General features: G+C 71.2%; 40 protein-coding genes and 1 pseudogene. 17 read left to right on the plus strand and 24 right to left on the minus strand.

Annotation, left to right across the window (positions count from 1 at the left end; all coding sequences use genetic code 11):
- Nucleotides 1-523: 523 nt before the first annotated feature.
- Nucleotides 524-1,165: an SCO3374 family protein gene (locus ADK57_RS41630; protein WP_053754947.1), complete on the plus strand. Its 642-nt coding sequence runs from the start codon at nucleotides 524-526 to the stop codon at nucleotides 1,163-1,165.
- Between the two features lie 22 nt (nucleotides 1,166-1,187).
- Here the strand turns inward: ADK57_RS41630 and ADK57_RS41635 are convergent, their stop codons facing one another.
- The 10 genes from ADK57_RS41635 to ADK57_RS41680 all read right to left on the minus strand — a co-directional run bounded on the left by ADK57_RS41635 (nucleotide 1,188) and on the right by ADK57_RS41680 (nucleotide 10,122).
- The gene (locus ADK57_RS41635; RefSeq protein ID WP_053754948.1) at nucleotides 1,188-1,523 is read right to left on the minus strand and encodes a histone-like nucleoid-structuring protein Lsr2; all 336 of its coding nucleotides are present in this window, start codon (nucleotides 1,521-1,523) and stop codon (nucleotides 1,188-1,190) included.
- 268 nt (nucleotides 1,524-1,791) lie between these two features.
- The gene (locus tag ADK57_RS41640) at nucleotides 1,792-2,352 is read right to left on the minus strand and encodes an amino-acid N-acetyltransferase (RefSeq protein WP_053754949.1); all 561 of its coding nucleotides are present in this window, start codon (nucleotides 2,350-2,352) and stop codon (nucleotides 1,792-1,794) included.
- 9 nt (nucleotides 2,353-2,361) lie between these two features.
- Entirely contained in the window at nucleotides 2,362-2,781 is a 420-nt protein-coding gene (locus ADK57_RS41645) for a BlaI/MecI/CopY family transcriptional regulator (protein WP_053754984.1), read from the minus strand.
- A gap of 187 nt (nucleotides 2,782-2,968) precedes the next feature.
- Nucleotides 2,969-3,154 (minus strand): hypothetical protein, encoded by a 186-nt coding sequence (locus ADK57_RS41650; RefSeq protein ID WP_053754950.1) that lies wholly within the window; start codon nucleotides 3,152-3,154, stop codon nucleotides 2,969-2,971.
- A 66-nt stretch (nucleotides 3,155-3,220) separates the two neighbouring features.
- Entirely contained in the window at nucleotides 3,221-3,988 is a 768-nt protein-coding gene (locus ADK57_RS41655; protein ID WP_053754951.1) for a hypothetical protein, read from the minus strand.
- Between the two features lie 636 nt (nucleotides 3,989-4,624).
- A complete protein-coding gene (locus ADK57_RS41660) occupies nucleotides 4,625-5,422 on the minus strand; it encodes a type III pantothenate kinase (RefSeq protein ID WP_053754952.1) in 798 nt (265 codons plus the stop codon).
- Between the two features lie 5 nt (nucleotides 5,423-5,427).
- Nucleotides 5,428-6,405, minus strand: coding sequence for a carboxylating nicotinate-nucleotide diphosphorylase (gene nadC / locus ADK57_RS41665; protein ID WP_053754953.1), 978 nt, complete (start codon nucleotides 6,403-6,405; stop codon nucleotides 5,428-5,430).
- 5 nt (nucleotides 6,406-6,410) lie between these two features.
- The gene (locus ADK57_RS41670) at nucleotides 6,411-8,138 is read right to left on the minus strand and encodes an L-aspartate oxidase (RefSeq protein WP_053754954.1); all 1,728 of its coding nucleotides are present in this window, start codon (nucleotides 8,136-8,138) and stop codon (nucleotides 6,411-6,413) included.
- Entirely contained in the window at nucleotides 8,135-9,178 is a 1,044-nt protein-coding gene (gene panC, locus ADK57_RS41675) for a pantoate--beta-alanine ligase (protein ID WP_053754955.1), read from the minus strand. The genes ADK57_RS41670 and panC overlap by 4 nt, the downstream gene beginning before the upstream one ends.
- Nucleotides 9,175-10,122 carry a Rossmann-like and DUF2520 domain-containing protein gene (locus tag ADK57_RS41680; RefSeq protein WP_053754956.1) on the minus strand — a complete coding sequence of 316 codons (948 nt, stop codon included), beginning with the start codon at nucleotides 10,120-10,122 and terminating at the stop codon, nucleotides 9,175-9,177. The genes panC and ADK57_RS41680 overlap by 4 nt, the downstream gene beginning before the upstream one ends.
- A 186-nt stretch (nucleotides 10,123-10,308) precedes the next feature.
- Here ADK57_RS41680 and ADK57_RS41685 point away from each other — a divergent pair, with 186 nt between their 5' ends.
- A complete protein-coding gene (locus tag ADK57_RS41685) occupies nucleotides 10,309-11,508 on the plus strand; it encodes a threonine aldolase family protein (protein WP_078973635.1) in 1,200 nt (399 codons plus the stop codon).
- On the opposite strand, the gene ADK57_RS49570 is transcribed toward ADK57_RS41685, so the two are convergent.
- Entirely contained in the window at nucleotides 11,498-11,713 is a 216-nt protein-coding gene (locus tag ADK57_RS49570) for a hypothetical protein (protein WP_053754958.1), read from the minus strand. The two genes, ADK57_RS41685 and ADK57_RS49570, sit on opposite strands and share 11 nt — an antisense overlap.
- Nucleotides 11,714-11,874: 161 nt before the next feature.
- Between ADK57_RS49570 and ADK57_RS41695 the strand changes: the two genes are divergently transcribed.
- A complete protein-coding gene (locus tag ADK57_RS41695; protein ID WP_053754959.1) occupies nucleotides 11,875-12,981 on the plus strand; it encodes a DUF5937 family protein in 1,107 nt (368 codons plus the stop codon).
- 28 nt (nucleotides 12,982-13,009) lie between these two features.
- Here ADK57_RS41695 and ADK57_RS41700 read toward each other — a convergent pair whose 3' ends face one another.
- Nucleotides 13,010-13,681, minus strand: coding sequence for a response regulator (locus ADK57_RS41700; protein WP_053754960.1), 672 nt, complete (start codon nucleotides 13,679-13,681; stop codon nucleotides 13,010-13,012).
- A gap of 57 nt (nucleotides 13,682-13,738) precedes the next feature.
- Complete coding sequence (locus tag ADK57_RS41705) at nucleotides 13,739-14,941, minus strand: sensor histidine kinase (RefSeq protein ID WP_053754961.1); 1,203 nt, start codon at nucleotides 14,939-14,941, stop codon at nucleotides 13,739-13,741.
- A 118-nt stretch (nucleotides 14,942-15,059) separates the two neighbouring features.
- On the opposite strand from ADK57_RS41705, the gene ADK57_RS41710 reads away from it, so the two are divergent.
- Nucleotides 15,060-16,088: an SAM-dependent methyltransferase gene (locus ADK57_RS41710; protein ID WP_053754962.1), complete on the plus strand. Its 1,029-nt coding sequence runs from the start codon at nucleotides 15,060-15,062 to the stop codon at nucleotides 16,086-16,088.
- Here ADK57_RS41710 and ADK57_RS41715 read toward each other — a convergent pair.
- The gene (locus tag ADK57_RS41715; protein ID WP_053754963.1) at nucleotides 16,053-17,204 is read right to left on the minus strand and encodes an NADH-quinone oxidoreductase subunit D; all 1,152 of its coding nucleotides are present in this window, start codon (nucleotides 17,202-17,204) and stop codon (nucleotides 16,053-16,055) included. The two genes, ADK57_RS41710 and ADK57_RS41715, sit on opposite strands and share 36 nt — an antisense overlap.
- A gap of 31 nt (nucleotides 17,205-17,235) precedes the next feature.
- On the opposite strand from ADK57_RS41715, the gene ADK57_RS41720 reads away from it, so the two are divergent.
- Together ADK57_RS41720 and ADK57_RS41725 are read left to right on the plus strand one after the other, a co-directional pair.
- Nucleotides 17,236-17,739 (plus strand): PH domain-containing protein, encoded by a 504-nt coding sequence (locus tag ADK57_RS41720; RefSeq protein ID WP_053754964.1) that lies wholly within the window; start codon nucleotides 17,236-17,238, stop codon nucleotides 17,737-17,739.
- A complete protein-coding gene (locus tag ADK57_RS41725; RefSeq protein WP_053754965.1) occupies nucleotides 17,736-19,073 on the plus strand; it encodes a PH domain-containing protein in 1,338 nt (445 codons plus the stop codon). Before ADK57_RS41720 ends, ADK57_RS41725 begins: the two co-directional genes overlap by 4 nt.
- A 103-nt stretch (nucleotides 19,074-19,176) precedes the next feature.
- Here ADK57_RS41725 and ADK57_RS41730 read toward each other — a convergent pair whose 3' ends face one another.
- Nucleotides 19,177-20,439, minus strand: a complete 1,263-nt coding sequence (locus ADK57_RS41730) for a hypothetical protein (RefSeq protein ID WP_078973633.1) — start codon at nucleotides 20,437-20,439, stop codon at nucleotides 19,177-19,179.
- A 227-nt stretch (nucleotides 20,440-20,666) separates the two neighbouring features.
- On the minus strand, nucleotides 20,667-21,794 hold the full coding sequence (locus ADK57_RS41735; RefSeq protein WP_053754967.1) for an alpha/beta hydrolase: 1,128 nt from the start codon (nucleotides 21,792-21,794) through the stop codon (nucleotides 20,667-20,669).
- 267 nt (nucleotides 21,795-22,061) lie between these two features.
- Here ADK57_RS41735 and ADK57_RS41740 point away from each other — a divergent pair, with 267 nt between their 5' ends.
- The 6 genes from ADK57_RS41740 (at nucleotide 22,062) to ADK57_RS41765 (ending at nucleotide 27,341) form a co-directional block, all read left to right on the plus strand.
- On the plus strand, nucleotides 22,062-23,873 hold the full coding sequence (locus tag ADK57_RS41740) for a phosphatidylglycerol lysyltransferase domain-containing protein (RefSeq protein ID WP_053754968.1): 1,812 nt from the start codon (nucleotides 22,062-22,064) through the stop codon (nucleotides 23,871-23,873).
- A gap of 196 nt (nucleotides 23,874-24,069) precedes the next feature.
- Nucleotides 24,070-24,978 (plus strand): dihydropteroate synthase, encoded by a 909-nt coding sequence (folP, locus tag ADK57_RS41745; protein WP_078973634.1) that lies wholly within the window; start codon nucleotides 24,070-24,072, stop codon nucleotides 24,976-24,978.
- A complete protein-coding gene (locus tag ADK57_RS41750; RefSeq protein WP_053754970.1) occupies nucleotides 24,975-25,478 on the plus strand; it encodes a nuclear transport factor 2 family protein in 504 nt (167 codons plus the stop codon). Before folP ends, ADK57_RS41750 begins: the two co-directional genes overlap by 4 nt.
- Before the next feature lie 305 nt (nucleotides 25,479-25,783).
- The gene (folB, locus tag ADK57_RS41755) at nucleotides 25,784-26,143 is read left to right on the plus strand and encodes a dihydroneopterin aldolase (protein ID WP_053754971.1); all 360 of its coding nucleotides are present in this window, start codon (nucleotides 25,784-25,786) and stop codon (nucleotides 26,141-26,143) included.
- The gene (gene folK / locus ADK57_RS41760) at nucleotides 26,140-26,751 is read left to right on the plus strand and encodes a 2-amino-4-hydroxy-6-hydroxymethyldihydropteridine diphosphokinase (protein ID WP_053754972.1); all 612 of its coding nucleotides are present in this window, start codon (nucleotides 26,140-26,142) and stop codon (nucleotides 26,749-26,751) included. Before folB ends, folK begins: the two co-directional genes overlap by 4 nt.
- Before the next feature lie 104 nt (nucleotides 26,752-26,855).
- A complete protein-coding gene (locus ADK57_RS41765; protein WP_053754973.1) occupies nucleotides 26,856-27,341 on the plus strand; it encodes a DUF3180 domain-containing protein in 486 nt (161 codons plus the stop codon).
- Nucleotides 27,342-27,365: 24 nt separating this feature from the next.
- Here the strand turns inward: ADK57_RS41765 and folE are convergent, their stop codons facing one another.
- The 6 genes from folE to dacB form a co-directional block, all read right to left on the minus strand.
- Complete coding sequence (gene folE / locus ADK57_RS41770; RefSeq protein ID WP_053754974.1) at nucleotides 27,366-27,971, minus strand: GTP cyclohydrolase I FolE; 606 nt, start codon at nucleotides 27,969-27,971, stop codon at nucleotides 27,366-27,368.
- 150 nt (nucleotides 27,972-28,121) lie between these two features.
- On the minus strand, nucleotides 28,122-30,161 hold the full coding sequence (ftsH, locus tag ADK57_RS41775; RefSeq protein WP_053754975.1) for an ATP-dependent zinc metalloprotease FtsH: 2,040 nt from the start codon (nucleotides 30,159-30,161) through the stop codon (nucleotides 28,122-28,124).
- Nucleotides 30,162-30,345: 184 nt separating this feature from the next.
- Nucleotides 30,346-30,906, minus strand: a complete 561-nt coding sequence (gene hpt / locus ADK57_RS41780) for a hypoxanthine phosphoribosyltransferase (protein ID WP_053754976.1) — start codon at nucleotides 30,904-30,906, stop codon at nucleotides 30,346-30,348.
- A 72-nt stretch (nucleotides 30,907-30,978) separates the two neighbouring features.
- Nucleotides 30,979-32,046 carry a tRNA lysidine(34) synthetase TilS gene (gene tilS / locus ADK57_RS41785; protein ID WP_053754977.1) on the minus strand — a complete coding sequence of 356 codons (1,068 nt, stop codon included), beginning with the start codon at nucleotides 32,044-32,046 and terminating at the stop codon, nucleotides 30,979-30,981.
- Nucleotides 32,047-32,238: 192 nt separating this feature from the next.
- On the minus strand, nucleotides 32,239-33,378 hold the full coding sequence (locus tag ADK57_RS41790; RefSeq protein ID WP_053754978.1) for a zinc-dependent metalloprotease: 1,140 nt from the start codon (nucleotides 33,376-33,378) through the stop codon (nucleotides 32,239-32,241).
- Between the two features lie 76 nt (nucleotides 33,379-33,454).
- On the minus strand, nucleotides 33,455-35,029 hold the full coding sequence (gene dacB, locus ADK57_RS41795; protein ID WP_234390575.1) for a D-alanyl-D-alanine carboxypeptidase/D-alanyl-D-alanine-endopeptidase: 1,575 nt from the start codon (nucleotides 35,027-35,029) through the stop codon (nucleotides 33,455-33,457).
- Between the two features lie 124 nt (nucleotides 35,030-35,153).
- On the opposite strand from dacB, the gene ADK57_RS41800 reads away from it, so the two are divergent.
- Entirely contained in the window at nucleotides 35,154-35,645 is a 492-nt protein-coding gene (locus ADK57_RS41800; RefSeq protein ID WP_030599677.1) for an inorganic diphosphatase, read from the plus strand.
- Nucleotides 35,646-35,748: 103 nt separating this feature from the next.
- Nucleotides 35,749-37,455, plus strand: coding sequence for a threonine/serine ThrE exporter family protein (locus tag ADK57_RS41805; protein ID WP_053754980.1), 1,707 nt, complete (start codon nucleotides 35,749-35,751; stop codon nucleotides 37,453-37,455).
- Nucleotides 37,456-37,600: 145 nt separating this feature from the next.
- Here the strand turns inward: ADK57_RS41805 and ADK57_RS41810 are convergent, their stop codons facing one another.
- Entirely contained in the window at nucleotides 37,601-38,536 is a 936-nt protein-coding gene (locus ADK57_RS41810) for a DedA family protein (RefSeq protein ID WP_053754981.1), read from the minus strand.
- A gap of 133 nt (nucleotides 38,537-38,669) precedes the next feature.
- On the opposite strand from ADK57_RS41810, the gene ADK57_RS41815 reads away from it, so the two are divergent.
- Nucleotides 38,670-39,035 (plus strand): YbjQ family protein, encoded by a 366-nt coding sequence (locus ADK57_RS41815; RefSeq protein ID WP_053754982.1) that lies wholly within the window; start codon nucleotides 38,670-38,672, stop codon nucleotides 39,033-39,035.
- 21 nt (nucleotides 39,036-39,056) lie between these two features.
- On the opposite strand, the gene ADK57_RS41820 is transcribed toward ADK57_RS41815, so the two are convergent.
- Complete coding sequence (locus tag ADK57_RS41820; RefSeq protein ID WP_053754985.1) at nucleotides 39,057-39,818, minus strand: MerR family transcriptional regulator; 762 nt, start codon at nucleotides 39,816-39,818, stop codon at nucleotides 39,057-39,059.
- A gap of 149 nt (nucleotides 39,819-39,967) precedes the next feature.
- On the opposite strand from ADK57_RS41820, the pseudogene ADK57_RS41825 reads away from it, so the two are divergent.
- Both ADK57_RS41825 and ADK57_RS41830 read left to right on the plus strand, forming a co-directional pair.
- A pseudogene (locus ADK57_RS41825) lies at nucleotides 39,968-40,982 on the plus strand (ion channel protein).
- 41 nt (nucleotides 40,983-41,023) lie between these two features.
- Nucleotides 41,024-42,436: a glutamate decarboxylase gene (locus tag ADK57_RS41830; protein WP_053754983.1), complete on the plus strand. Its 1,413-nt coding sequence runs from the start codon at nucleotides 41,024-41,026 to the stop codon at nucleotides 42,434-42,436.
- Nucleotides 42,437-42,608 lie beyond the last annotated feature (172 nt).

A 42,608-nucleotide genomic window follows, 5' to 3' on the forward strand; every position in this document is an offset into this window, starting at 1 on the left:
ATGTAGTTGTGGTTGAGCATCCGGGCTTCTTCCTGAGCCAGGACGACAACCCGCCGCGCGCGGTCGGTGAACCTCTCGAACATCGTTAATCGCTCCTCAGAGCGGTCAGGCAGTGGGGGGAACTTCCCCTCCCTGTCCTTCCGCAGCTTAGTCCCGCAAGCGGGGACCGCTCATTCCAACTGCCGACACCGTCGATGGCCTCCTGACCCCGAACGCCGACATCTACTCCAACCTGATGGTGCGAGACGATGTTCCCGCAGGCCAGGCAGATACCCCTACCGCCAGTACGCCGATGGCGAACGTGAGACGGCCTGTCCTGCGTGTCGCCCCCTCCCACTAGGGATGTCTTACCCGCTGGGACTGACACTCCATGCCGCTCGCCCCGGTTCCCTCCGCTATGGGCGAACAACCTCGTGCCTCCCCCACCCCCGCACGCGCCTCTTTCGACATTCTTTTCGACACTCTGCGCATTCAAAAGCGCACCCAGCGTAACTTGCAGGCTCTTCCGACGGTTGCACTTGGCATGTTTGGCTCCCTCCCCCCGGTCACCACCGAACTCACCACGGTCCCCCGCCCCCGGCGGCCTCTCGATCCGAGAAATCAGGTCCGCCGGTGGTACGAGAACGAACTGGGCTGGCCGACGGTGCCCGCGAGCGCGAATGACCCCGAATCTCCGGTACGGCTCCGCGTGGGCCCGCGCTTCGACGTCCTGGACGTGCCGGCAGAGGCGGGCCGGCCGGCACTGAGGCACCTCGCGCCTGGCTCTCCGGTGGCCCTGCGGGGTGACCGGATGCGGCTGCTGGTGGCGGCGGGCGGCGCGGAGGAGGTGCCCGGGGTCCTGGACTGGCTGGAGTGGGGAGCGCTGGCGCTCGACCTCACGGCGATCGGCGAGGGCGGCGCCATGGACGCGCCATTGCCCCCGGAGCCGGGCCGGGCGGGGGTGCCCCCGCTGCCGCCGGGCCTGGGCTACTCAGGAGCCGAGCAGGGGGCCGCCGTATGGCTGCGGCCCCCCGTGCCCGGGTGCGAGGTCGAGGCCTCGCTGCCGACCTTGCCGGCCGTGGGGGGCGGTGGGGGCGCCCCCGATCTCGTGCGAGTTGTGGCCACGGTGGCGACGCACTGCCACCGTATGCGGCTACGACGCGCGTGCGCGCAGCAGCTCACCTGACCGTAAGTACCGTGAGCCGTGATCAGCCGTTGGCCTTCTCGTATGCCTCACGAATGGTCGCGGGAACACGGCCGCGGTCATTGACCTCGTAACCGTTCTCCTTGGCCCATGCGCGGATCTGCGCGGTGTCCTGGCTGCCGCCGGAAGCGGCCCGCGCCTTTCCGCGTCCACCCGAAGTACGACCTCCGGTACGACGACCACCCTTCACGTAAGGCTCGAGAAGGCCGCGCAGCTTGTCCGCATTGGCGGTCGTGAGATCGATCTCGTACGTCTTGCCGTCCAACGCGAACGTGACGGTCTCGTCCGCCTCGCCGCCGTCGAGGTCATCGACAAGAAGGACCTGAACCTTCTGTGCCACCGGATTTCCTTTCATCCAATACTTGAGGGCCGGGGGCCTGCGGCGTCCGCCGTTTCGCCGTCCCCTGTTATATGCAGTACTGCAGTACGTCGGAAAGCAAACCGCTTTTGCCTGGAAAACACAAACCCCCGGCAGAGACTGCCGGTCCTGCTCCAGTCCGGAAACATGCGCGTTTCGGACATAGGGAACCTGGGCAGGGCGAGCTCCGCCGGAATAGGTCTCGCTTGCGGCCCTTGTCATGCCTTCGCGCCTTGTCAGCGCCGGACGATCACAGATGCAGAAGCATCCGGCTGTTGCCCAAGGTGTTCGGTTTCACTCGTTCGAGACCGAGGAACTCCGCCACGCCTTCGTCATAGGAACGCAGTAGCTCCGCGTAGACATCGGTGTCCACGGGTGTCTCACCGATCTCGACGAAGCCGTGCTTGCCGAAGAAGTCGACTTCGAAGGTCAGACAGAAAACGCGACGAACACCGAGCCAGCGCGCGGTGTGCAGCAACTTCTCCAGCAACTGATGGCCGACGCCGGCGCCCTTCAGGCCGGGCTTCACGGCGAGAGTGCGGACTTCCGCGAGGTCTTCCCACATCACGTGCAGGGCACCACAGCCGACGACCTCGGCGTTGTCGTCGCGTTCGGCGACCCAGAACTCCTGGATGTCCTCGTAAAGAGTCACCGTCGCTTTGTCGAGCAGGATGCCGCCGCGGACGTACGCGTCAAGGAGTCGTCGTACGGCCGGGACATCGCCCGTGCGGGCCCGCCGGACGGTGATGGCTTTTGCGGTGACTTCGGGACTCTCCGCGGAGGCACTCTCCGCTGAGCTCTCTGCTGACATGTGCGGACGCTATCGCCCGCCGCCCTCCGCTGCCGAGCCGGGGTTCTCCTCGGCGTTCTCCTCGACGGTATGGGCGGCGGTCGACGGAGCGGCTTCGGGCGTTTCCGGACCCTGCACCATCCGGACGGCGTCCGTCAGGGCGTGACGCTGTTCCTCGCTCATCATCCCGAAGAAGGCGACGAGTGCGGCTGCGGGGTTGTCGCTCTGGGACCAGGCGTCGTTCATCAGAGCGGCGGCGTAGGCGGCCCTGGTGGAGACCGCCTCATATCGATAGGCCCGGCCTTCCGCCTCACGACGCACCCAGCCCTTCTGATGGAGATTGTCCAAAACGGTCATCACCGTGGTGTAGGCGATGGACCGTTCCTGCTGAAGGTCTTCCAGGACTTCTCGAACGGTCACCGGGCGGTTCCACTTCCACACCCGCGTCATGACCGCGTCTTCGAGTTCTCCCAATGGGCGAGGCACAGCTCAGCACAATAGTGGGAGTTCCCGGCATTCGCGTGGCGGACGTGCGCTTTCATCGACAAACGGCACAAAAAGGGCGTACGACTCGAAAAATCTGCGAGCCGTACGCCGACGAGACCGGGCCCTTCGGGCCCCGGTCACAGGCCTTGTCTCAGGCCTCGGTCCTGCTGGAGGCGGAGGCCTGACGAGCCCCCTCCGCGCGCGCGAGGGCGGCATCCACGGCCGCGTCCTCCTTGGCCTTGTTGGCCCCGCCCTGGGTCTTCACGATCACCCGGATCACACCGATGAAGAACACGGCCATGACGACCGGGGGCACGAGCGCGGAGACGTAGTCCATGCGTCCAGAGTAGCCACGCGCAGGACGACGAACGGGCCGGGGTGGGGCGAAACGGGCCGGACGCCGTCAGCCGGCGGCGAGCTGCTGCCGAGAGTCGGCAGGCGGCGGGGCGGGTTTGCGGCGGGGAAAGACCTCGCCCGGGGTGGGAATGGGCCGCGACGGCTTGGGAGCGTCCGGCACCGCGGGCTTGGGAGCGGGCCGCTCGGGCCGCTCGGCTGGCTTCTGCGCGGGCTTCTTGACGGGGCCGGGGGCGGGATCCTTGGCGAGCGCGCCGACGAGACTCCCGGCGAGCTCCTGAGCGCCACCCCCCTCGACGGCTCGCCCGACGCGTCCCTCCGCACCACTCTCGACCAGCCGCTCGGAGAGGTCCTCGGGTGCCTCGGAGAGCCCCCCTGGCAGCGCCAGAAGGCGCGTACGAGAGGCCGGCACCGTCGGGGTGGGCCGTGCCGTCGCGCGAGCCCCACGACGCGCCAGGCGGGCGCGTACGTCCTGTTCGGCAAGGACCTGGCAGCGGTGCAGGAGAGCGGCCGCGACGGGGTTGCCGCGCAGGGCGCGAAGCGCGGCCAGATCGTCGGGGTCCGGGCGATACCCGGCGCTCAGGGCCTCCTCGAGGAGCGTGAGGTAACCGGCGGCGGTGCCGGGCAGGGCGGCGCGGTACCGGGCGAGGTCGGCCACCAGGAAGGCACGCAGCCGGGCGCCCTCACGCATCGCCTCGTCGAGGGACTCGGAGAGATGGAGACAGTCCTGGACGTCCTCGGCCGAGGCGGGCGTGGGGTGCAGGGCGAGGGCGAGAGCGCGGCGGAGCACACGCAGCTCCTCCACACCGAACGCCATGCCGCCGCGGGATCCGTATGGCGTGGGCATGCGGCGACGATACGCGCTAATCAGACAAACTCGACATAGGTCAGCCGGGTGTGGCGCACCGAGCCACCCAGCCGGCCGCCCCCACAGACATCCGGAGTCCGGCCCGCCCGACATTTAGGACGAGGCGCTTCGGGTCGAAAGGGGGCTGGGATGCAGCCCAGGGGGCGAAGCCACAGAGGGGCCGGGGCCAGGGGTGAAACCACAGAGGGCCCAGGGGCCAGGGGCCAGGGGCGAGGGGCGAGGGGCGAGGGGCGAGGGGCGAGGGGCCACGGGCCACGGGCCACGGGCCCAGGGGCAAAGCCACAGAGGACCTAGGGGGCCAGGGGCCAGCAACCCCAGGGGTTCAGGGGCTCGACCTCGGGGGCCAGGGGCCAGCAACCCCAGGGGTTCAGGGGCTCGACCTCGGGGGCAAGGGCCCACAGCCCCAGGGGCCCGGGGCCGCAGCCCCAGAGGGGCCCGGGGCGCAGCCCCAGAGGGTCAAAGGGGCGCAGCCCCTGGAGGGCCCGGGGCCGCAGCCCCAGGGGGTCGAAGGGGCGCAGCCCCTGGGGATGGGACGGGTAGGGGCGGCGGGGGCGAGAAACATCCCGCGGGTACCCCCACCCCGCCTCACATCCGCGACACGTTCCGCTCGTACACCAACCGCAACCCGATCAACGTCAGCCACGGCTCGTGCTCATCGATCACGGACGACTCGCCCAGCACCATCGGCGCCAGTCCCCCCGTGGCGATCACCGTCACATCCTCCGGATCCTCCGCCAGCTCCCGGGCCATCCGGTTCACCACCCCGTCGACCTGGCCCGCGAACCCGTAGATGATCCCCGACTGCATCGCCTCGACCGTGTTCTTCCCGATCACACTCCGCGGCCGGGCCACCTCGATCTTCCGAAGCTGCGCACCCTTGACGCCCAGCGCCTCCACGGAGATCTCGATACCGGGCGCGATGACGCCACCGATGTACTCCCCGCGCGCGGACACCGCGTCGAACGTCGTGGCCGTACCGAAGTCCACGACGATCGCGGGCCCCCCGTACAGCTCGACCGCCGCCACCGCGTTGATGATCCGGTCCGCGCCGACCTCCTTGGGGTTGTCGGTCAGGATCGGCACCCCGGTCTTGACGCCCGGCTCGACGAGCACGGCCGGCACGTCGCCGTAGTACCGCCGCGTCACCTCACGCAGCTCGTGCAGCACGGACGGAACCGTCGCGCAGATCGCGATGCCGTCGATGCCGTCGCCCAGTTCGTCCCCGAGGAGCGGGTGCATGCCCATCAGGCCTTGGAGGAGGACCGCCAGCTCGTCCGCCGTCCGGCGCGCGTCCGTCGAGATCCGCCAGTGTTCGACGATGTCCTCGCCGTCGAACAGGCCCAGAACCGTGTGCGTGTTGCCTACGTCGATCGTGAGGAGCATCGCGACTACTCCGCCTCGCGCAGGTCCAGGCCGATGTCCAGGATCGGCGAGGAGTGGGTCAGGGCCCCCACGGCGAGGTAGTCGACGCCGGTGTCCGCGTACGCCTTGGCGTTGTCGAGGGTGAGCCGCCCCGACGCCTCCAGCGCGGCGCGCCCGTGGACGACGGCGACCGCCTCCTCGCACTCCCCCGGCGTGAAGTTGTCCAGCAGGATCAGATCCGCACCGGCGTCCACGACCTCCCGCAGCTGGTGCAGGGTGTCGACCTCGACCTCGATCGGTACGTCCGGGAAGGCCTCCCGTACGGCCTTGAAGGCCTGTGCGACGCCGCCCGCGGCGACCACGTGGTTGTCCTTGACCAGGGCCGCGTCGGACAGCGACATGCGGTGGTTGACGCCGCCGCCGCAGCGCACCGCGTACTTCTCCAACGACCTGAGCCCCGGCGTCGTCTTGCGGGTGTCCCGCACGCGCGCCTTGGTGCCGTCCAGGAGGTCCGCCCACGCGCGCGTGGCGGTCGCGATGCCCGACAGCCGGCACAGGAGGTTGAGCGCGCTGCGTTCGGCGGTGAGCAGGTCACGCGTGCGCGTGGTGACCGACAGGAGCTTCTGCCCGGCCTCCACGCGGTCGCCGTCCTCCACGTGCCGCTCGACCTCGAACTCGTCCGTGCAGACGACCGAGACGACCGCTTCGGCGACCCTCAGGCCCGCCACGACGCCCGCCTCGCGCGCGGTGAAGTCGGCGGTGGCGACGGCGTCCTCGGGGATGGTCGCGACCGTCGTCACGTCCACTCCGTGGTCGAGGTCCTCCTGGATGGCGACATTGGCGATGTCCTCGACCTCCACGGGGTCGAGTCCCGCGTCGGCCAGGAGCTGCGCGAGCGCGGGGTCGAGCCCGCACTCCAGGTACTCCGCTTCGGCGTCCGCGCCGCAGGCACAGCCGTCGCCGCAGCCGCCGCTCTGGGCGAGGGGAAGGTCGGGGGTGCTCACTTCTGTCACTGCTCCTGGGGACGGTGGGGCTGCTGCTGCCGGGTCGGGGGGAAGTCTGGAGTGTCCGTGGTGTGTACGGCCAGCGTCCGGTCGGGATTCAGCCGTACGACGATGTGGCGGCGCCAGGTCGTGTCGTCGCGCTCGGCGTGGTCCTCGCGCCAGTGACAGCCGCGGGTCTCCTCGCGCAGGAGCGCGGCGGCGACCAGGACGCGGGCGACGCACAGGAGGTTGGTGGCCTCCCAGGTGTCGACGCCGGGCTCGGCGGTCTTGCCGTTCTCGTCGAGCGCGTCACGGGCCTCGCTGTGCAGCCGCTGGAGGGTGTCCGCGGCCGTCGCGAGGGACTCGGCGGAGCGCAGGACGCCCGCGCCCTGCGTCATGGTCCGCTGGATCGCGAACCGGGCCTCGGGCGCGAGCAGAGGGTGCGCGGGCTTCTCGGGGTGCTCGACGGGCACGGGCACGCGCGCGTGGAGGCCGTTCTCCGCCCGGCGGGCCACGATGTCGGCGGCGATGCGCTCGGCGTAGACGAGGCCCTCCAGGAGGGAGTTCGACGCGAGCCGGTTCGCGCCGTGCACACCGGTGCAGGCGACCTCGCCGCACGCGTACAGGCCGGGGACGGTCGTACGGCCCTGGGAGTCGGTGCGGACGCCACCGGAGGCGTAGTGGGCGGCCGGGGCGACCGGGATGGGCTCGTGGACAGGGTCGATGCCGTGGGCGCGGCAGGCGGCGAGGATCGTCGGGAAGCGGTGCTCCCACATGTCGGCGCCGAAGTGCCGGGCGTCGAGGAACATCTGCTCGGCGTCCCGCTCCTGCATGCGGCGCATGATGCCCTTGGCGACGATGTCCCGGGGCGCGAGTTCGGCGAGTTCGTGCTGGCCGACCATGAAGCGCACGCCGTCGGCGTCCACCAGGTGGGCGCCTTCACCGCGTACCGCCTCGGAGACCAGCGGCTGCTGGCCCTCCGCGTCCGCGCCCAGGAAGAGCACGGTCGGGTGGAACTGCACGAACTCGAGGTCCGAGACCTGCGCGCCGGCGCGCAGGGCGAGCGCCACGCCGTCGCCGGTCGACACGGACGGGTTGGTGGTCGCCGAGAAGACCTGGCCCATGCCGCCGGTCGCGAGGACGACCGCGGGGGCGTGCACGGCGCCCACGCCGTCGTGCTGGCCCTCGCCCATGACGTGCAGGGTCACGCCCGCGGTACGGCCGTCGGCGTCCGTGAGGAGGTCCAGGACGAGCGCGTTCTCGACCGTGCGCAGGCCACGCGCGCGTACGGCCTCGACCAGTGCCCGGGAGATCTCGGCGCCGGTCGCGTCGCCGCCCGCGTGGGCGATGCGGCGGCGGTGGTGGCCGCCCTCGCGGGTCAGTTCCAGTCGGCCCTCTTCGGACTCGTCGAAGTGGGCGCCGGTCTCGATGAGCCGGCGTACGGCGTCGGGGCCCTCGGTGACGAGGATCCGGACGGCTTCCTCGTCGCACAGGCCCGCGCCCGCCACCAGGGTGTCGTCCAGGTGCTGTTCGGGGGTGTCGCCGTCGCCGAGGGCCGCGGCGATGCCGCCCTGCGCCCAGCGGGTGGAGCCGTCGTCGAGGCGGGCCTTGGTGACGACGACCGTCCTGAGGCCCTCGGCCTCGCAGCGCAGAGCGGCGGTGAGACCGGCGACTCCGGAGCCGACGACGACCACGTCCGCGTCGATGGACCAACCGGGTGCGGGCGCGTGCAGTCGTATGCCTGTGCTGGTCACGAGGCGGCTCCGAAGGTGAGGGGGATGTTGTCGATCAACCGGGTCGTCCCGACCCGGGCGGCGACGGCGAGGACGGCCTCGCCGGTGAAGCCGTCCTCGATCTCGGCGAAGTCGGACGGGTCGACGAGGGCCAGGTAGTCCAGGGCCAGCGGCGGATTGAGACGGGCGGCCTCGTCCAGGACCAGGCGGGCGGCTGCGCGAACGGCCGCGGGACCGCCCGCATGGGCGGAGCGATGCGAAGCGTCTCCGCCAGGGGCGGTGGCGGGCGACGGGCGGGACTTGGCGACGGCGTGGGTGTCGGCCGCCGCGCGGGACTCCCCTATGGCGCTCAGCGCCTCGGCACGCGCGTGCGTGGCGGGCACCTCGCGTGCCCGCGCGCTCAGCGCCTCCTGCGCCGCATGGCGGTCGCGGCCCGCGAACAGCGCCCGGGACAGCGCGAGTGCCGTGCGCCGCTCCTCGGGCTTGAGGTAGCGGTTGCGGCTGGACAGCGCGAGGCCGTCCTCCTCGCGCACGGTCGGTACGCCGACGATCTCGACGCCGAAGTTCAGGTCCCGCGCCATGCGGCGGATCAGGGCGAGCTGCTGGGCGTCCTTCTGGCCGTACAGGGCGACGTCGGGGCGGGTGAGGTGCAGCAGCTTGGCGACGACGGTGAGCATGCCGTCGAAGTGGCCGGGGCGCGAGGCGCCCTCCAGGCGCTCCCCCATGGGGCCGGCGCTGATGCGGACCTGGGGCTCGCCGCCCGGGTAGACCTCCTCGACACCGGGGGCGAACACGGCGTCCGCGCCCGAGTCCTCGGCGATCTTGAGGTCGGCGTCCAGGGTGCGCGGGTAGCGGTCGAGGTCCTCGCCCTCGCCGAACTGCAGCGGGTTCACGAAGACGGTGACCACGACCTCGCCGTCCGGTCCCGCGATCTCTCGGGCCGTGCGGATCAGGGTGGCGTGGCCCTCGTGCAGGGCGCCCATGGTCATCACGACGGCGCGGCGGCCCACGCGCACGCGTGCGTGCAGTTCGTCGGCGGTGCGCAGCAGGGCGATCGTCATCGGGCGTCCCCTTCGGTGCCGTTGGTCCCGGTCGTCCCGGTCGTCCCGTCGGCGAGTACCCCGAGAAGGTCTTCCGCGAGTTCCGGCTTCAGCAGTCCGTGGGCGAGCGCCCGGTCCGCGGTCGCGCGCGCCATCGCCAGGTAGCCGGCGACGGTCTGCGGGGCGTGCCTGCGCAGCTCGGTGACGTGGGCGGCGACCGTGCCCGCGTCCCCGCGCGCGACGGGGCCGGTGAGGGCCGAGTCGCCGGAGCGCAGGGCGTTGTCGAGGGCCGCGCCGAGCAGCGGGCCGAGCATCCGGTCGGGGGCCTCGACGCCGGCCGTGCGCAGCAGCTCCATGGACTGGGCGACCAGCGTCACCAGGTGGTTGGCGCCCAGTGCGAGGGCCGCGTGGTAGAGCGGCCGGTTCTCCTCGGCGATCCACTCGGGTTCGCCGCCCATCTCGATGACCAGCGCCTCGGCCGCCAGCCGCAACTCGTCGGGCGCGGTGACGCCGAAGGAGCAGCCGGCCAGGCGCTGGACGTCCACGGGTGTGCCGGTGAAGGTCATCGCCGGGTGCAGGGCCAGCGGCAGCGCGCCCGCGCGCAGGGCGGGGTCCAGGACCTTCGCGCCGTACCGCCCCGAGGTGTGCACCAGCAGCTGGCCCGGCCGCACGGCCCCGGTTTCGGCGAGGCCCTCGACGAGCCCGGGCAGCGCGTCGTCGGGGACGGTCAGCAGCACCAGGTCGGCACGCCCCAGGACCTCGGCGGGCGGCACGATCGGCACGTCGGGCAGCATCTGCGCGGCGCGCCTCCTGGAGGCGTCCGAGACCCCGGAGACGGCCACCGGGCGGTGTCCGGCGAGTTGCAGGGACGCGGCCAGTGCGGGGCCCACGCGGCCGGCGCCGACGACGCCGACAGTGAGCCGCGCGGGGCGGTCCTTGGGATCTGGCTGGTGGACTGTACTCACGCGACGGCGGCCTTCCCGTTCCAGTCCGCTCTGGGTACCGGACGATTTCTCGTCATGTTAACGCGATCGGTTCCGGGGGCGTCCGGTTGTCCACAGGCTGTGGGTTTCCCGGCACGCCCGCACCCCTCGGCGGGACGGCGGAAATGCGCGTGCCCGCGCGGACCGCCGCACGGCATGATCCGGAGCATGACGGACACGGCGGAACAGGGCGGGGAACAGTCGGCGCAGGAGCGGCTGCGGGAGCGGCGGGCGGCCGCCTACCTGGGGGCGGAGCGCGTCCTGTCGCGAGCGGGCTTCCGCAGCACCCTGCGCGAACGGCTCGCGTGGCTGCAGGAGGCGGCACCCCAGGTGTACGACCTCGACGAGCCCGGCGACATGTACGGCAACCGGGTCGTGGAGGCCCTGGAGGACCGCGTCGCCGCGCTGCTGGGCACGGAGGCCGCCGCGTTCTTCCCGACCGGCACGATGGCCCAGCAGATCGCCCTGCGCTGCTGGGCGGGCCGCACCGGCAGCCGCACGGTGGCGCTGCACGCGCTGGCCCACCCCGAGGTGCACGAACGAGGCGCGTTCGGCGAGGTCGCCGGGCTGCGCCCGGTCCGCCTGACGAGCGAGCCCCGGCTGCCGACCGCCGAGGAGGTGCGCGACTTCGAGGAGCCCTTCGGGGCGCTGATGCTGGAACTGCCCCTCAGGGACGCCGGTTTCGTGCTGCCCTCCTGGGAGGAGCTGACGGAGGTCGTGGAGGCGGCGCGCGAGCGCGACGCGGTGGTGCACTTCGACGGCGCACGCCTGTGGGAGTCCACCGTCCACTTCGGCCGCCCGCTGGACGAGATCGCGGGCCTGGCGGACAGCGTCTACGTGTCGTTCTACAAGTCCCTCGACGGCTTCGGAGGCGCCGCGCTGGCCGGCCCGCGGACGCTGGTCGAGGAGGCGAAGACCTGGCGGCACCGGTACGGCGGCATGATCTTCCAGCAGTTCCCCACGGTGCTGTCGGCGCTCGTGGGCCTGGAACGCGAGTTGCCCCGGCTGCCGGAGTACGTGTCCCACGCGCGCGTGGTCGCCGCCGCGCTGCGCGAGGGCTTCGCCGAGGCCGGCGTGCCGTGGGCGCGCGTCTTCCCGGAGGAGCCCCACACCCATGAGTTCCAGGTCTGGCTGCCGTACGACCCGGACGTGCTCGCCGAGGCGGCCGTACGGCAGGCCGAGGAGACGAAGACCATGCTCTTCGGCGTCCCCTGGGACCGGGGCGGGCCGGGCCTGGGCATCACCGAGGTCACCGTGCGCGCCGGCGGCCTGGAGTGGACGGCCGACGATGTGAAGGCGGCGGTCGCGGACTTCGTCGCGCGGGTGACCGAGGTGGCCGACGAAGCCGTCGAGGCGGTCAGCGAGTAGGACGCGCCCGCGGGCGCAGCCACCGGCCCAGGGCCTGCCGTATCCGCTTGTGGGCCGGGCGCTCGGCGATGACCGCACGGAACTGCCCGTAGTCGTGCAGCTCGCGCACGACCTGCCAGTCGTGCGCGCCCGGCGCGGGCGGGGCGGGCGTACCGAGGCGCTGGGCCCGGTAGGTGTCGAGGAGGTACTGCTGGGTGATGGTCATGGCGGATCGCCTTCTCGGGACGCTTTCAAGTGATGGGGATCGGGCTCCGCGGCTGCCCCGGTGATCCCACGTTGCGCCCCGTACGGCGGCGAAGTCGCGTCGATTGACGGCGGCCGTCAATCGAGGGCGGCGTTGTCAGTGGCGGGGTGCACCATGAGGGCATGGGCGTGCACATCGACATCGCGGGGCTGCGGCCGGAGAGGATCGCCGTCGTGCCCTCGCCCCTGGCCGAGCTCGGCATGGCGCTGCACGCGCTGTCCGAGCCGGGGCACCATCCGGGCCTGCAGGGCTGGGTGACGGGCGTGAGCGCCGGGCTGGACTCGCATCTGGCCGACCGGATGTGCGAGGCCGACTTCCTGTGGCGGACGACGTTCTCCGACCTGTTCATGCCCTTCGCGGGCGTCCCCGGTCGCAGCACGCTCCCGGGGGCCACGCTCGCCGAGGACCTCGACCTGCTGGACAAGCTGTCGGACGAGCAGTTCGTGGACGCCGCCCTGGAGTTCACATGCGCGCTGCCCTACTGCTCGCACGGGCCCGATGTGCTCTCGGACGCGGACGTGCGCCGACGCGCACTGGAGCTGGCCGCATCGCGCGGACCGCAGCAGGTGCGGTTCAGCGAGCGGCTGCTGGACGACCCGCCGCAGATCCGGGCCTGGCTGCGCCAGTTCCTGGAGGACTGCGACGAGGCGTTCTTCGCCGAGGCATGGTCCCGGCTGCGGCACCAGCTCGCGGCGGACGCCCGCCACAAGACGGACCTTCTGCGCCGCAAGGGCCCGGCCGAGGCGCTGGCCTCGGTGTCCCCCGCGGTGCGGCTCGACGAGTCCGCCGCCCGGGTCACGATCGACAAGCTGGGCACCGGCCACTCGGCGACCGAGGACGGCGGCCTGCTGCTCGTCCCGACGAGTCTGGGCTGGCCCCACCTGAGCGTCCTGCACCGGTACGGCTGGCAGCCGGCGCTGCACTACCCGGTCGGATCACCCGAGCTCGCCGACCCGCCCTCGGTGGGCCAGCTGGCCCTGAGGATGACCGCCCTCTCGCACCCCGTCCGCATGCGGATCTGCCGCCACCTGGCCCGCAGCGCGTACACCACGAGCGAGCTGGCGCAGGTGCACGGCATGACGGCCCCCGAGATATCCCGGCACCTGAGCGTGCTGAAGAAGGCGGGCCTGGTCACCACCCGCCGCCGCGGCCGGTACGTCCTGCACCAGCTGGACGTCACGGTGGTGGCCCGGCTGGGCAGCGACTTCCTGGAGGGGATACTCCGCTAGCGAGCCCCACGCACGGCAGGGACCCGCCTCAGCCGTGACCGCCCGCCCGGACCAGCCCCGTCTCGTACGCCAGGACCACCACCTGCACCCGGTCCCGCAGCCCCAGCTTGGTCAGGATGCGGCCCACATGGGTCTTGACGGTCGCCTCGGACAGCACGAGCCGGGCCGCGATCTCGCCGTTGGACAGGCCCTGGGCGACCAGCACCATGACCTCGCGCTCACGGTCGGTGAGCCGCTCCAGCTCCTTGTACTGGGGTTCCTTGCCGGCGCTGGGCAGCATCGGCGCGAAGCGGTCGAGCAGGCGGCGCGTGGTCGAGGGGGCCACCACCGCGTCGCCGCTGTGCACCGCGCGGATGGCGGCCAGCAGCTCGCCGGGTGGCACGTCCTTGAGCATGAAGCCGGAGGCACCCGCCTTCAGCCCGGAGAAGGCGTACTCGTCGAGGTCGAAGGTGGTCAGGATCAGTACCTTCGGCGGGTCGGACTCCATGCAGATACGGCGGGTGGTCTCCACGCCGTCGAGCTTCGGCATGCGGACGTCCATCAGCACCACGTCGACTGCGGTCGAGCTCAGCACCTGGAGGGCCTCGACGCCGTCACCCGCTTCCGCGACGACCTCCATGTCCGGCTGGGCGGCAAGCACCATCCGGAACCCGGTGCGCAGCAGCACCTGGTCGTCGACGAGCATCACGCGGATCGTCATCGGGGCCTCTCTTTTTCAGGGGTTGTTACAGGTGTCAGTGAAGGACAGACGTCGGCGTCAGTGCGCCGGCTTGAGCGGGAGCAGGGCACTGATGCGGAATCCTCCGCCGGGGCGCGGGCCCGCGTCCAGGGTGCCGCCGACCATGCCGACCCGCTCGCGCATGCCGATCAGGCCGTGGCCGGCCCCGTCGGCGCCGCCCTCCTCGTACAGCTCGTGCGGGGCGCCCTTGCCGTCGTCCTCGACGAGCAGTCCCAACCCGTCGTCGAAGTAGACCAGGCGGACGCTGGCGCCCGCGTTCGGTCCGCCGTGCTTGCGGGTGTTGGTGAGCGCCTCCTGCACGATGCGGTAGGCGGTCAGCTCGACGCCGCTGGGCAGGGGGCGCGGGGTGCCCTCGATCTTGAAGTCGACGGGCAGGCCGGACCCCCGGCACTGCTCGACGAGGTCGTCGATCTGCTCGACGTCGGGCTGCGGGACGTACTCGCCGCCCTCCTGGTGCTCGCCGGTGCGCAGCACACCCAACAGGCGGCGCATCTCGGCGAGGGCCTGGCGGCCGGTGGAGGAGATCGTCTCCAGGGCCTTCTTGGCCTGGTCGGGGGCGGCGTCGAGGACGTAGGCGGCGCCGTCGGCCTGCACCACCATCACCGACACGTTGTGCGCGACCACGTCGTGCAGTTCGCGCGCGATCCGGGCGCGCTCGGCGGCGACCGCGACCTTCGCCTGGGCCTCGCGCTCCTTCTCCAGGCGCGCGTTGCGCTCCTCGAGCTGTGCGAAGTAGGCGCGGCGGGTGCGGATCGAGTCGCCGAGCACCCAGGCCAGCGCGAACGGCACCGCCTGGAAGATCATCAGCGCGAGGTTGCCCAGGGCGCTCGTGTCCTCGTTCGGCCAGCGGAGTGTCGCCAGAGGGGCCGCGCACAGGCCCACGGCCAACGCGACCCGGGATGCCCAGCGGGCGCCGGTCGCGGCCACCGTGTAGACGATCACCAGCATGGCGAAGTCGGCTGCCGTCGTCTCCACGTTCAGCGCGAGCTGCGCCACGCCGAGCCCGATGGCCAGCAGCAGCATCTTCTCCGGCATACGCCGACGCAGTGCGATGACCAGGCACAACAGGAGAACGATCGGGACGACCACCGCCGGGGAGTCGGTGCCCCGGGCCTCCTGACGGGCTGTTTCGCCCACCACCGAGATCCCGAACAGGAAGACGGCCCAGAAGCTGTCGACCCATGTCGGGTGCCTGCGGAGGAAGTCATAGAGGCGTTGCACGTAACCCAGCGTAGGGATACGAGATGCGTGCAGGGGTCAACCGGAGGGCCGATCCGTACCCCCCGCGCATACTCCGCAAGGTGGAGGCTCCGTTCCCCTGTACGCCTAACCTGACGGCGTGACGGTGGAGACAGCGGGCGAGTGGCACGGCTGGCGGGCGGCCTCGGAGGCCGCCCTGTACGGGCCGGACGGCTTCTATCGCAGGCCCGAGGGGCCGGGTGCGCACTTCCGTACGTCCGTGCACGCGTCGCCGCTGTTCGCCCAGGCCGTGGCCAGGCTGCTGTGCCGGGTCGACGAGGCGCTGGGGCGGCCCGCGGCACTCGACTTCGTCGACATGGCCGCAGGGCGGGGCGAGTTGGTCGCCGGGGTACTGGCCGCGCTGCCCGCGGACGTGGCCTCCCGCGCGCGCGGGTACGCCGTCGAGGTCGCCGGCCGCCCCGAAGGCCTCGATCACCGGATCGAGTGGCTGGCCGAGCCCCCACAGGGGATCACCGGGCTGCTGTTCGCCAACGAGTGGCTCGACAACGTGCCCGTGGAGATCGCCGAGGTGGACTCCGCGGGCGTACCCCGGCTGGTGCTCGTACGGCGGGACGGGCGCGAGCGCCTCGGGGAGCCGGTTTCCGGCGCGGAGGCGGAGTGGCTCGCGCGCTGGTGGCCGCTGCCGGCCGAGGAGGGGCTGCGGGCGGAGGTCGGTCTGCCCCGGGACGAGGCGTGGGCCTCGGCCGTGGCTACGGTCGGCCGGGGGCTCGCGGTGGCGGTGGACTACGCGCACACCGCGAGCACACGCCCCTTGTTCGGGACGCTCACCGGATTCCGGGAGGGGCGCGAGACGGCGCCCATGCCGGACGGGTCGTGCGACATCACGGCCCATGTCGCCCTGGACGCGTGCGCGCTCCCGGGAGGGCGCGTACTCACCCAGCGCGACGCCTTGCGCGCCCTGGACATCTCAGGCGCACGCCCCCCGCTCGCCCTTGCGTCCACCCGCCCCGCGGCCTACGTCCGCGCCCTCGCGAGCGCCGGAGAGGCCGCCGAGCTCACCGCGTCGGGCGGACTCGGCGACTTCGGGTGGCTGCTCCAGCCGGCGGGCGTCGAGGAGGCTCCGTTCCGCGGCCTACTTGTCGATGTCCCCGACCACGAAGAACAGTGACCCCAGGATCGCCACCATGTCCGCGACCAGCGTGCCCGGCAGCAGCTCCACGAGGGCCTGGATGTTGTTGTACGAGGCGGAGCGCAGCTTCAGCCGGTACGGCGTCTTCTCGCCCTTGCTGACGAGGTAGTAGCCGTTGATGCCGAGCGGGTTCTCGGTCCACGCGTACGTGTGCCCCTCGGGCGCCTTCAGGACCTTGGGGAGCCGCTGGTTGATCGGCCCGGGCGGCAGCTCGGCGAGCCGGTCGAGGCAGGCGTCCGCGAGGTCGAGGGCGTTGTGCGTCTGCTCCAGGAGGACCTCGAAGCGGGCGAGGCAGTCGCCCTCCTTCCGGGTCACCACCTTCAGGGTGTCCTGCAGCTCGCCGTAGGCCAGGTACGGCTCGTCGCGGCGCAGGTCGAAGTCGACGCCCGAGGCGCGCGCGATCGGCCCGCTCACGCCGTACGCGTGCACGGCCTCCGGAGCGAGGGCGCCCACGCCCCGCGTGCGCCCCCGGAAGATCTCGTTGCCGAGCACCAGGTCGTCGAACCGGTCCATGCGGGAGCGCACGGCGGCGACCGCCGCACGCGCGCGTGCGGCCCATCCGGCCGGCAGGTCCTCCTTGAGGCCGCCGACGCGGTTGAACATGTAGTGCATGCGCCCGCCGGAAACCTCCTCCATGACGTTCTGGAGCACCTCGCGCTCCCGGAACGCGTAGAAGACCGGCGTGATGCCGCCGAGCTCCAGGGGATAGGACCCGAGGAACATCAGGTGGTTCAGCACCCGGTTCAGCTCCGCGAGGAGCGTGCGCGTCCACACGGCGCGCTGGGGGACCTCCATGCCGAGCATGCGCTCCACCCCGAGGACGACGCCCAGCTCGTTCGAGAAGGCCGACAGCCAGTCGTGGCGGTTGGCGAGCATGATGATCTGGCGGTAGTCGCGCGCCTCGAAGAGCTTCTCCGCGCCCCGGTGCATGTAGCCGATCACCGGCTCCGCGCGCGTGATGCGCTCGCCGTCCAGGACGAGCTTGAGACGCAGCACACCGTGCGTGGACGGGTGCTGGGGTCCGATGTTGAGCACCATGTCGGTGCTCTCCGCGGCGCCGCCGATGCCGACCATGGTCTCCGTCGTAGGAGTCATGGACACAGTCTCTCCTACGTACGCTGGCCGTATGGAGACGGGGAGCACGGCCGACATGGGGACGACGGGGGACGAGCCGGTGTGGACCGGGCTGCCGCCGGGGCTGCTGCGGATGCGACGGCTGTTGCTGGTGGTGTGGCTGGGACTGCTGACCCTGGGGCTCGGCCTGCTGCTCGGCCTGCTCGTCGAGCCGGCCTGGGCCGCCTTCGCGCTGCTGCCGCCGGCCCTGATGGCGTGGGGCTGGGTGATGCTCGGCCGCAACTGGCGTTCCTGGCGCTACGCCGAGCGCGCCGACGACCTGCTGATCAGCCGGGGCGTCCTGTGGCAGGAGGAGACGGTCGTGCCGTACGGGCGCATGCAGCTGGTCGAGGTGACCTCCGGGCCCGTCGAACGCCACTTCGGCCTGGCCAGCGTGCAGCTGCACACCGCTGCCGCGGCGACCGACGCGACCATCCCGGGCCTCGACCCGGACGAGGCGGAGCGGCTGCGCGACCGGCTCACCGAGCTCGGCGAGGCCCGATCGGCGGGCCTGTGACGACACCGGGCGTGGACGACGCCGTACGCGAGAAGCCGCCCGTCGCCGAACGGCGGCTGCATCCCGTGACGCCGCTCAGGCGGGCGTGGGCGCCGATCGCCGTGATCATCGGCTGGGCGGTGCACGACCCCAACCAGGCGCAGGAGCAGCTGACGAGGCTGACCACGACCACGCTGCTGATCGGGCTGGCCGTGTTCGTCCCGGCCGCCGCTCTCTACGGCTTTCTGACCTGGTGGTTCACTCACTTCGCCGTGACGGACACCGAACTGCGTATCCGTACCGGCCTGCTGTTCAGGCGCGCCGCGCACATCCGGCTCGAACGGATCCAGGCCGTCGACGTCACCCAGCCGCTGCTCGCGCGGGTCGCGGGGGTCGCGAAACTCAAGCTCGACGTCGTGGGCGCGGACAAGAAGGACGAACTCGCCTTCCTGGGCGAGGACGAGGCACGTGCGCTGCGCGCGGAACTCCTCGCGCGCGCCGCCGGTTTCGCGCCCGAGACGGCGCACGAGGTCGGCGAAGCGCCCTCCCGCGAGCTGCTGCGCGTGCCGCCCGGCGTCCTCGCCGTCTCGCTGGTGCTGACCGGCGCGACCTGGGGCACCCTGGTCGCCGCGCTCGTCGTACCGACGGTGCTGTGGCTGGCCACCCACAGCGTGTGGACGGTCCTCGCGACCGCGCTGCCGCTGCTCGGCGCCGCGGGCGCGAGCAGCGTGGGGCGGTTCGTCGGCGAGTACGACTGGGCGGTGGGCGAGTCGCCGGACGGGCTGCGGATCGACCACGGGCTGCTGGACCGTACGCACGAGACCGTGCCGCCAGGGCGCGTGCAGACCGTACGGATCGTGGAGCCGCTGCTGTGGCGGCGGCGCGGCTGGGTGCGGGTGGAGCTGGACGTGGCCGGGTCGTCCAACTCCGTGCTGGTGCCGGTCGCTCCGCGGGAGGTCGCCGAGTCGGTCGTCGCGCGCGTGCTGCCCGGCGTGACCGTGCCGCCCCTGTCGGCGCTGTCCCGGCCGCCCCGGCGGGCCGCGCGCTGCATGCCGCTGTGGTGGCGGGGCCACGGACTCGTCGTCACCGACGCGGTGTTCGTGGCGCGCCACGGGCTGCTGCGGCGGAGCATGGCGCTCGTCCCGCACGCGAAGGTCCAGAGCGTACGTCTCGCGCAAGGGCCCTGGGAGCGTGTCTGGCGCGTCGCCGACGTCCACGTGGACACCGGGGCCAACAAGACCGTGACAGCGCGGCTGAGGGACGCTCAGGAGGCTGCCGAGCTGCTGCGAGGGCAGGCGGAGCGGTCGCGGACGGGGCGGAAGGTCGCACGACCGGACCGTTGGATGACGTCCTAGCGCACCGAGGACGTCCCGGGCGCACCGAGGACGTCCCGGGCGCACAGGTGACGTGCCGCGCGCGGATGACGTGCCGCGCGCGGATGACGTGCCGCGCGCGGCGTTACGAAACCGCGCTCCGCAGCCCCTGTACGTCGATCTGCTCCGTCTCGTCGTGGGCCGTCAGGTCGATGACCTGGCCGACGCCACGGGACTCCTCGTCCGCCGGCTTGAACTCCGCCTCGGACTCGGCCTTGTGGAGGGCGAGGGCCTCCTGACCGACGACATCGGCCAGGTCCTCGTTCTGGACGGCCGCCAGCGCGGCCGGGGCCGCCCCCTTCTGCGCACCGAAGAAGTCGAAGCCGCCCTCGACCAGCGGGCGCCGCGCGGGCGCCGCCGGGACGACCGCCACCGCCGTCGGCGCGACGAAGTGTCCGGAGGGCTGCCGGCCCGGCTGGGCGGCCTTGCCCGTGGTGGTGGCGGCCGCGCGCGAATGCTCGTCGACCGCCACGGGCTTCCCCCGCGCCTCGTCCTCCTGCGCGGCCTCCTGCGTGGCCTCCGCCTCGGTGCCGCCGGCGGCACCGGCGGCCGTCTCCTCGGCCGAACCGACCTTCACCGGCTCGCCCTTCGCGGCGTCCTTGGGGCCGGCCTTCGTCACGTCCTTGGAGTCGCTCTTCGGCTCGGCCTTCACCGCGCCGTCGCCGTCCTTCCCCGCGCCGTCGCCGTCGTCGCCGAAGCGGGCCAACGCCCCCTTGGCCCGCAGGAACAGCTTGGAGCCCTCCGGCGAGAAGATCGCCGGCGCATCGGGCTCTTCCTCCGCCGCCGGTACGGCTTCGGCGGCCTCGTCGGTCTCCGGCTCGGCCGGGGCAGCCACAGCCCCCGCCTCCCCCACGGGCCCGGCCGGCGCCGGCAGCAGCGCACGGGCCGGACCCGACGCCTCGATCTCCAGCAGCCGACGGCCCTCCAGGGCGCTCGCCCGCTCGGTCTCCGCCGTGGCGTACCGCCGCAGCAGCGCCGCGTGTTCGTTGCGCAGGCCCGCCAGTTCGGTGCGCTTGGCGCGCAGCCGCTGCTCCAGCTTGACGCGCAGTTCGCGCGACTCCTCGAGGTCGGTCTCCAGTTCGGCGACCCGCTCCTCGTAGCGCCACTCGTCGCTCGCACGCGCGCGCGTGAGGTCGGCGACCTGCCTGCCCGCCTGCGCGTCCCAGCGACGCATGACGACCGCACCGACGACCGCCGTCACCGCGGCGCCCGCAGCCAGACCGCGGAGCACCATCTGCTCCGTGAACACCCACGGGCCAAGGGCGCAGACAAAGGAAACGCCCGCTATCGCGGAGGGGGGCAGCAGCCTGTGCAAGGGCGGGGAATGGCGGTGGCGTCCACGTGGCATGGCCAGAAACTTACCGCGCGTAGGCGAATGATGGTGCCCCAGGCCGTAAAAACACAGCCATCCCGAAGACTTCACATGTCATCAGGAATCAGATCCGCCATCGAATTCGGCAGGATTGGCAAGACGGAGACGAGACGGAGACCAGAAGGAGACCAGACGGAGACGGGACGGGAGACGGACGGGAGACGAGACGGGAGACAAGTACGGCGAGAACTACAAGATCGTTTTCAGTGATCGCCGAGGCGTCCACCGATCCACTGCAGCGTCGCCGGAATCTCCCGCCGCCAGGTGTTGAAGTTGTGCCCGCCGCTTTCGAGGATGACCGACGAGATCCGTGTCCGTCCGGTGTCCTTCGCCCGCTCTATGAACTTCAACGTGTCCTTGTAGTTCGCCTCGCCGACCTTGCTGCTGGTGACGAGCAGTGAAGTGTCGGGCGCGGGCAGGTGCTCGAGACACCACAAGAGGTTCGCGCGGTCGCGCAGTTCCTTGTCGCCGTGGAAGAGATCACCCGTGGTCGGGTCGCTCGGCGCGTCGTAGTACGCGGACAGCCCCGCCCCGGCGGCGTACACCTCGGGGTGGTGCATGGCGAGCTTCAACGCGCAGTAGCCGCCCGTGGAGTCGCCGATGATGCCCCAGCTGCCCGGCTTTTCCCCCACCCGGTAGTGGCCGGTCACGGCGTCGGGAAGATCCGTGGCGAAGAACGACTCGGTCTGCGGGCCGCCCGGGACGTCCACGCACTCCGTGTCCCGCGGCGGCGCCACCGTCGGCCGCAGCATCACCAGGATCATCGGCTGCATACGGCCGTTCTTGGCGAGCTTCCGGGCCGTGCGCGGATAGTGGAGTTTGTCCACCAGGGCCTTGGCAGTGCCCGGATAACCCGTGAGGACGACGGCCGCGGGAAACGTACGCGTGCGGTACTCGGGCCGGAAGTACTCCGGAGGCAGATACACGTAGGCGGGTGTGGCGATACGGGTCGTGCGGCCCGCAATGGCGACCTTCTGGATCTGCCCGCCGGCCTGAGGCCTCAGGCCACCCGGCCCGTTCACCCTCTGGGTGTCGACCACTTGAAGAGGGCCGCCCGAACCCAGGCCCTCGGTGTGGTCGACGACCACACCCTGGCCGGTCTCCCGCCCGAGCAGGTCCGCCCAGGAGGCGTAGAACCCGAATGCCTGGTTGGCGGCGAGGCCCACCGACACGAAGAGTGCCAACTGCGTGGCGAGCAGCAGGCCGACGCGCCCGCCGACGGCCCGCCAGTCCCGCCGTGCCAGCCGCGGCCACAGCCACACCGTGCCGACGAACAGCAGCACCGCGGACAGCACCGCCAGCACCAGCGTCTTGTTGCTCGTGAGACCCATGAGTTGAATCCTGCCTGCGCTTTCCGCCGTGTCGCGGCGCACGCCGCGTGCGCCCCCTCGCGCATCCCCCGTGCGCCCCTCACTTCTTCGCAAGGGCTTGCCCGGGACTTTCCCCGGGCTTTGAACCGGTTTTGGGGAGGTGAGTGAACCTCTCCCCCTGAGACACCGTCCTAGAGGGCGCAATGTCGCCGGATGCCCGAATCGGGCCCGGATCCAAGGTCTCTCGCGGAACAACGGGATGCGATGTCTGTCAGGACAGATGAGGAAATGTCGGGCGAGGTTCCGACCCGATCACAGCGGATGCGGCGCGTCCTCAGTGGTCCGCGCCCCGAGGCCGTCCCGGCCCTCGTCGGCAGAGCGTGCGCCCTCGTGGGCCTCGTGGACATCGCCGCGGGCGTCTTCCCGCGCTTCCGGCACAGCCGTATGCACACCATCGCCGAGGTGCTGCCCGGTGCGCTCGGCCCGTTCGCGGCCGCGCTCTCGCTCAGCGCCGGCATGCTGTTGCTGCTGCTCGCCCACGGCCTCAAGCGCGCCAAGCGCCGGGCCTGGCGCGCTTCCGTGGTGCTGCTCCCGGCCGGGGCGATGGCGCAGTTCACCTACCGGCACTCGATCGTGGGCGTGCTCGTCTCGCTCGCGCTGCTCGCGCCCCTGCTGCGCCACCGCGACCAGTTCTCCGCCCTGCCCGACCCGCGCAGCCGGTGGCGAGCACTGGCCAACTTCGTCCTCATGGGCGCCGGTTCGCTCGCCCTCGGCCTGGTCATCGTCAGCGTCCACCCGAATCGCATGGTGGGCGACCCGAGCCTGGCCGACCGCATCACGCACGTCCTGTACGGCCTGTTCGGCTTCGAGGGCCCGGTCGACTACCAGGGCAACACCTCCTGGACGGTCGCCTTCTCCCTGGGCGCCCTGGGCCTCCTCACCGCCATCACGACGATCTACCTGGCCTTCCGCCCCGAACACCCGGCCGCCCGCCTCACGGCGGAGGACGAGGCCCGGCTGCGGGCCCTCCTGGACAAGCACGGCGGCCGCGATTCGCTCGGCCACTTCGCACTGCGCCGCGACAAGGCCGTCGTCTTCTCACCCAGCGGCAAGGCGGCGGTGACGTACCGCGTCGTCTCCGGCGTGATGCTCGCCAGCGGCGACCCGATCGGCGACGTCGAGGCCTGGCCGGGCGCCATCGAGCGCTTCATGGACGAGGCCAGGGCCCACTCCTGGACTCCCGCCGTCATGGGCTGCTCCGAGACCGGCGGCGAGGTCTGGACCCGTGAGACCGGCCTCGACGCCCTCGAACTGGGCGACGAGGCGGTGGTGGACGTCGCGGATTTCTCCCTGGCCGGCCGCGCGATGCGCAATGTGCGCCAGATGGTCAAACGCATCGAGCGCGCCGGTTACGAGACCCGGGTACGGCGCGTCCGTGACCTCGGCGACGCCGAGTTGGACCGCATCCGCCGCGCCGCCGAGGACTGGCGCGGCACCGACACCGAACGCGGCTTCTCCATGGCGCTGGGCCGCATCGGCGACCCGGCCGACGGAGACTGCCTCATCGCCACCGCCCACAAGGCCGACGAACGGCCGGGTCCGTACGGCGACCTGAAGGCGATCCTGCACTTCGTGCCGTGGGGCACGGACGGCGCATCGCTGGACCTGATGCGGCGGGACCGCTCGGCGGACCCCGGCATGAACGAACTGCTGATCGTGGCGTCGCTCCAGGCGGCACCCCGGCTCGGCATCACGCGCGTGTCGCTCAACTTCGCGATGTTCCGCTCCGCACTCGCGCGCGGCGAGAAGATCGGCGCGGGTCCGGTACTGCGTGCCTGGCGCGGGCTGCTGGTCTTCCTCTCCCGGTGGTTCCAGATCGAGTCCCTGTACAAGTTCAACGCGAAGTTCCGGCCCCGCTGGGAGCCCCGCTTCGTCGTCTACCGCGCCTCCGGAGACCTGCCCCGCATCGGCTTCGCCGCCATGCAGGCGGAGGGCTTCGTCAATCTGGCCCTCCCCCTGCCGCGCTTCCTGCGCCGGCGTACGGTCACCTCGCGCGTGTGCGCCCACGCCGTCACGGAACGGGACGTGCGCGCGGCGTGACGGCGGCGGGCCGCGGTCACGACCGACCGGCACGGACCGCGGCCACCAGGACAGGTCGTGGTCACCGGGACAGGCCCGGGCGGCAGCCCCACCGACGCCCACCGGCCCCGGGGCTTCCGGTCGCCCCGTATTGCCCGCCCGCCGCAACGGCCGGGCCACGGACCTTGCGGACCCGTCCGGGGCCTACGCTGAACGTATGAGCAAGCAGAGCGGACGTGGGCGCGTCGCGGGCCTTCCGGAATGGGGCCGCTGCGCGGTCATGGGAGTCGTGAACGTCACCCCCGATTCCTTCTCCGACGGTGGCCGCTTCTTCGACACGACAACCGCCGTCAAGCACGGCCTCGACCTGGTCACCGAGGGCGCCGACCTGGTCGACGTCGGCGGCGAGTCCACCCGTCCCGGCGCCACCCGGGTCGACGAGGCCGAGGAACTCAAGCGGGTCGTCCCCGTCGTCCGCGGCCTCGCCTCCGAAGGCGTCACCGTCTCCGTGGACACCATGCGTGCCTCCGTCGCCGAACGGGCCCTCGCGGCCGGCGCGGCCCTCGTCAACGACGTCAGCGGCGGCCTCGCCGACCCCGCGATGATCCCGGCCGTGGCCTCCGCCGGCGCCCCCTTCGTCGTCATGCACTGGCGCGGCTTCCTGGCGGGCGGCAACGTCAAGGGCGCGTACGACGACGTGGTCACCGAAGTCGTCGACGAACTGCACGCGCGCGTGGAGGCCGTTCTGGAAGGCGGCATCGCCCCCGACCGCATCGTCGTGGACCCCGGTCTCGGCTTCTCCAAGGACGCCGAACACGACCTCACCCTCCTGGCCCACCTCGACCGCCTGCTCGGCCTAGGCCACCCGCTGCTCGTCGCCGCCTCCCGCAAACGCTTCCTCGGCCGCGTCCTCGCCGGGCCGGAGGGCGCACCGCCACCCGCACGTGAGCGCGACGCCGCGACGGCCGCCGTCTCCGCGCTCGCGGCGCACGCCGGCGCATGGGCGGTGCGCGTGCACGAGGTGCGCGCCACGGCGGACGCGGTACGGGTCGCACGGGCCGTGGAGGGTGCGCGCACTGCGGAGAGCGTACGCGCGGCGGGCAACGGCGCAGAGGGAGCCCTGTGAGCGCCCCCCATACCGACGTCGAACAGGTCGAACTCGCCAACGCCGCCTACTACGAGGCGATGGAGCGGGGCGGCTTCGAAGAGCTGACCTCGCTCTGGCTCACCCCGTCCGACCTGGGCGTCGACGAGGAGTACCACGACCCGGCGGACACCGGCGTGATCTCCTGCGTGCACCCGGGCTGGCCCGTGCTCACCGGCCGCGGCGACGTCCTCAGGTCCTACGCCTTGATCATGGCAAACACGGACTACATTCAGTTCTTCCTCACCGACGTGCACGTCTCCATCACCGGCGACACGGCCCTGGTCACCTGCACGGAGAACATCCTCAGCGGCGGCCCCGCCCCCGAGGGCGGCGAGGAACTCGGCCCGCTCGTCGGCCAGCTGGTCGTCGCCACGAACGTGTTCCGTCGCACCCCCGACGGCTGGAAGCTCTGGTCCCACCACGCGTCCCCGGTTCTGGCCGAAAACGACGAGGACGAAAGCGACGAGACCCCCGCCTGAGCGGGTAGGCACACCACAGGTCTCCACGGGACAGCCGTGTCCGGGACTCCCTGCGAGCCGCCCGGGACCCGCCCGCAGGGACCAAGAAGTGGTTGGAATCACGAACCCTGGGTAGGGGCGGCTACCAGCCCGTGAGCCGCCGGGTTCCCCAGGGGAAACACAAGGTGAAACCTCGGGCCCCGGCTCGGGCCCGCGCCCCCGTGGCCCGGCCCTGTCGGTGCTCGCAGGTAGATTCGTTCGAGGCCGGTGTGCCGCCCGCACACGGTACGAACCGGCCGTCACCGACGATTGCAGGAGTGATTCGCGTGGATCGTGTCGCGCTGCGCGGCCTGAAGGCCCGCGGGCACCACGGTGTGTTCCCCAAGGAGCGCGAGGAGGGCCAGACCTTCATCGTGGACCTCGTCCTTGGCCTGGACACCCGTCCGGCCGCCGCCGACGACGACCTGGCGAAGACCGTGCACTACGGCATCGTGGCGGAGGAGGTCGTGGCCGTCGTCGAGGGCGAGCCCGTCAACCTCATCGAGACGCTCGCCGAGCGCATCGCCCAGGCCTGTCTGAAGCACGAAGGGGTCCAGGAGGCCGAGGTCACCGTCCACAAACCGGACGCGCCGATCACCGTCCCCTTCGACGACGTGACCGTCACCATCACCCGGAGCCGAGTATGACTGCCTCGTTCACCGACGGTCACAGCGACCCGACCGTACAGCCGGTACCCGCCTCCGTCGTCGAGAAGGTCGACGCCGCCGACACCACCCTCCACAACCCGAAACGAGCCGTGATCTCCCTCGGCTCCAACCTCGGCAACCGCCTGGAGACCCTCCAGGGAGCCATCGACGCCCTGGAGGACACTCCCGGCGTCCGCATCAAGGCCGTCTCCCCGGTGTACGAGACGGAGCCGTGGGGCGTCGAGCCCGGCAGCCAGCCGTCCTACTTCAACGCGGTCGTGGTCCTGAAGACGACGCTGCCCCCGTCCTCACTCCTGGAGCGGGCGCACGCGGTCGAGGAGGCCTTCAACCGCGTCCGGGACCAGCGCTGGGGCCCACGCACCCTCGACGTCGACATCGTCGCGTACGCCGATGTCCTCACCGACGACCCGCACCTCACCCTCCCCCACCCGCGCGCCCACGAACGCGCCTTCGTGCTCGCCCCCTGGCACGACGTGGAGCCCGAGGCCCAGCTGCCCGGACGGGGCGCGGTCGCCGCCCTCCTCGACACCGTCACCCGCGACGGCGTAGAACCCCGCAAGGACCTGGAACTCCGGCTGCCCGAGTAGCCGTTAAGGTCAAGACGACCCCGGGGCGGCCGGACGGACGGCCGGACCGGACGGGTCATCACGACCACCGTCCGGGACCACGGCCGGGGAGCTGAAGGGACACCGTGAGAGAGCTGCGCATCAGGCTGCTGGCCGGCGTCTTCGCCGTCGCCGGAATCCTGTCCTGGGCGGGCGCCCGCCTCTGGAACTCTGTCGGGACCCTCCCCAGCGTCCCCCTGGCCGCCCCCATCGTCCTCACCCTGATCGCCGTGGTCCTGCTGTCCACGGCGCTCTCCATCCGCGCCCGCCTCAAGGCCCAGCGCGAGCGCCGCCCCGAGGCCAAGGGCGTCGACCCGCTGATGGCGGCCCGCGCGGTCGTCTTCGGCCAGGCCAGCGCCCTGGTGGCCGCCCTCGTCTCCGGGATGTACGGCGGCACCGGCGTCTTCCTCCTGGAGTCCCTCGACATCCCCGCCCGCCGCGACCAGGCCATCTACGCCGGCTTCTCGGTCGCCGCGGGCATCGCCGTCATAGCGGCCGCCATCTTCCTGGAGCGCGTCTGCAAGCTCCCGGAGGACGACGACCACAACACGGGGGCGGCCTCGGCGGCGTAACCCGCCGGACGATCAGGAGGCCGCTCAGCGCGCCATGATGAGGCTCATCGCCTCATTACGCGTGGCGGAATCACGCAGCTGGCCGCGGACCGCCGACGTTATGGTCTTCGCGCCGGGCTTCCGGACCCCCCGCATCGACATGCACATGTGCTCGCATTCGACGACGACGATCACACCGCGCGGCTCGAGGATCTTCATCAGGGAGTCGGCGATCTGCGTGGTGAGCCGTTCCTGCACCTGAGGCCGACGGGCGTACACGTCCACGAGCCGGGCCAGCTTCGAAAGACCCGTGATCTTGCCGTCGGTGGACGGAATGTAGCCCACATGGGCCACTCCGACGAACGGCACCAGATGATGTTCACAGCTGCTCAGGACCTCGATGTCCTTCACGAGCACCATCTCGTCGTGTCCGAGGTCGAACGTCGTCGTCAGCACGTCCTCGGGCTTCTGCCACAGCCCCGCGAAAATCTCCCTGTACGCCCGCGCCACCCGCCCCGGCGTCTCCCGAAGCCCCTCACGGTCCGGGTCCTCGCCGACCGCGATCAGCAGTTCGCGTACGGCGTTCTCGGCCCGCTTCTCGTCGAACTCGCCGATCGAGCCCTCGCCGTCCAGCGTCACGGGGTCGGTCATTTGGTGCCTCGTTCCTGTGCCAGTCGCGCGTGTGGGCCACGCGCCTCATCTGCGGGCATGCAAACGCCGCGCCCCCCAGGCTAGAACCTGGGGGGCGCGGCATTCATTCCGGGCCTGATGAGGTCACCGTGGCCCGAGGTGTCCGGGGAGTCAGCTCTCCGGACGCTCCTCGGGGGCGGGCTCGGTCACCGGGGCGGGTTCCGCCACGGTGGACTTCGCCGTGGAGATCGCCGGCGTGGCACCGTTGGCACCGTTCGTCAGTGCGAGCTCCCTGGGGGAGAGCACCGGCGGACGGGTGGAGGGCGTGCGGCGGGAGGAGCCGGTCCAGGCCGGCCGCGGGGGACGCTTGACGATGGGAGCGAAGATCTCTGCGATCTGCTCCTTGTTCAGCGTCTCCTTCTCCAGCAGCTGGAGGACAAGCTGATCGAGGACGTCGCGGTTCTCGACCAGGATCTCCCAGGCCTCGTTGTGCGCGGTCTCGATCAGCTTCTTGACCTCTTCGTCGACCAGCGCGGCGACCTCTTCCGAGTAGTCACGCGGGTGCGACATCTCTCGGCCCAGGAACGGCTCGGTGTTGTCGCCACCGAACTTGATGGCGCCGAGACGCTCGGTCATGCCGTACTGCGTGACCATCGCGCGGGCCGTTGCGGTGGCCTTCTCGATGTCGTTCGCAGCACCCGTGGTCGGGTCGTGGAAGACCAGTTCCTCGGCCGCGCGGCCGCCCAGCATGTAAGCCAGCTGGTCCAGCATCTCGTTGCGCGTGGTCGAGTACTTGTCCTCGTCCGGCAGGACCATCGTGTAGCCCAGAGCACGGCCTCTAGAGAGGATCGTGATCTTGTGGACCGGGTCGGAGTTCGGGGAGGCCGCCGCGACCAGGGCGTGGCCGCCCTCGTGGTACGCGGTGATCTTCTTTTCCTTGTCCGACATGATCCGGGTCCGCTTCTGCGGGCCCGCCACGACGCGGTCGATGGCCTCGTCCAGCATGTGGTTGTCGATGAGCTTCAGGTCGCTGCGCGCCGTCAGGAGCGCCGCCTCGTTCAGCACATTCGCCAGGTCCGCACCGGTGAAGCCGGGGGTGCGGCGGGCGACGGCCGACAGGTCGACGTCCGGCGCGACCGGCTTGCCCTTCTGGTGAACCTTGAGGATCTCCAGACGGCCCTGCATGTCCGGACGGTCGACCGCGATCTGGCGGTCGAAGCGGCCGGGGCGCAGCAGCGCCGGGTCGAGGATGTCGGGTCGGTTCGTCGCGGCGATGAGAATCACACCGCCCTTGACGTCGAAACCGTCCATCTCGACGAGCAGCTGGTTCAGCGTCTGCTCGCGCTCGTCGTGACCGCCGCCGAGGCCGGCGCCGCGATGGCGTCCGACCGCGTCGATCTCGTCGACGAAGACGATCGCCGGGGCGTTCGCCTTGGCCTGCTCGAACAGGTCACGGACTCGGGAGGCACCGACACCGACGAACATCTCGACGAAGTCGGAACCGGAGATCGAGTAGAACGGCACGCCTGCCTCGCCCGCGACAGCGCGCGCGAGCAGGGTCTTGCCGGTGCCGGGAGGGCCGTACAGCAGTACGCCCTTGGGGATCTTCGCCCCGACGGCCTGGAACTTCGCCGGTTCCTGCAGGAACTCCTTGATCTCGTGGAGCTCCTCGACGGCCTCGTCCGAGCCCGCGACGTCCGAGAACGTCGTCTTCGGGGTGTCCTTGGTGATGAGTTTCGCCTTGGACTTCCCGAAGTTCATGACCCGGGAGCCGCCACCCTGCATCTGATTCATCAGGAACAGGAAGACGACCACGATGAGGACGAAGGGGAGCAGGGAGAGCAGGATCCCGACGAAGGCGTTCTGCTTCGTCGGCGAGACGGTGTAGCCGTCCGGGATCTGCTTGTCCTGGTACTTGTTCTGCAGCGTGCCGGCGAGGGTCGCGCCCTGGTCGCCGATGTAGCTCGCCTGGATCTTCGAGCTGCCCTCGACCTTTACGCCGTCCTTGAGCTGGACCTTGACGGTCTGCTCGTCGCCGGTGGTCAGCTTGGCTGATTCGACCTTGTTGTCATTGATCGCCTGGATCACCTGGCCGGTGTCCACCGTCTTGTAGCCACCGGACGAGCCGACGACCTGCATCAACACGACCACGGCAAGGACGGCCAGCACGATCCACATGACCGGCCCACGGAAGTATCGCTTCACGTCCATCCATACGGAGCGGTGCCGCCCCGTCCCTCCTGCCATAGTGAGTTTGATAAGACAGTTCTTCTGACGGTACCCCAGCATTGTGGACCGAAGCCGCACGGGACTGCCGGCGTACCCGTCTGCATGCTCCAACGGCGCGAAACCCGCTGGGGTTCCCGATCGTCTTAGAGGGCTTGGGCCGTCTGGCTCAGCCGCCGTAGACGTGGGGCGCGAGCGTACCGACGAACGGGAGGTTGCGGTACTTCTCGGCGTAGTCGAGGCCGTAGCCGACGACGAACTCGTTCGGGATGTCGAAGCCGACCCACTCGACGTCGATGGCGACCTTGGCGGCCTCGGGCTTGCGCAGCAGGGTGCACACCTTGAGGGATGCGGGCTCGCGCGAGCCGAGGTTGGAGATCAGCCAGGACAGGGTCAGGCCGGAGTCGATGATGTCCTCGACGATCAGGACGTGCTTGCCCTTGATGTCGGTGTCGAGGTCCTTGAGGATCCGCACCACGCCGGAGGACTGGGTGCCCGCGCCGTACGACGACACGGCCATCCAGTCCATGGTGACGGGGGTGGACAGCGCCCGGGCGAGGTCGGCCATGACCATCACCGCGCCCTTGAGGACGCCGACGATCAGCAGATCCTTGCCCGCGTACTCCGCGTCGATCTTCGCGGCGAGCTCCGTGAGCTTCGCGTCGATCTCTTCCTTGGTGATGAGCACCGACTTGAGGTCGGCACCCATGTCTTTCGCGTCCACCCGCATCACTTTCGGTCGTCCCACCGGCTGCCCGGCCTCCCGCAGAGGCCCGGTCCGTCCCCGGAAAGGGGATGGGATTCAGCCTTGCCGGATCACCAGTCTGCCACCCTGCCGCTGGGCGACGACCTTGCCCGGGAGATTGATGACTCCCTGGCCGCGCCAGCCGGTGATCAACCGGTCGACTTCCTCGATGTGACGGGCGAACAACGAGCCTGCCGGAGCGCCGGCCTCGATGGCGGCGCGACGCAGGATGCGACGGCGTACGGCAGGCGGCAGGGCGTAGAGCTTGGCGCACTCCAGGAGGCCCGCGGAGTCCCGGACGGCGGCCTCGGCCTGGCGGGCCCAGGCGTCGAGCGCGTCGGCGTCGTCGCGGGAGAGCTGGGCCGTACGGGCGAGGGCTTCCACGACGCCTTTGCCCAGCGCCTTCTCCAGGGCGGGCAGGCCCTCGTGGCGCAGCCGGGAGCGCGTGTACGCCGGGTCGGCGTTGTGCGGGTCGTCCCAGACCGGCAGGGACTGGACCATGCAGGCCTTGCGCGCGGTCTGCCGGTCGAGCTGGAGGAAGGGGCGTCGGTAACGGCGGGCGGCCCCCGGTCCCCCGGAAACAGCGGCCATTCCGGACAGGGAGCGGATGCCGGAGCCGCGGGCGAGGCCGAGCAGGACGGTTTCGGCCTGGTCGTCGCGGGTGTGACCGAGCAGGACGGCGGCGGCGCCATGGCGTTCGGCGGCCGCGTCGAGGGCGGCGTAGCGGGCGTCGCGGGCGGCGGCTTCAGGCCCGCCTTCACGGCCGACGGTCACGGCGGTGGACTCGACCGGGTCGAGGCCGAGTTCACGCAGTCGCAGGACGACCTCGTCGGCGCGCAGGTCGGAGCCGGGCTGCAGGCCGTGGTCGACGGTGACGGCGCCGGCGCGGATGCCGAGCTTGGGGGCTTCGAAGGCGAGGGCCGAGGCGAGGGCCATGGAGTCGGCACCGCCGGAGCATGCCACGAGCACGAGCGGCGACGGCGGTCGCTCGTGCGGGGTGTCGTCGCAGGCGCCTGGCTCTTCGCGCGTACGGCCGAGAGTCGTGCGTCCGTGTTCGGTGAGGACGTCGTGGAGGACGCGGCGGACCGCCAGGCGTATCGCCGCGACCGCAGGATGGGGACCCATGTCCGGTTCCCTTCATGAAGTTTTCGGGGGTGAGCCCCGAGTTCGGTCACTCAGAGTGTGTAGATGGTGACAGAACCGGGGCGTTCCCCGAGCATTGCACGCCTACCCATCGCTCACGGTCCCTCGGACGGGTGATTGAAGGGGCATTTGCCTGCCGTCGGCCGGATTCGCTTCACGACCTCCGCGCCCTGTTCACGACTCGGACTTGCGGTGCACCCGCGCGACCCAGTCCGCCGGTTTGGCGATCTCCGCCTTGGTCGGGAGGGTGTTCGGGGACGTCCACACGCGGTTGAAGCCGTCCATGCCGACCTGGTCGACGACGGCCCGCACGAAGCGTTCGCCGTCGCGGTACTGCCGGAGCTTGGCGTCCAGGCCCAGCAGTTTGCGCAGGGCCAAGTCCAGTCGGGAGGCGCCCTTGGCGCGACGCTGCTGGAACTTCTCGCGGATCTCGGCGACGGTCGGCACGACGTCCGGGCCGACCCCGTCCATCACGAAGTCGGCGTGGCCCTCAAGGAGGGACATCACGGCGGTGAGGCGGCCGAGGATCTCCCGCTGGGCGGGCGTCTGCACGATCTCCACGAGGGACCTGCCGCCCTCGTCCTCCTCGCCCTCGGGGCGCCCGCCGGCGAGCGACTGAGCGGCTTCCCGGATGCGTTCCAGGACGGTCATGGGGTCGACCTCGGTCTCCCCCAAGAACGACTGGATTTCGCCCTCGAGGTGGTCCCGCAGCCAGGGCACCGCCGTGAATTGTGTGCGGTGCGTCTCCTCGTGCAGGCACACCCACAGACGGAAGTCGTGCGGCTGTACGTCGAGTTCGCGCTCCACGTGCACGATGTTCGGGGCGACGAGGAGCAGGCGGCCGCCGCCGCTCGGTGAATCAGGGGGGCCGCCCGCCGGGAGTTCGCGGGTGGCCGGGGCGAAGGTCTCGTACTGTCCCAGGACGCGCGAGGACAGGAAGGACAGCAGCATCCCCAGCTCGACGCCCGTCACCTTGCCGCCCACGGCGCCGAAGACCGCGCCGCCGGGCGTGTTGCTGCGCCGCTCCTGCATCTTGTCGAGCAGGGGCTTGAGGAGTTCCCGGAAGCCTGCGACGTTCGCCCGGACCCAGCCGGGGCGGTCGACGACGAGGATCGGGGTGTCGTGGGTGATTTCCGTCCCCATACGAGTGAAGCCCCGGACGTGATCCTCCGAAGCCTTGGCATGCCGGCGCAGTTCCGCGACGACGGCCCGGGCCTCGTCACGGCTCACGTCGGGGCCCGGCCGTACGAGCCGGGTCGCGGTCGCCACCGCGAGATTCCAGTCGACCATCTCGGCACCACCGATGCTCGTCATGCGTCAACCGTACGTGAGCGTTCCCACTTGGGGCAGGCCGTGGAGGTCGGCGGAGCCGGTCCCGGGCGGGGAACGGCTACCTGCAGCCGCATGCCGCCAGCGCCGTCGCCGTCCGGTCCAGCGCCGCCTGTGCCGCCGCGGGATCCGTCGTGTTCGACGCCAGGAACGCGAAGGCCAGGAGGCGGCCGTCCTGGTCCACGACCGTTCCGGCGAGTGTGTTCACGCCCGTCAGTGTTCCCGTTTTCGCTCGTACGATCCCTGCCGCGCCGTCCGCGTAGCGGCTGGTCAGGGTGCCCGTGAAGCCTGCCACCGGGAGGCCGGTGAGGGCGGCGCGCAGTTCCGGGTGGGTGGGGTCGCCGGCCTTGGCCAGGAGGGACGTCAGGAGGCCCGCCGTGAGTCTGTCGTCGCGGTTGAGGCCGCTGCCGTCCTTGAAGTCGGCGCCCGACACCGCAAGTCCGAGTGTCTTCAGCTGGGCGCCGATGGCCTGGCCGGCGCCGCCGAAGTCGGCGCGCTTGCCGGTCGCGACGGCCGTCTGGCGGGCGAGGGCCTCGGCGATGTCGTTGTCGCTGTTGGTGAGCATGCGCTCCACGAGGGCCGAGAGCGGTGGCGAGGAGACCGCGGCGAGGGACTCGGCGCGGCCGGTGGCCTTGGAGGGGCCCGGGGAGGTGGTCTTGATGCCGTAGTCCTTGAGAAGGTCGGCGAACTTGCGGGTCGCGTCCGCCGCCGGGTCCGGTACGCGGACCGCGGGCCCGCTCGCGGAGTCGTCCGTGCGGGCCTCGTCGGCCATCAGGGCGGTGACGGGGGCGAGGTTGTCGTTGACTCCGATGGGGTGAAGTTCGGGGCCGGCGTACAGGGTCGTGTCGTACGAGAGCGTGACCTCGCTGATGCCGCGCTTCTTCAGGGCGGCGGCCGTGTCGTCGGCGAGGGTGCGCAGGCTCGCCCAGCCCTCGGCGTCCTGGTGGGCGGTGAGGGTGGGGTCGCCGCCGCCGACGAGGACGAGTTCGTTGGTGTCGGGTTCGAGGGCGGCGCGGGTGGTGAGGCGGTGGTCGGCGCCGAGGGCGGAGAGGGCTGCGACGGCGGTGGCGATCTTCGTGGTGGAGGCGGGGGTCAGGGCCTCGTCGGCGCCCGTGCCGTAGAGCCGCTTTCCGGTGGCGACGTCGACGACCGCGGCCGTGCGGCGGGCGCCGAGCGCCGCGTCCTTCAGGAGCGGGGTCAGGACGTCGGCGAGGACCGGGCCGGTCGGGGCCGTCCGGACGCTGTTCGTGGCACCGCCGAGGCCGATGAGGACGGACGCGGCGCTGGGGGCGGGCCGGGGCGCCCCACCCGCCGTACCGGACGATCCGTCGTGATCTGCGCCACCCGTGCGCTCCTGGGCAACCGCCCGGTCCCGCTCCGCCGTACGCTGACCGGTGGAGTCCCAAGGGCCTGCGGCACTCACCACTCCGGCGGCCAGGGCCAGTCCGGCGGTGGCGGCACCCGCGGTGTACTGCCAGGTCTTCGGCCTCGTGATCCGCGCGACCTGCGGTTTCGCGGCCCGCGCGATCCGTGTGACCCGCGGTTTCGCGGCCGCGGTGGCGCGCGCGAGACGGGGTCGTACGGCGTCCGCGGCCTGTGCCAGACGCGGTCGTACGGCGTTCGCGACCCGCGTCACACGCGGTCTCGCGGCTCGCCAAGACCTCAGCTCTGGCACGACCACCAGCCCCTTTCGCGATCACACACCTGCGTGAGGGACACTTAACCACCAGAACTATGTGCTGATCATGGAGGAGCCACCGGTGGAGTTCGACGTCACGATCGAGATTCCGAAGGGTTCGCGGAACAAGTACGAGGTGGACCACGAGACCGGTCGGATCCGCCTGGACCGTCGCCTCTTCACCTCGACCAGCTACCCGGCCGACTACGGCTTCGTCGAGAACACCCTCGGCGAGGACGGCGATCCGCTGGACGCGCTGGTCATCCTGGACGAGCCGACCTTCCCCGGCTGCCTCATCCAGTGCCGCGCGATCGGCATGTTCCGTATGACGGACGAGGCCGGTGGCGACGACAAGCTGCTGTGCGTCCCGGCGCACGACCCGCGCGTGGAGCACCTGCGGGACATCCACCACGTGTCGGAGTTCGACCGTCTGGAGATCCAGCACTTCTTCGAGGTCTACAAGGACCTGGAGCCCGGCAAGTCGGTCGAGGGCGCCGACTGGGTGGGCCGCACCGAGGCCGAGGCCGAGATCGAGCGGTCCTACAAGCGTTTCAAGGACCAGGGCGGTCACTGAGCCTGCTGTTGCGAAGGGGCCGCACGCTCACGCGTGCGGCCCCTTCGCGTATGTGTGCGCATACTGATGCTTGCTGCACGTGTCGTACAGGGAGCGCTACGGAGTGAGGGACACGGAAGACCGCAAGCCGCGGTCGGACGAGGCCAGGAGCAGGTTCGCGGCTCCGACCACCGTCGCCGGGGATTCGGCCGATTCCTCTACGACGTCGGAGTTCGCGGTTCCCGAGGGGCTGACGGTGCCCACGGGCGTCGCCACGGAGTCCGACACCACGTCGGAGTTCGCCGTCCCCAAGGGTCTCGGCGTACCGCAGACGCTCCCGGCGGAGCCCGAGGGATCGGCGTTCAACACGCCGCGCACCTACAGCGCCAAGGACGCCCCGGCGGCGTTCACTCCGGCGACCGGCATCCCTGTGGTCAGCCTCACCAAGAACGCGCCCTGGCAGGACCGGATGCGCACGATGCTGCGGATGCCGGTGGCCGAGCGGCCCGCGCCGGAGATCCTGCAGAAGGTCGAGGAGGAGGGCCCGGCCGTTCCGCGCGTGCTCGACCTGACGCTGCGTATCGGCGAACTGCTGCTGGCCGGTGGTGAGGGCGCCGAGGACGTGGAGGCGGCGATGTTCGCGGTCTGCCGCTCCTACGGCCTGGACCGCTGCGAGCCGAACGTCACCTTCACCCTGCTGTCGATCTCCTACCAGCCGTCCCTGGTGGAGGACCCGGTGACGGCGTCCCGGACGGTCCGCCGCCGCGGCACCGACTACACGCGCCTCGCGGCCGTGTTCCGGCTGGTCGACGACCTCAGCGACGCGGACACGGCGATCTCCCTGGAGGAGGCGTACCGGCGGCTCGCCGAGATCCGGCGCAACCGGCACCCGTATCCGGGCTGGGTACTGACCACGGCGAGCGGGCTGCTGGCGGGTGCGGCCTCCGTGCTCGTCGGCGGTGACTTCCTCGTCTTCGTCGCGGCCGCGCTCGGCGCGATGCTCGGCGACCGGCTGGCGTGGCTGTGCGCGGGACGCGGACTGCCGGAGTTCTACCAGTTCACCGTCGCCGCGATGCCACCGGCCGCGATCGGGATCGCGCTGACCCTCGCGCACGTGGACGTGAAGGCCGCCGCGGTCGTCACCGGTGGACTGTTCGCCCTGCTGCCCGGGCGGGCGCTCGTGGCGGGCGTCCAGGACGGTCTGACCGGCTTCTACATCACCGCCTCCGCGCGCCTGCTGGAGGTCATGTACTTCTTCGTCGGCATCGTCGTCGGAGTGCTGATCATGCTCTACGTCGGCGTGCAGCTGGGCGCCCACCTCAACCCCGACGCCGCGCTGGGCATCGACAAGCGGCCGCTGTGGCAGATCGGCGCGTCGATGCTGCTGTCCCTGACCTTCGCGGTCCTGCTCCAGCAGGAACGATCCACCGTGCTGGCGGTGACCCTGAACGGCGGGGTCGCGTGGTCGGTGTACGGCGCGATGCACTACACGGGCGATCTCTCGCCGGTCGCGTCCACGGCGGTGGCGGCGGGGCTCGTGGGCTTGTTCGGCCAGATGCTGTCCCGGTACCGGTTCGCGTCCGCGCTGCCTTACACGACGGCGGCGATCGGCCCCCTGCTGCCGGGTTCCGCCACGTACTTCGGGCTGTTGTCGATCGCGCAGAACCAGGTCGACGAGGGGCTGGTGTCCTTGTCGAAGGCGGCGGCACTGGCGATGGCCATCGCCATCGGCGTCAACCTCGGGTCGGAGATTTCGCGTCTGTTCCTGCGGTTGCCGGGGGCGGGGAGTGCGGCGGGGCGCAGGGCCGCGAAGCGTACGCGAGGGTTCTGAGCGCCGGTGCCTACGAGCACCGGGGGGCCGGCGTACGGCTGATGCGAGTGCGCGGGTGCGGCTACGGGTGCGTTGGCGTTGCGGTTGTTCGCGCCCACGCGGCGGAGCCGCATATCGACACGGCCCCGCGCCCCTGGGCCGGCTGTCAGTAGCCCTGATTGGGCGGGTACTGCTCGTTCTGCTGGGAGCCGTAGGGCTGTTGCCCGTACCCCTGCGGGTACTGCTGGGCGTACGGCTGCTGCTGCGAGGGCCGGCCGTAGTGCTGCTGGTCGTAGCCGTACTGCTGCTGGTCCCCCGGGTTGCCGTACTGCTGCTGGTCCTCCTGGCTGCCGTACTGCTGCTGGTCCCCCTGGCTGCCGTACTGCTCGTCGGTCGGGGGGATGCGGCGGAGTTGGGTCGTCGCGTCGTCCATGACGGGGGCCTGCTGATGGGCGGCGATCGGGGCCTCGGCGGCCGCGCGCTTCTTCTTGGAGCGTTCGCGGAGGTACTCGATGATGATCGGGACCACGGAGACGAAGACGATCAGGACGAGGATCGCCTCGACGTTCGTCCTGATGAACTCGATCTGGCCGAGCCAGTAGCCCGCGAGCGTGATGCCGGAGCCCCAGGCCACGCCGCCGATGACGTTGTACGTGAGGAAGGTGCGGTACTGCATGCGGCCGGCGCCCGCCACGATGGGGGCGAAGGTGCGCACGATCGGCACGAAGCGGGCGAGGACGATCGCCTTGGGGCCGTACTTCTCCATGAACTCGTGGGCCTTCTCCAGGTTCTCCTGTTTGAAGAGCTTGGAGTTGGGGCGGCTGAAGAGCCTCGGGCCGAAGAACTTGCCGATCATGTAGCCCACCTGGTCGCCGAGGACGGCGGCCAGCACGATCAGGAGGCACACCAGCCACAGCGGCTGGCTGATGAACTCGCCCTGGGCCACGAAGAGACCCGCCGTGAACAGCAGCGAGTCGCCGGGCAGGAACGCGAAGAGCCCGGACTCGGCGAAGACGATCAGCAGGATGCCCGGCAGGCTGAAGGTCTCGATGAGGTAGTCGGGGCTGAGCCACTCGGGGCCGAGCGCGAGCGTGGTCGTCACGGGTTTGTGGCTCCTGCTGGTGGGGGACGGGCTTGGGCTGGCTGCCCAAAAGTATCAACGCAGCCGTCGTGGCCCAGGTTCCATGGGAGTCCCCAGGATGCACTGTGGTCCGTCTGGGACAAAGCTGTGGACCATGAGTATCGAAGATTACGGCGGTGGTCAGGAGCCCCGGCCGAACGTGTTGGTGGTGACCACGAACGACGTGCCCGGCCACCGGGTGCAGGAGGTCCTCGGCGAGGTCTTCGGGTTGACCGTACGGTCACGGCACCTGGGCAGTCAGATCGGTGCCGGTCTGAAGTCGATGATCGGCGGTGAACTCAAGGGGCTCACCAAGACACTCGTCCAGACCCGGAACCAGGCCATGGAACGGCTGGTGGAGCAGGCACGCGCGCGTGGGGCCAATGCCGTGCTGATGTTCCGCTTCGACGTGAGCGAGGCGGCGGACGTCGGCACCGAAGTGTGCGCGTACGGGACGGCGGTCGTCCTGGCCCGGGAGTAGGTGCTCCCCCGGGCCGGGTGACTACGAGGTGTGGCGGGCCGCGTTCGCCGTGATCGCGGCCCTCAGGTGTTCGGCGAGGCCCGGGCGCATGGAGTCGTAGAACGCCTTGAAGCGCTCGTCGGACACGTACATCTCGCCGAGGCCCTGGTGGATTTCGTACGAGCACTCGTAGAACCACCCGCAGATGTGCTGTCGGTGTTCCTCGGCCATGTCCATGGCCGCGTCGCCGGTGGGCGGTTCGTCGGCGGCCATCAGGGCGTCGTAGCGCTCGCTCCAGTCGTTGACCTCGGCCTGCATGCGCTTCCAGTCGTCCTTGGTGTAGCTCGCGGCGCGGCGCTGTGACTCGGCGTACGCGTCCGTGCCGCCCCAGCGCTGTTCCGCCTCCTCGGCGTGCTGCTCCGGGTCCTTGTCGCCGAAGACCTCGAACTTCTCCTCCGGCGTGAGGTTGATGCCCATCTTGCGTGCCTCCATGGCGTTCTCCACGGCCGCCGCCATCTTCTGCAGCCTCTCGATCCGGGCGGTCAGCAACTCGTGCTGGCGGCGCAGGTGCGCGCGCGGGTCCGCGGCCGGGTCGTCGAGCAGGGCGGCGACCTCGTCGAGCGGGAAGCCGAGCTCGCGGTAGAACAGGATCTGCTGCAGCCGGTCGAGGTCGGCGTCGCTGTAGCGCCGGTGGCCCGCGTGGCTGCGCTCGCTCGGGACGAGCAGGCCGATGTCGTCGTAGTGGTGCAGCGTGCGCACCGTCACTCCGGCGAAACCGGCGACCTGTCCCACGGAATGGCTCACTTCGTCCGCTCCCTTCTCGGTACGCACTCCACGGTGGGCCCTCACGTGACGTGAGGTGCAAGCCGGATTTTCCGGTGAGGTCCGAGACGGCGGTACCCGACCGGATTCCTCCGGATGTTCAGTCCGTTTTGTCCGCTTATCGTGAGCCCGTGGCCCAGGACACCGCGCAGCAGGCATCCGCCGCCCCGGCGAACCCGGCGCGCGCCCTGTTGCCGTCGATCCTCCCCGCTCTCGTCGTGGGGGTGGGCGCGAGCCTGCTCCTCGTCGGGGTGAGCGCGGCGGCCGAGGAGTTCCAGGACGTGCTGCGGCAGGACCTGCCGGACACGCTGGGGACCGGCCGGTACTCCGTGCTGTGGATGCTCCTCGTGCTCACCGCGACAGGTGTCGCGGTGGGGCTGGTGGTGTGGAAGGTGCCCGGGCACGCCGGGCCCGACCCGGCCACCACCGGCCTCGACGCTCCCGTGCTCCCGCCCGCCATGCCGCCCGGGCCGGTGCCGGCGACCGGGCTGATGCTCGCGGGCGGGCCGAGTCTCGGTCCCGAGAACCCGCCCATCGCCGTGAACGTGGGTCTCGCGTTCTGGCTGGGCAGCCGGCTGCTCCCGCGGATTCCGGGCGGCCTGTGGCCGGCGCCGGCCCAGTCGGCGACGATCGGGGCCCTGTTCGGGACGCCGGTGGCGGCGGCGCTGCTCATCTCCGAGGCGCCGGCCGGCCGGCAGCTGAAGGGAGCGCTGTGGGACAACGTCTTCGCGCCCCTGGTCGCCGCCGCGGCCGGCGCCCTCACGACCACCCTTGTGGCCCATCCTGGCGCCGGCCGCGGCGGCGACCAGGGCAGCTGCCGGCGGTCCGGCTCGTCCTCCGTGGTCCTCGTCCTGCGGCTTCCGGGGCGGACGGATCTTCCCGGCCGTGTTCGTCGGCACCGCCTTCGGACTCGGCGCCCATGCCCTGGCGCCCTCCGTCCAACCGGCGGTCGGTGTCGCCGCGGGCGTCCTGGGCATGCTCCTCGCCATCACCCGGCAGGGCTGGGTGAGCCTGTTCACGGCCGCCGTGCTGGTGGCCTCCCCCGCGATCCTCGCCCTTCTCTGCATCGCCTCCCTGCCGGCCTGGCTCCTGGTGACGGGGCGGCCGCAGATGCAGCTGCGCAAGGACGGAACCCCAGTCACCTGAACCCGCCGAAGAATCCGACGATCCGCTGAGGAGAACCGCCCATGCCGCTCCACAAAGGTCCCGAGAAGCCCGACGAGCGTCCCCTGTCCGTCAACCCGTTCTTCGGCGAGGCGAACCCGGTCGGCGGCATGACCGAGGCCCCGCCCAAGCACCGCCTCCCGGACACTCCCCTGCCGTCCACGACCGCCTACCAGCTCGTGCACGACGAGCTGATGCTGGACGGCAACGCCCGGCTGAACCTCGCCACCTTCGTCACCACCTGGATGGAACCGCAGGCCGGGCTCCTGATGGGCGAGTGCCGGGACAAGAACATGATCGACAAGGACGAGTACCCGCGCACCGCCGAGCTGGAGCGGCGCTGCGTGGCCATGCTCGCCGACCTGTGGAACGCGCCCGACCCGGCGGCTGCCGTGGGCTGTTCGACCACCGGGTCGAGCGAGGCGTGCATGCTCGCCGGCATGGCGCTCAAGCGGCGCTGGGCGCAGCGGAACGCCGACCGGTACCCGGCCCGGGACGTCCGCCCGAACCTCGTCATGGGCGTCAACGTCCAGGTCTGCTGGGACAAGTTCTGCACCTTCTGGGAGGTGGAGGCCCGTCAGGTGCCCATGGAGGGCGACCGCTTCCACCTCGACCCTCAGGCCGCCGCCGAACTGTGCGACGAGAACACCATCGGCGTCGTCGGCATCCTCGGCTCCACCTTCGACGGCTCCTACGAGCCGATCGCCGATCTGTGCGCCGCCCTCGACGCCCTCCAGGAGCGGACCGGCCTCGACATCCCCGTGCACGTCGACGGTGCGTCCGGCGCCATGGTGGCCCCCTTCCTCGACGAGGACCTGGTGTGGGACTTCCGGCTGCCGAGGGTCGCCTCCATCAACACCTCGGGGCACAAGTACGGGCTCGTCTACCCCGGCGTCGGCTGGGCACTGTGGCGTGACAAGGAGGCCCTGCCCGAGGAACTCGTCTTCCGGGTCAACTACTTGGGCGGCGACATGCCGACCTTCGCCCTCAACTTCTCCCGGCCCGGCGCCCAGGTGGTCGCGCAGTACTACACGTTCCTGCGGCTGGGCCGCGAGGGCTTCCGGGCGGTGCAGCAGTCCACGCGGGACGTGGCCCTCGGCATCGCCGAACGCGTGGAGGCGCTCGGCGACTTCCGGCTGCTCACCCGGGGCGACCAGCTGCCCGTCTTCGCCTTCACGACTGCGCCCGGCGTGGACGCGTACGACGTCTTCGACGTGTCCCGGCGACTGCGCGAGCGGGGCTGGCTGGTGCCCGCGTACACCTTCCCGGCGAACCGCGAGGACCTCTCCGTCCTGCGGGTCGTGTGCCGCAACGGCTTCTCGGCCGACCTCGCCGAGATGTTCGTGGAGGACCTGGGACGGCTGTTGCCGGAGCTGCGCCGACAGACAGGCCCGCTGGCCCACGGCAAGGAGATGGCCACCGGGTTCCACCACTGATGGCGGCCGTGTGGTGCGCCTGCGTCGGTTCGCGCCGCGAGGACCTCTCGAGCCGCCCCGCCCTACTTGCTCAACCGTTCCTAATGACTGAGTGGGAGTGGGTCCTGTTGCCAGGACTCGTGCTCAGCCGGGTGCTCCGAACGGTGTTGGGCACCCTGGTCGCCCGCTTTCG

This window comes from Streptomyces sp. MMG1533 (genome assembly GCF_001279775.1).
Taxonomy (GTDB): domain Bacteria; phylum Actinomycetota; class Actinomycetes; order Streptomycetales; family Streptomycetaceae; genus Streptomyces.

What these genes read in the sequence shown, in the direction of transcription:
- ADK57_RS41685 (WP_078973635.1), top strand. Translation starts at nt 10,309, where the DNA reads ATGACGGACACGGCGGAACAGGGCGGGGAACAGTCGGCGCAGGAGCGG.
- ADK57_RS41830 (WP_053754983.1), top strand. Translation starts at nt 41,024, where the DNA reads ATGCCGCTCCACAAAGGTCCCGAGAAGCCCGACGAGCGTCCCCTGTCC.
- ADK57_RS41730 (WP_078973633.1), bottom strand. Translation starts at nt 20,439, where the DNA reads ATGCCACGTGGACGCCACCGCCATTCCCCGCCCTTGCACAGGCTGCTG.
- hpt (WP_053754976.1), bottom strand. Translation starts at nt 30,906, where the DNA reads ATGCGGGTGGACGCGAAAGACATGGGTGCCGACCTCAAGTCGGTGCTC.
- tilS (WP_053754977.1), bottom strand. Translation starts at nt 32,046, where the DNA reads ATGGGTCCCCATCCTGCGGTCGCGGCGATACGCCTGGCGGTCCGCCGC.
- panC (WP_053754955.1), bottom strand. Translation starts at nt 9,178, where the DNA reads ATGACGATCGCCCTGCTGCGCACCGCCGACGAACTGCACGCACGCGTG.
- ADK57_RS41715 (WP_053754963.1), bottom strand. Translation starts at nt 17,204, where the DNA reads ATGACTCCTACGACGGAGACCATGGTCGGCATCGGCGGCGCCGCGGAG.
- ADK57_RS41720 (WP_053754964.1), top strand. Translation starts at nt 17,236, where the DNA reads ATGGAGACGGGGAGCACGGCCGACATGGGGACGACGGGGGACGAGCCG.
- folK (WP_053754972.1), top strand. Translation starts at nt 26,140, where the DNA reads ATGACTGCCTCGTTCACCGACGGTCACAGCGACCCGACCGTACAGCCG.
- ADK57_RS41650 (WP_053754950.1), bottom strand. Translation starts at nt 3,154, where the DNA reads ATGGACTACGTCTCCGCGCTCGTGCCCCCGGTCGTCATGGCCGTGTTC.
- ADK57_RS41655 (WP_053754951.1), bottom strand. Translation starts at nt 3,988, where the DNA reads ATGGCGTTCGGTGTGGAGGAGCTGCGTGTGCTCCGCCGCGCTCTCGCC.
- ADK57_RS41790 (WP_053754978.1), bottom strand. Translation starts at nt 33,378, where the DNA reads ATGACGAGCATCGGTGGTGCCGAGATGGTCGACTGGAATCTCGCGGTG.
- ADK57_RS41695 (WP_053754959.1), top strand. Translation starts at nt 11,875, where the DNA reads ATGGGCGTGCACATCGACATCGCGGGGCTGCGGCCGGAGAGGATCGCC.
- ADK57_RS41815 (WP_053754982.1), top strand. Translation starts at nt 38,670, where the DNA reads ATGAGTATCGAAGATTACGGCGGTGGTCAGGAGCCCCGGCCGAACGTG.
- ADK57_RS41735 (WP_053754967.1), bottom strand. Translation starts at nt 21,794, where the DNA reads ATGGGTCTCACGAGCAACAAGACGCTGGTGCTGGCGGTGCTGTCCGCG.
- ftsH (WP_053754975.1), bottom strand. Translation starts at nt 30,161, where the DNA reads ATGGACGTGAAGCGATACTTCCGTGGGCCGGTCATGTGGATCGTGCTG.
- ADK57_RS41630 (WP_053754947.1), top strand. Translation starts at nt 524, where the DNA reads ATGTTTGGCTCCCTCCCCCCGGTCACCACCGAACTCACCACGGTCCCC.
- ADK57_RS41640 (WP_053754949.1), bottom strand. Translation starts at nt 2,352, where the DNA reads ATGTCAGCAGAGAGCTCAGCGGAGAGTGCCTCCGCGGAGAGTCCCGAA.
- ADK57_RS41700 (WP_053754960.1), bottom strand. Translation starts at nt 13,681, where the DNA reads ATGACGATCCGCGTGATGCTCGTCGACGACCAGGTGCTGCTGCGCACC.
- ADK57_RS41740 (WP_053754968.1), top strand. Translation starts at nt 22,062, where the DNA reads ATGTCGGGCGAGGTTCCGACCCGATCACAGCGGATGCGGCGCGTCCTC.
- ADK57_RS41645 (WP_053754984.1), bottom strand. Translation starts at nt 2,781, where the DNA reads ATGACGCGGGTGTGGAAGTGGAACCGCCCGGTGACCGTTCGAGAAGTC.
- folP (WP_078973634.1), top strand. Translation starts at nt 24,070, where the DNA reads ATGAGCAAGCAGAGCGGACGTGGGCGCGTCGCGGGCCTTCCGGAATGG.
- folE (WP_053754974.1), bottom strand. Translation starts at nt 27,971, where the DNA reads ATGACCGACCCCGTGACGCTGGACGGCGAGGGCTCGATCGGCGAGTTC.
- ADK57_RS41660 (WP_053754952.1), bottom strand. Translation starts at nt 5,422, where the DNA reads ATGCTCCTCACGATCGACGTAGGCAACACGCACACGGTTCTGGGCCTG.
- ADK57_RS49570 (WP_053754958.1), bottom strand. Translation starts at nt 11,713, where the DNA reads ATGACCATCACCCAGCAGTACCTCCTCGACACCTACCGGGCCCAGCGC.